The organism is Bacillus sp. FSL K6-4563, from assembly GCF_038630405.1.
Lineage (GTDB): Bacteria > Bacillota > Bacilli > Bacillales > Bacillaceae > Bacillus > Bacillus pumilus.
In genome coordinates, this window is record NZ_CP152030.1 from 3624868 (window position 1) to 3682538 (window position 57671).

Annotated in this window: 55 protein-coding genes, 4 tRNA genes, 1 pseudogene and 1 other annotated feature (2 of these 61 only partly in view); of the genes and pseudogenes, 20 read left to right on the forward strand and 40 right to left on the reverse strand. The window is 41.0% G+C overall.

Going from position 1 to position 57671, the window contains the following annotated elements:
- Both MHH54_RS18430 and MHH54_RS18435 read right to left on the reverse strand, forming a co-directional pair.
- Positions 1–252, reverse strand: partial view of a hypothetical protein gene (locus MHH54_RS18430; RefSeq protein WP_342500527.1) — the 5' portion only. Its footprint begins 222 nt before the window's first position; 252 of the gene's 474 nt are visible here — the first part of the coding sequence; it begins with the start codon at positions 250–252; its stop codon lies off the left edge, out of view.
- Positions 253–288: 36 nt separating this feature from the next.
- Positions 289–1524 (reverse strand): TerD family protein, encoded by a 1236-nt coding sequence (locus MHH54_RS18435; protein ID WP_106033091.1) that lies wholly within the window; start codon positions 1522–1524, stop codon positions 289–291.
- Positions 1525–1685: 161 nt separating this feature from the next.
- On the opposite strand from MHH54_RS18435, the gene MHH54_RS18440 reads away from it, so the two are divergent.
- Positions 1686–1847: a hypothetical protein gene (locus MHH54_RS18440; RefSeq protein WP_223251310.1), complete on the forward strand. Its 162-nt coding sequence runs from the start codon at positions 1686–1688 to the stop codon at positions 1845–1847.
- A gap of 4 nt (positions 1848–1851) precedes the next feature.
- Here the strand turns inward: MHH54_RS18440 and MHH54_RS18445 are convergent, their stop codons facing one another.
- Both MHH54_RS18445 and bglA read right to left on the reverse strand, forming a co-directional pair.
- Positions 1852–2832, reverse strand: a complete 981-nt coding sequence (locus MHH54_RS18445) for a restriction endonuclease (RefSeq protein ID WP_106033090.1) — start codon at positions 2830–2832, stop codon at positions 1852–1854.
- A 155-nt stretch (positions 2833–2987) separates the two neighbouring features.
- Complete coding sequence (gene bglA, locus MHH54_RS18450) at positions 2988–4427, reverse strand: 6-phospho-beta-glucosidase BglA (protein WP_268494331.1); 1440 nt, start codon at positions 4425–4427, stop codon at positions 2988–2990.
- Between the two features lie 185 nt (positions 4428–4612).
- Here bglA and MHH54_RS18455 point away from each other — a divergent pair, with 185 nt between their 5' ends.
- Positions 4613–5323 carry a GntR family transcriptional regulator gene (locus MHH54_RS18455; protein ID WP_342500528.1) on the forward strand — a complete coding sequence of 237 codons (711 nt, stop codon included), beginning with the start codon at positions 4613–4615 and terminating at the stop codon, positions 5321–5323.
- A 39-nt stretch (positions 5324–5362) separates the two neighbouring features.
- Here the strand turns inward: MHH54_RS18455 and MHH54_RS18460 are convergent, their stop codons facing one another.
- Entirely contained in the window at positions 5363–5965 is a 603-nt protein-coding gene (locus MHH54_RS18460) for an Imm64 family immunity protein (RefSeq protein WP_342500529.1), read from the reverse strand.
- 173 nt (positions 5966–6138) lie between these two features.
- Between MHH54_RS18460 and MHH54_RS18465 the strand changes: the two genes are divergently transcribed.
- Positions 6139–7035 carry a PhzF family phenazine biosynthesis protein gene (locus MHH54_RS18465; protein ID WP_342500530.1) on the forward strand — a complete coding sequence of 299 codons (897 nt, stop codon included), beginning with the start codon at positions 6139–6141 and terminating at the stop codon, positions 7033–7035.
- A gap of 40 nt (positions 7036–7075) precedes the next feature.
- On the opposite strand, the gene MHH54_RS18470 is transcribed toward MHH54_RS18465, so the two are convergent.
- Entirely contained in the window at positions 7076–7948 is an 873-nt protein-coding gene (locus tag MHH54_RS18470) for a LysR family transcriptional regulator (protein WP_342500531.1), read from the reverse strand.
- Positions 7949–8087: 139 nt separating this feature from the next.
- Between MHH54_RS18470 and MHH54_RS18475 the strand changes: the two genes are divergently transcribed.
- Both MHH54_RS18475 and MHH54_RS18480 read left to right on the forward strand, forming a co-directional pair.
- Positions 8088–9734, forward strand: a complete 1647-nt coding sequence (locus MHH54_RS18475) for a DUF2075 domain-containing protein (protein ID WP_111913072.1) — start codon at positions 8088–8090, stop codon at positions 9732–9734.
- A complete protein-coding gene (locus MHH54_RS18480) occupies positions 9727–10032 on the forward strand; it encodes a nucleotide pyrophosphohydrolase (RefSeq protein WP_111913070.1) in 306 nt (101 codons plus the stop codon). Before MHH54_RS18475 ends, MHH54_RS18480 begins: the two co-directional genes overlap by 8 nt.
- Positions 10033–10120: 88 nt before the next feature.
- On the opposite strand, the gene MHH54_RS18485 is transcribed toward MHH54_RS18480, so the two are convergent.
- The 5 genes and pseudogenes from MHH54_RS18485 to MHH54_RS18505 all read right to left on the reverse strand — a co-directional run bounded on the left by MHH54_RS18485 (position 10121) and on the right by MHH54_RS18505 (position 12246).
- Positions 10121–10627 carry an LURP-one-related family protein gene (locus tag MHH54_RS18485; protein WP_044139087.1) on the reverse strand — a complete coding sequence of 169 codons (507 nt, stop codon included), beginning with the start codon at positions 10625–10627 and terminating at the stop codon, positions 10121–10123.
- 187 nt (positions 10628–10814) lie between these two features.
- Positions 10815–11075: pseudogene (locus tag MHH54_RS18490) on the reverse strand (ATP-binding cassette domain-containing protein); the annotation flags it as partial.
- Positions 11076–11178: 103 nt separating this feature from the next.
- Complete coding sequence (locus MHH54_RS18495; protein ID WP_342500532.1) at positions 11179–11433, reverse strand: AbrB/MazE/SpoVT family DNA-binding domain-containing protein; 255 nt, start codon at positions 11431–11433, stop codon at positions 11179–11181.
- Positions 11434–11672: 239 nt separating this feature from the next.
- Positions 11673–12017, reverse strand: a complete 345-nt coding sequence (locus MHH54_RS18500; protein ID WP_106065903.1) for a DUF2178 domain-containing protein — start codon at positions 12015–12017, stop codon at positions 11673–11675.
- Complete coding sequence (locus tag MHH54_RS18505) at positions 12007–12246, reverse strand: helix-turn-helix transcriptional regulator (protein ID WP_189282603.1); 240 nt, start codon at positions 12244–12246, stop codon at positions 12007–12009. Before MHH54_RS18505 ends, MHH54_RS18500 begins: the two co-directional genes overlap by 11 nt.
- Positions 12247–12464: 218 nt before the next feature.
- On the opposite strand from MHH54_RS18505, the gene MHH54_RS18510 reads away from it, so the two are divergent.
- A complete protein-coding gene (locus tag MHH54_RS18510; protein WP_342500533.1) occupies positions 12465–12641 on the forward strand; it encodes a hypothetical protein in 177 nt (58 codons plus the stop codon).
- 69 nt (positions 12642–12710) lie between these two features.
- On the opposite strand, the gene MHH54_RS18515 is transcribed toward MHH54_RS18510, so the two are convergent.
- The 5 genes from MHH54_RS18515 to drmA form a co-directional block, all read right to left on the reverse strand.
- A complete protein-coding gene (locus MHH54_RS18515) occupies positions 12711–13559 on the reverse strand; it encodes an MBL fold metallo-hydrolase (RefSeq protein WP_342500534.1) in 849 nt (282 codons plus the stop codon).
- Between the two features lie 59 nt (positions 13560–13618).
- Positions 13619–15448 (reverse strand): hypothetical protein, encoded by a 1830-nt coding sequence (locus MHH54_RS18520; protein WP_342500535.1) that lies wholly within the window; start codon positions 15446–15448, stop codon positions 13619–13621.
- A 314-nt stretch (positions 15449–15762) separates the two neighbouring features.
- Complete coding sequence (locus MHH54_RS18525) at positions 15763–16551, reverse strand: phospholipase D-like domain-containing protein (protein WP_342500536.1); 789 nt, start codon at positions 16549–16551, stop codon at positions 15763–15765.
- Entirely contained in the window at positions 16544–18340 is a 1797-nt protein-coding gene (locus MHH54_RS18530) for a DUF1998 domain-containing protein (protein WP_342500537.1), read from the reverse strand. Before MHH54_RS18530 ends, MHH54_RS18525 begins: the two co-directional genes overlap by 8 nt.
- A 14-nt stretch (positions 18341–18354) precedes the next feature.
- A complete protein-coding gene (gene drmA, locus MHH54_RS18535) occupies positions 18355–21708 on the reverse strand; it encodes a DISARM system helicase DrmA (protein WP_342500538.1) in 3354 nt (1117 codons plus the stop codon).
- Between the two features lie 103 nt (positions 21709–21811).
- Here drmA and MHH54_RS18540 point away from each other — a divergent pair, with 103 nt between their 5' ends.
- The 3 genes from MHH54_RS18540 to MHH54_RS18550 are packed head-to-tail and all read left to right on the forward strand — an operon-like array spanning position 21812 to position 25382.
- Complete coding sequence (locus MHH54_RS18540) at positions 21812–23647, forward strand: ATP-dependent helicase (RefSeq protein ID WP_342500539.1); 1836 nt, start codon at positions 21812–21814, stop codon at positions 23645–23647.
- Positions 23648–23662: 15 nt separating this feature from the next.
- A complete protein-coding gene (locus tag MHH54_RS18545; protein WP_100325695.1) occupies positions 23663–25111 on the forward strand; it encodes a 3'-5' exonuclease in 1449 nt (482 codons plus the stop codon).
- A 31-nt stretch (positions 25112–25142) separates the two neighbouring features.
- Positions 25143–25382, forward strand: coding sequence for a hypothetical protein (locus MHH54_RS18550; protein ID WP_017368433.1), 240 nt, complete (start codon positions 25143–25145; stop codon positions 25380–25382).
- 352 nt (positions 25383–25734) lie between these two features.
- Here MHH54_RS18550 and rlmH read toward each other — a convergent pair whose 3' ends face one another.
- From rlmH to MHH54_RS18580, 6 genes are all read right to left on the reverse strand, one after another.
- Positions 25735–26214, reverse strand: a complete 480-nt coding sequence (gene rlmH, locus MHH54_RS18555; protein WP_113387526.1) for a 23S rRNA (pseudouridine(1915)-N(3))-methyltransferase RlmH — start codon at positions 26212–26214, stop codon at positions 25735–25737.
- Between the two features lie 80 nt (positions 26215–26294).
- Positions 26295–26465, reverse strand: a complete 171-nt coding sequence (locus tag MHH54_RS18560; RefSeq protein WP_008360116.1) for a CxxH/CxxC protein — start codon at positions 26463–26465, stop codon at positions 26295–26297.
- Positions 26466–26628: 163 nt separating this feature from the next.
- Complete coding sequence (locus tag MHH54_RS18565) at positions 26629–27459, reverse strand: energy-coupling factor transporter transmembrane component T (RefSeq protein WP_106033079.1); 831 nt, start codon at positions 27457–27459, stop codon at positions 26629–26631.
- Positions 27450–29165: an ABC transporter ATP-binding protein gene (locus tag MHH54_RS18570; protein WP_342500540.1), complete on the reverse strand. Its 1716-nt coding sequence runs from the start codon at positions 29163–29165 to the stop codon at positions 27450–27452. The genes MHH54_RS18565 and MHH54_RS18570 overlap by 10 nt, the downstream gene beginning before the upstream one ends.
- A gap of 19 nt (positions 29166–29184) precedes the next feature.
- On the reverse strand, positions 29185–29742 hold the full coding sequence (locus MHH54_RS18575; protein WP_003214796.1) for an ECF-type riboflavin transporter substrate-binding protein: 558 nt from the start codon (positions 29740–29742) through the stop codon (positions 29185–29187).
- A 14-nt stretch (positions 29743–29756) separates the two neighbouring features.
- Entirely contained in the window at positions 29757–30617 is an 861-nt protein-coding gene (locus MHH54_RS18580; RefSeq protein ID WP_342500541.1) for an S-adenosyl-l-methionine hydroxide adenosyltransferase family protein, read from the reverse strand.
- A gap of 109 nt (positions 30618–30726) precedes the next feature.
- Positions 30727–30997, reverse strand: a binding site (T-box leader).
- Positions 30998–31189: 192 nt separating this feature from the next.
- Here MHH54_RS18580 and MHH54_RS18585 point away from each other — a divergent pair.
- Together MHH54_RS18585 and MHH54_RS18590 are read left to right on the forward strand one after the other, a co-directional pair.
- A complete protein-coding gene (locus MHH54_RS18585) occupies positions 31190–31876 on the forward strand; it encodes an ABC transporter permease subunit (protein ID WP_342500542.1) in 687 nt (228 codons plus the stop codon).
- On the forward strand, positions 31877–32758 hold the full coding sequence (locus MHH54_RS18590) for an ABC transporter ATP-binding protein (RefSeq protein ID WP_268494280.1): 882 nt from the start codon (positions 31877–31879) through the stop codon (positions 32756–32758).
- A 36-nt stretch (positions 32759–32794) separates the two neighbouring features.
- On the opposite strand, the gene MHH54_RS18595 is transcribed toward MHH54_RS18590, so the two are convergent.
- The 11 genes from MHH54_RS18595 to MHH54_RS18645 form a co-directional block, all read right to left on the reverse strand.
- A complete protein-coding gene (locus MHH54_RS18595) occupies positions 32795–33262 on the reverse strand; it encodes a GNAT family N-acetyltransferase (protein WP_106036270.1) in 468 nt (155 codons plus the stop codon).
- Positions 33263–33330: 68 nt separating this feature from the next.
- Positions 33331–34518, reverse strand: a complete 1188-nt coding sequence (locus MHH54_RS18600; protein ID WP_342500543.1) for a S1C family serine protease — start codon at positions 34516–34518, stop codon at positions 33331–33333.
- 81 nt (positions 34519–34599) lie between these two features.
- Positions 34600–35394, reverse strand: coding sequence for an MBL fold metallo-hydrolase (locus MHH54_RS18605; protein WP_342500544.1), 795 nt, complete (start codon positions 35392–35394; stop codon positions 34600–34602).
- A gap of 6 nt (positions 35395–35400) precedes the next feature.
- Complete coding sequence (gene yycI, locus MHH54_RS18610; RefSeq protein ID WP_137054108.1) at positions 35401–36264, reverse strand: two-component system regulatory protein YycI; 864 nt, start codon at positions 36262–36264, stop codon at positions 35401–35403.
- Positions 36251–37630, reverse strand: coding sequence for a two-component system activity regulator YycH (gene yycH, locus MHH54_RS18615; protein ID WP_268484109.1), 1380 nt, complete (start codon positions 37628–37630; stop codon positions 36251–36253). The genes yycI and yycH overlap by 14 nt, the downstream gene beginning before the upstream one ends.
- Positions 37620–39458, reverse strand: coding sequence for a cell wall metabolism sensor histidine kinase WalK (walK, locus tag MHH54_RS18620; RefSeq protein ID WP_003214777.1), 1839 nt, complete (start codon positions 39456–39458; stop codon positions 37620–37622). Before walK ends, yycH begins: the two co-directional genes overlap by 11 nt.
- Positions 39459–39465: 7 nt before the next feature.
- Positions 39466–40173 carry a response regulator YycF gene (gene yycF / locus MHH54_RS18625; RefSeq protein WP_003215017.1) on the reverse strand — a complete coding sequence of 236 codons (708 nt, stop codon included), beginning with the start codon at positions 40171–40173 and terminating at the stop codon, positions 39466–39468.
- Positions 40174–40523: 350 nt separating this feature from the next.
- Positions 40524–40596 (reverse strand) — tRNA-Phe (locus tag MHH54_RS18630).
- Between the two features lie 27 nt (positions 40597–40623).
- A tRNA-Asp gene (locus MHH54_RS18635) sits at positions 40624–40700 on the reverse strand.
- A gap of 81 nt (positions 40701–40781) precedes the next feature.
- Positions 40782–40853, reverse strand: a tRNA-Glu gene (locus tag MHH54_RS18640).
- A gap of 6 nt (positions 40854–40859) precedes the next feature.
- Positions 40860–40935: transfer RNA gene (locus tag MHH54_RS18645), tRNA-Lys, on the reverse strand.
- A gap of 342 nt (positions 40936–41277) precedes the next feature.
- Between MHH54_RS18645 and MHH54_RS18650 the strand changes: the two genes are divergently transcribed.
- Positions 41278–41802 carry a peroxiredoxin family protein gene (locus tag MHH54_RS18650; protein WP_012011881.1) on the forward strand — a complete coding sequence of 175 codons (525 nt, stop codon included), beginning with the start codon at positions 41278–41280 and terminating at the stop codon, positions 41800–41802.
- 29 nt (positions 41803–41831) lie between these two features.
- Here MHH54_RS18650 and MHH54_RS18655 read toward each other — a convergent pair whose 3' ends face one another.
- From MHH54_RS18655 to MHH54_RS18670, 4 genes are all read right to left on the reverse strand, one after another.
- Positions 41832–42041 (reverse strand): hypothetical protein, encoded by a 210-nt coding sequence (locus tag MHH54_RS18655; RefSeq protein WP_106030139.1) that lies wholly within the window; start codon positions 42039–42041, stop codon positions 41832–41834.
- Between the two features lie 15 nt (positions 42042–42056).
- Positions 42057–43190, reverse strand: a complete 1134-nt coding sequence (locus tag MHH54_RS18660; RefSeq protein WP_342500545.1) for a DUF418 domain-containing protein — start codon at positions 43188–43190, stop codon at positions 42057–42059.
- Positions 43191–43325: 135 nt separating this feature from the next.
- Complete coding sequence (locus MHH54_RS18665; protein ID WP_003214555.1) at positions 43326–44615, reverse strand: adenylosuccinate synthase; 1290 nt, start codon at positions 44613–44615, stop codon at positions 43326–43328.
- A gap of 216 nt (positions 44616–44831) precedes the next feature.
- Positions 44832–45443, reverse strand: coding sequence for a TetR/AcrR family transcriptional regulator (locus tag MHH54_RS18670; RefSeq protein ID WP_236639050.1), 612 nt, complete (start codon positions 45441–45443; stop codon positions 44832–44834).
- 106 nt (positions 45444–45549) lie between these two features.
- On the opposite strand from MHH54_RS18670, the gene MHH54_RS18675 reads away from it, so the two are divergent.
- Positions 45550–46755 carry a cytochrome P450 gene (locus tag MHH54_RS18675; RefSeq protein ID WP_003215250.1) on the forward strand — a complete coding sequence of 402 codons (1206 nt, stop codon included), beginning with the start codon at positions 45550–45552 and terminating at the stop codon, positions 46753–46755.
- Positions 46756–46787: 32 nt separating this feature from the next.
- On the opposite strand, the gene MHH54_RS18680 is transcribed toward MHH54_RS18675, so the two are convergent.
- From MHH54_RS18680 to MHH54_RS18690, 3 genes are all read right to left on the reverse strand, one after another.
- Positions 46788–47201, reverse strand: coding sequence for a VOC family protein (locus tag MHH54_RS18680; protein WP_003214623.1), 414 nt, complete (start codon positions 47199–47201; stop codon positions 46788–46790).
- 129 nt (positions 47202–47330) lie between these two features.
- Positions 47331–48695, reverse strand: a complete 1365-nt coding sequence (gene dnaB / locus MHH54_RS18685; RefSeq protein ID WP_003214779.1) for a replicative DNA helicase — start codon at positions 48693–48695, stop codon at positions 47331–47333.
- Between the two features lie 221 nt (positions 48696–48916).
- On the reverse strand, positions 48917–49873 hold the full coding sequence (locus MHH54_RS18690; protein ID WP_050944654.1) for a DUF4885 family protein: 957 nt from the start codon (positions 49871–49873) through the stop codon (positions 48917–48919).
- Between the two features lie 109 nt (positions 49874–49982).
- Here MHH54_RS18690 and MHH54_RS18695 point away from each other — a divergent pair, with 109 nt between their 5' ends.
- From MHH54_RS18695 to MHH54_RS18725, 7 genes are all read left to right on the forward strand, one after another.
- Positions 49983–50840, forward strand: coding sequence for a hypothetical protein (locus tag MHH54_RS18695; RefSeq protein WP_106036264.1), 858 nt, complete (start codon positions 49983–49985; stop codon positions 50838–50840).
- A 567-nt stretch (positions 50841–51407) separates the two neighbouring features.
- Entirely contained in the window at positions 51408–52289 is an 882-nt protein-coding gene (locus tag MHH54_RS18700; RefSeq protein WP_003214949.1) for an alpha/beta hydrolase-fold protein, read from the forward strand.
- 7 nt (positions 52290–52296) lie between these two features.
- Entirely contained in the window at positions 52297–53082 is a 786-nt protein-coding gene (locus MHH54_RS18705; RefSeq protein WP_003215196.1) for a 2,3-dihydro-2,3-dihydroxybenzoate dehydrogenase, read from the forward strand.
- A gap of 26 nt (positions 53083–53108) precedes the next feature.
- A complete protein-coding gene (gene dhbC / locus MHH54_RS18710) occupies positions 53109–54290 on the forward strand; it encodes an isochorismate synthase DhbC (RefSeq protein WP_342500546.1) in 1182 nt (393 codons plus the stop codon).
- A 24-nt stretch (positions 54291–54314) separates the two neighbouring features.
- Positions 54315–55934 (forward strand): (2,3-dihydroxybenzoyl)adenylate synthase, encoded by a 1620-nt coding sequence (locus tag MHH54_RS18715; RefSeq protein ID WP_342500547.1) that lies wholly within the window; start codon positions 54315–54317, stop codon positions 55932–55934.
- A gap of 20 nt (positions 55935–55954) precedes the next feature.
- The gene (locus MHH54_RS18720) at positions 55955–56863 is read left to right on the forward strand and encodes an isochorismatase family protein (RefSeq protein WP_342500548.1); all 909 of its coding nucleotides are present in this window, start codon (positions 55955–55957) and stop codon (positions 56861–56863) included.
- Positions 56864–56878: 15 nt separating this feature from the next.
- Positions 56879–57671 carry the 5' portion of an amino acid adenylation domain-containing protein gene (locus MHH54_RS18725; protein WP_342500549.1) on the forward strand. The gene runs 6356 nt beyond the window's last position, so only the first 793 of its 7149 coding nucleotides appear in the window; the start codon lies at positions 56879–56881; its stop codon lies off the right edge, out of view.

A 57671-nucleotide genomic window follows, 5' to 3' on the forward strand; every position in this document is an offset into this window, starting at 1 on the left:
TTTTACCTTGTTAACCATTTCCTTTAACACTTGTTCAGACTTCTCAATATGCTCTCGATAGCCATCTCCATGTATTTGCATTTTGTCTTCTCTTGATTGAAGGAAAGTAAAAACCTTTTGACAAAACAGTTGATTTTCTTCGATATCTAAAAATGCGTTTTCTGGAAGTGTCATATAGCTTAATTCGTTCATTAAGTGCTTTCTTCTGCTTTTTCTTTTTAGAGTTTCAATTTTTTTGGGCTTATTATTCATAGAAGTCACCTTTTTTGAGCTAGCCATACATCCGTTTTATTTATAATCATTGACAGGTCCTTTATCCATCAATACCTCAATTTCATTAGAAGACTTCATTTTTAATTTAGGTCTCCGCTCAGAGTTTGGTTTGCTGTAAAGCTCAAGTGGGCGGATGATTACACCATCATTTGTATTTTGAAGCATACCTGGCACACAAGAATAAATACGATCATTGTCATTGGCATGTTTGGCATGAATCGTCACAGACGTTCCTTGATGATTATCGATACTCATAGATACTCTATATCTATAAAAGGAACCTGTTCCGTTTGATTGAGCAGAATAAACAACCGGAACGACGGCAAGGATATCGTCATTTAACCGTAGTTTAATAACTTCTGTTTTCATTGATTCATGGTCTCTACCGACATCTCCCATATGCTCAACAGCTCCGTTGTCGTAACTTTTGAGAGCAGGAATTTCTTTCGCACCAAACATAGCCACATCTACTTGCTTTCCTGACTTTGTGTAGACCAATGCATAAATATCATAATCAGTGCCAGACTCCCAAGATACTGTAGCTGTGATCTCAGGCGTTTTCTCGATTATGATCGGTTTATGACCTTTATCTAGACTAATTTTACCTTGAACTTTCTCTAAACTGATAGGTGCAGCGACTTTCTCTTTAGCAGTTGTCTTCGTTTGAGCAGGGTCTTCAATTGGTTGTTTTTCAGGAGCCATTTGAGGTGTAGAAATATCCTGTTCATCAGGTTCAACCTCCACACCATAAAGCTTGCATAGCCCTTCCAGTCCAGAATCGAAGCCACGCCAGATTGAGCGTGCTTTCGTGTCACCATTTCTTATATATAGCTCTACTACGACAATGCCCTTTTCATTTGTAAAGCTTACTGGTGTTAGATAAAGCACCTCGTCACCTGTTCGAATTTCTGCTTGTAAATGCTTCACTTGAGAAAAGCCCGATCCTTGATCCTCTGTTAGTGTAATCGCCATCTTTGTGATTCCAGCAGGCACTTTGCTCATATCAAAATTTAATTGATGTCTTTTCAACTGACCTGATACCTCTGCTGGTAAAAGTGTCGCGACACCCGTGGCACTCTCTGGTTGATTGTAAAAAATAATGCCATGATCTCCTTCAACCTGATCCGAATCTGTTAAAAGAAACGCTGTTAAAGAAATATCAATTTCAGATGACACTTCATAGCTGATGGATACCTGTCCCTTTGGAGAGTTTAGTACGGTATTGGCTCCCATTTGCAGAGTGTGATTCATTACAACAACTCCTATTCTTTATCTACCATTTAACGTTTTTATAGATCAATTATACCAAATCATGTAATGAAACCTATTCATTTCTTTATCTCTTTTCAACCTCTGCAACAATATGAGACAATGCTAACTAAAAACAAACCACTCTCAAAAGGAGTATCAATATGTATAAAAAAATCATTCCTGCTGTTATGGTGATATTCGGCCTTTGGATTCTTCTTCAAATATCCTTGAACATGAAGATCTTTCACAACCCAATGAACTATTTTGTCACCATTACCCTCTTTTTTCTTTGTATTCAGGCATTAATAAAACTTAAACAATAAAAAATCACTCAGGCACATACACTTTTTTCAAAGGTAATAAAGATCTTGTTTCTGTGGGCATATTCTCATACCAATGTACAATCAGATTGACGAGTTCTTCTAAGTCCAATAGATGAACTTCATTATGCTTCGCAACAGCTTTTGCATGAGAGGTAAATCCGCCAGTAGAAACAAATAAACTATTTGCATTCATCGGGTTGGCTCCTAATAATTGCTGCACTTCTGGTGCACTGGCTGAATTTTTTCGATGCTTGACTTGTACTTTAATAATAGGCTTTTCAAATCCAAATGCATCTTTATAAGCTAATACATCTACACCGCCGTCAGGACCTTTTGGACTCACACGAACATTGTATGACATAGCTTGCAGTAAGCCCCCGACTAAGTCTTGCATCTTCCACGGATCCAATTTATCCACCTTATCTGCAATCATCACAGTTGCTTTGCTGACTAAATCTTCAATAATTTCATCTTCCTCGGTTTCATCTTCGGATGCTGGTATAGAAGTAGGGTTTTTAAGTAGGTGTTCAATTTCTTCTCCCCAATCATCTACACGAAAAACAGTTGATATAGAACCGAGGCTGTTTTTAGCTGATTGGCTAAGAGAATCTCGTTTCACTGCAATTGGTTCCCAGTTGACTTGAATATGATTTGGATACATTTTATCCCCTGCTGCTTCATCAAAAAAATGTGGAGCAGTCACCGTACCAACTCGATATTCACGGCTTTCTTTTATGTATGTAATAATTCGATCTCCATTTTGAATTTCTCTACTAAACCTCCATACCTGACTAACCCAGCTTCTTCTTGTAAAAGGTTTGCTCTCGGCGAAGATGACATCAGCTCGGGCATTCATTTCTTGCTTTGTTTGATATTGTTTTGGATTACCTAATTTTGGCCAACCGATTGATGCTAACCCTTTCTCTTCCCACATCGGAATTAAATCATTCTGGTCGCCTGCACGAACCATCCACCATTTCGTCATTTATGATCTCTCCTATTCCACTCTTCCTCTTTCTTACTAGATTATAAGACTTATATCCAGTGAACAAAAGGATATACACACCAATTTTTCCGAAAGAGTGCAAAAACCCGAACAAGCATATACCACGCTCATCCGGGTTTCTATTTTTTCCTTTATTACACTTCTTCACCATTCGTGGCAATGACGTTTTGGTACCAAGTAAACGAATCTTTTTTGAGTCTCTTCATTGAGCCGTTGCCTTCGTTGTCGCGGTCAACATAGATCATGCCGTAGCGTTTTTTCATTTCACCTGTTGTGAATGACACGATGTCAATGATACCCCAAGGTGTGTAGCCAATCAGGTCAACACCGTCGTATTCGATGGCTTTTTTCAGTGCTTTGATATGAGAAGCGAGATATTGAATTCGTTCTGGATCATGAATGGAACCGTCTTCCTCCACTTGATCTATAGCACCAAACCCATTTTCAACGATGAAGAGCGGGATTTGATAACGATCGTAAAAACGATTCAACGTATATCTTAAGCCAGTCGGGTCAATGGACCAGCCCCAGTCACTTGATTTGATATAAGGATTGTCTACACCATGCGGAAGGGCTCCGTTGACAATGTCTCCGTCGTTATCAGACACTGCATCACTTTTAACTGTTGTCGACATGTAGTAGCTAAAGCCAAGATAATCTACTTTGCCTTTTCTTAAGCTTTCTTCATCGCCTTCTTCAAACGGAATATGATAGCCCTCGCGTTCGAATTCTTTCAGTGCATAGCTCGGATAGTAGCCCCGAACTTGTACATCTGGGAAGAAATAGCGTTGTCTCATATATTCTTCAGCAAGCATGACATCCTCTGGATTTGAGGAATACGGATAGATTGGTACGTGAGATACCATTGCACCAATTTGAAAAGCAGGATTAATTTCTTTGCCTTTTGCTACTGCCCATGCACTTGCTAGTAATTCATGATGTCCTGCTTGATACATGATTTCTTTGGCATTTTCGCCTTCTTTGACTGATACCCCTGAGTTTGTCCATAGGAACAGCGGGTTGTTGACATCCATTTTGTTATTGATTTCATTAAATGTCATCCAGTATGTGACTTTGTCCTTGTAACGATTGAAGCACACTTCAGCGAATTTCGCGAAGTATTCAGCGACTTTTCGGCTTCGGAATCCGCCGTATTCTCTTGCCAAATGAAGCGGCATCTCAAAGTGAGACAGTGTAATCACAGGCTCGATGCCATGCTTGAGCAGTTCATCAAATACATCATCATAGAATTGTAAACCTGCTTCATTCGGTTCCACTTCATCTCCCTTAGGGAAAATCCGGCTCCAGCCGATCGATGTACGCAGGCATTTTAACCCCATTTCAGCAAACATCGCGATATCTTCCTTATAACGATGGTAGAAATCGATTGCTTCATGGTTCGGATAAAATTTGCTGTCTTCTATCGTCTCCGTAATTTGTCTCGGTACTCCGTGAGCACCAGCTGTCATTACATCCACAACACTTGGGCCTTTTCCTGCTTCATTCCATCCACCTTCGAATTGATGTGCAGCTAATGCGCCGCCCCATAGAAAATCTTTTGATAATGTCATTATATATTCCTCCTATTTCACAATTGTTATCATGACGTCCGTTGGCTGTATCACTACTAGTATATGTACATTATAATTATACCGGTACAATTTATCAATACATATATAATTTCATTTAACATATCAAAGAAAAATCGGTATGTGCTATAATCAAAGACAATAAATCGTGAAAACAAAGAGGAATAGCTATGTTAAAGTATCAACAAATTGCGAGCGATATTGAAAAATATATTGTCACCCATGAGCTACAGCAAGGAGATAAGCTTCCTGTACTCGAAACACTCATGAGCCAATTTGCTGTGAGCAAAAGTACCATTATCAAATCGTTAGAATTACTCGAAAAAAAAGGAATTATCTATCAAGTGAGGGGCAGCGGCATCTTTGTTCGAAGACACCGGCGCAAGGGCTACATCAGCCTTTTATCCAACCAAGGGTTTAAAAAAGACTTAGAGGAATTTCAACTGACATCAGAGGTTTTAATGCTAGACACCATCAAGCCGTCCGAAGAAGCAGCGCTTAATTTGAATATTGAAGAAGATGAGGATGTTTTTTACCTCAAACGCATCCGTTACATCAATGGACAAACCTTATGTCTAGAAGAATCCTATTATCGAAAAACCATCATTCCCTATCTCAACACAGAAATTGCCGCTGATTCTGTTTTTAAATTTATCAGTGAAGGCCTTGGACTCAAAGTCGGCTTTTCCGATATGTACTTGCAAGTAGGCAAACTGAATGAAACCGAAGCAAAACACCTCGGCCTTAACCAAGACGATCCCGCTCTCCGCGTCGAAACCGTCTTTCATCTCACAAACGGCCAGCCTTTCGACTTCTCGAAAATCACATATAACTACATGCAATCCCAGTTTTTTATTCAGGCGAATAATTATTATGGGTGATGGATGGGAAAAGCCCCCTGTTATATTCAGGAGGCTTTTTTATTGTTCCCTTTCAATCTTTAAACATTCCCTCCTTCTTTTTTGAGAAGAAAGGCCGTCAATCGCCACATCACCATAATAAATGTCTATGTGACCTCCTTTGCCAATTAGAGCAACTGGAAAAGCATGCTGTTCTTGAAGGTACTTTTCGAACTCATCTGGATGAATCTCGACTTCAATTTCTTGTCCAATGAACGCATACTCAAACGGAAGCGTATGATAAAGTTCCACAACACACCGTATGATGTCCTGTTGAAGATGAACGACATCATGTGAAACAACCTCACCCCACTTTAAACAAAGAACGAACCCTACATAACCTGATTCTTTTTGTATGTTGATGGTCATCTCTTTTAGCTCAGAACTTAAGCCTGACAATTCAAACTCCATATAATAACCTGAAAAGGCATCGTCTTTGATGATATTCTCTTTTACATTGTGTTCAATCCACGTTTCGCCGTCAGGGTCCTGACTAAACTTTACTTTGGTCATAGATATGTCTTTTTGAGCTAGATAATCAGACAATTGGCGAAAAGTATTTGGTAAATGAATGGCCTCATAAAAAACGATGCCAATATTGATGTATCCACCTATAGCTATCATGCATCCCTCGCTTTATTTTTTCTTTCATTATATTTTACTCAAACCTGTATTCTGAGAAAACTCATCCCCTTACATGAACACCTCCGATTTAAAGTATCAAAAAGATTCATTTTACGAATGGAATGATGAAACTTATGATAAACGTAACAAGATTCTATAGGAGGATTCATTATATGAGAGACATTAGGGTGTATCATGTCGATGCGTTTACAACTGAGAAATTTGGAGGAAATGCTGCTGGGGTCGTGTTGGATGGTGATCTTTTAACGGAGGATGAGATGCAGAATATCGCCAAGGAGTTGAATTTACCGGAATCTGTCTTCTTGCTGCCTGCACATGATAAAGAAGCTGATTATCGGGTCAAATACTTCACACCGACGGAAGAGGTCAATTTCTGCGGGCATGCGACTGTTGGATTGACTTGGCTTTTGGCGACGGAGCTTGGGCTGGCAAAAGAGAAAACAGGAGTCGTGTTAGAAACAAAAATTGGCAATATTCCTGTTGTGTGGCACGAAGAAAATGACAAGGTCGTTGATGTAGAAATGACGCAGGTGACACCGAAGACGCGAGATTTTGTCATCGATTTAGAAGAGCTGAGTGACATGCTTGGTATCAGCAGTGACCGCATTGATCCATCTTATCCTATCAAATTAGCAAACACCGGAAACTGGCATCTTCTCGTTCCGATGAAGCACCAAAAGGATATCGATCAAGCAGCACCGAACTTAGCGGCTTTAGGGAAAATGAATAAAGAGCAGAATCTCACGACGACTCACCTTTATACATTTCATACCACAAAAGAATGTGATCTTTACACGAGAGATTTTGCACCTGGGATCGGGATACCCGAAGATCCGGTGACAGGGGCAGCAAACGGAGCATTGGCTGGCTATCTTTATTTGGAAGGTATCATTTCTCAGCAAGAAATCAGTCATCTGAACATTGCCCAAGGGGATGCCATCGGCAGACCTGGCATCCTTCGTATCACGGTCATTCCGAATGAATCAAAGCCTGTGATCAAAGTGGCAGGCGCGGCGGTTATCACTATTCGCGGCGTGTTGACCTTATAAACCATCAGCTTGAATGGGAGACATCTCGTTCAAGCTGATTTTACTTAAAATGATCTTTGACCGCTTCGATCCATCTTTTAGTCGATGGGGATGCTGCTTTGAATGATTTGAACGCCAAATTGATCTCACGATATACGCTTGTCTCAAGTGGAATGACTTTCGTATGAGACATCTGCGGCGGCAAAATTAATGTCGGAATGATGGTCACTCCGAGCCCTTCTTGAACCATAGAAATGAGCGTATTGTTGTCTCCAATTTCAAACAAAACTTGAGGCTTCACGCCTCTTTCTTTTAATAATTTCTTAATGAGCAGATCACAGCCCGCTTTTGGCATAATGAATGATTCATCATGGAACGAGTCAACTTCTATCACTTTCTTCGTATGGAAGCGATGATCCTCTTGCATGAGCACCACCAATTCATCTTGGAAAAGTGGAACAGTTTCAAATTCTCTTGATGGCTGCGTTAAAAAACCGACATCAACCGTGCCAGACGCAATCCACTCCTCAATCTCCTCATAACCACCTTCATATAACTCTACTTGGATATTGGGATACCTTTTTGTAAAGCGGTGAATCAGCTGCGGAAGCATTTTTGAAGAAAAACTGGAGAACGTCCCGATCTTGATACTCCCCACTTCCATCCCTTGAATTAGCGCCGCCTCCTGCTCAAGCAATGACGCATGATGAATGATTTGCCGAATATGCGGCATCACCCGCTCACCTGCGTCCGTTAACGAAAGCCCGTTTCGATTCCGCCGAAGCAGCACAACCCCTAACTCTGACTCAAGCTTCGCAATATTATGACTGACTCCAGACTGCGTCAGTCCAAGCTTCTCCCCGGCTTTTGTAAAACTGCCGCACTCGACGACTGTTAGAAATACTTTGTATTGGAATGTGATCAGTTTGGTCACCTCGTATTTTCATATTGTAAATTAAAAAATAAATCAATGTCTGATTTATCTCGAGATTCAATTTTCACTTATAACCACTGAGATATTTTGCTAAATTTATGATACGATAATAGGCAAAAAGACTACAGGGGCTTGCTAAATGAGTGAACTTATTATTGAAAAACGCGATTTTATGACAGATCAAATTCTTTCTTTACGAACAACCGTATTTCATAATCAACCTATTGTCTATATTCTTTATGATGAAAAGAAGAAACCATCTGCTTATATTGGTCAGTCAGTCCAAGCTAGTAGACGTTTGAAAGATCATTTGAAAGACCAGAATAAGAATAAACTAACCAAAACCATTCTGATCGGACATGAACGCTTTCATCAATCTGCCTCTTATAATATTGAGACAAATCTCATAAACTACTTTATTGCAGAAAATCGTTTTCAATTAAAAAATGTTAGCCAGACACGATCGAGAGAGATGCACCATTATTATCAGAAAGACTTTTACAATGAATCTGTCTTTAATGAGGTATGGACGCAACTTCAAAAAGAGGAGATCGTTACTCATTCAATTGAAACATTAAAAAATAGAGATATTTATAAACTGTCTCCCTATAAAGAATTATCACCACAACAAGTAGAAATTAAAAATGAAATCTTATCTTTTTGTAATGAGTATATCAAACAGTCCGGTCACCATGTGATTTCGATAGAGGGTGATGCAGGAACTGGGAAGAGTGTTTTACTAAGTTCTCTCTTTAATACGATTCAAGATTTATCAAATGATATGGAATCTGTCTTAAACAAAAAGAACAATTATTTACTTGTGAATCATGCGGAAATGCTTAAAACATATCAAAACATCGCAAAGAGTTTGCCAAATCTGAAGAAGAAACAAATTATGAGACCAACCTCGTTTATCAATCAGTTGACAAAGTCAGGTGAAATGGCTGACATCGTGTTAATTGATGAAGCTCATCTTTTATTAACAAAAGATGATAAATACAATAACTTTCATTACCAAAACCAACTCGAGGAGATTATCAAACGAAGTAAAATCACCATTGTCATTTTTGATCCAAAGCAGGTACTCAAAATTAAAAGCTATTGGAATGAAAAATTACTCGAGGAAATAACAAACAGATACCATGCCAAGACTGTGAAACTTACAGAACAGATGCGTATGCATGCTGATACTGATACGTTGAAATGGATTGACCAGTTTGTCTCAAAACGATTATTAACTCTGCCTAAAAAACAGGAATCTTTCGAACTCAAAATTTTTGAGAATCCTAATCAATTTAAAACTGCCATTCAAGAAAAAGATAATGAAGTAGGCCTATCCCGCATTGTATCTACCTTTGACTTTTTACATAAAAAAGATGGAGCTGCCTATATCGTAGATGAAGACGGTATCAATATGCCCTGGAATTTTACAAATGATAAATGGACATGGGCTGAACATGCAGATTCAGTTAGAGAAGTGGGCTCAATCTATACGGTTCAAGGATTTGATTTAAATTATGTCGGCGTCATACTTGGCCCTTCTATCAGCTATGATGAAGAAAAGGATGAACTTCTCATAGACACGTCAAATTATAAAGATACAGGTGCATTCACAACAAGAAGTGACATGTCTGCAGAGGAAATCAAACAGGCAAAAGAAAAAATTATACTAAACTCGATTAACGTTCTGATGAAGCGAGGCATTCACGGGCTTTATATTTATGCAACAGATGAAAAATTGAGAAGGAAATTACAAGAGATAAATGAGGGAGGCAAATATGACTGAAATCAAAGATTTAATACATTCGATTAACCAATTTCGAGATGATCGAAACTGGAGACAGTATCATAATCCAAAAGACTTGGCCATCTCAATTTCGATAGAAGCTGCTGAACTGCTTGAAGACTTCCAATGGAAAAGTAATGAAGATGCTCTTGAGGCGAACGAAGAAAATATCAAAGAGGAAATAGCAGATATCTTAATATATTCTCTTATGCTTTGCTCAGACCTTCATCTAAATGTGCAAGAAATAATTGAAGAAAAATTAATAAAAAATGGAGAGAAGTACCCCATTGAAAAGTAAAGAAACATGATTCGTTCTACTGATTAATGAAGAAGAGTGATGCCCTACCTCTCTTCTTCATTTCATTATACTTTAAGAACATATTTGTCTAATTCGTCGTTGTCGACGACGAAGACCTAGACGCTGCTTCATCAGCCTTCACACAATCAATCGCAACAACGAGCGCAATCATCACAGGCTCCATCTCTTCTTTTAAAATATCAACCTTATAGCTGTCACCCCAAGTAAACCATTCCTTCTTCACCTGGCCGATCACTTCGCCGCTTTGCAGCACTTGGAAATTCATATCCCACCAGTTACCCTGCACTTCTACACCCGCAGCATCAATTGAATATTTTGCTTTAAAGAACGTAAACTCTTTTTTGATCGTCAATACTTCTTGACCACCAACTTCTACTAAAAACTTCGGTAAAAAGCTAAACATTTTCTTCGTAATCACAGCAATTTCTTCTCGTTCTGTATTCAGAATGGTGAACGTCTTCGGCACTTTCATAAAGCTGCCCTCGACTACATACACATCGTTCTCCTGCTGATCCTTTACCGTAAACCTGCCGCTTAGACTAAATACCTTTTGCTTCATATAGAGTTGTTTCATATGTACCTCCCTCTACTCAAATGACAACTTCATTAAAGTTTATCATACAGAAAAAGGCCCGGATAACCCAGCTGTAAATTTCTTCACAAAAACTGTATCAAACTAAGCGTTTTCCCCATTCATTTTCTTTTTAAAAGCAAAAATGGAAATAGCTACTATCACAAACATATATCCGATCACCCACCACTACTGACGTTTCCTGTGGTGAAACATTAATCTGTTTTTTTACTGCGTAGGGATTAGAAACAATACTGTTACCAAGGATCGTTGCATCGCCGGTAGTAGGGATACTAAGACAGGTCAACATCTTGATCGTTGTCGTTTTACCGGCACCATTCACTCCAAGTAAAGTAAAAAGTTCGCCTTGTTCAATTGAAAGATTAAGAGAATCGACTGCAATCTTTTCTTCGAATTTCTTTGTTAGATTCTTTGTTTGAATCGCAATCATTCCTCAGCCTTCTGACCTTCCTGTGCCTTATATATCTGATCAGCAAACTGCAAGAAGTCCTCATTTCTTACAATGGCAATTCCTTGAGCTTCATCGCCCAACATCACAACAAACTGTCTCCAGGACAGATGTTGAATATCTCCCTCGCTTTTTTGGGAATGACAATTTGCCCGCGTTCGCCAACCTTCACAAGTCCAAACATGCGTTTCCCTTTTGGTTTCACCCCTGCCACTTCTGTACCATCCAAATTATTCACGAGATCATCCAAAGCAACGCCATATAATTCAGCCAAAGCCTTTGATATCCGGTACAGTTTCTCCCGATTCCCATTTCGCAACAGCTTGCCTTGAAACACCAATTTTCTCAGCCACTTCTTCTTGTGTAAATCTGTGTATTTTTCAAATTCATCTTGATCATGTTGTTCACACCCTTCGATACCATTATATAAAACTTATTCCCATCATCTACCAACTGAACATGACATCAGAAGTTATCTTCAAATTACATTTGGTTAAATGCCTAAGTTTAATTAAAAAGACCCCTCGAACTTAGTGGAGGGGACTTTTTGTGAATTCAGCTTAAAGCGAATTGATATCTTTAGCTAAAATCTTTCTTATATCGAACGGCTAGATAAACTCCTGAAGCAAGAACTACAATAGAGTATTTAAATAAAAAGAAGATTTGCCACATATATTCCTTTGGAAAAATCACGTCACATAAAATGACTCCGAATAACATGTAGAGGCAACATTTTAAAGTAATTTGATTTGTCCTCTCATCACTCTTTCCAATTCGTTTAAGGAATATAAATGTTAAAATCAATCCCACTGAAAGCATTGCAAACCCAATACCAAGAAGCATGTTCCAATTACCAGTTGATGTCTCCACCCAGGTTTTTAAAGGATAAAAGATTGTATTTGTAAGAGATGCCTTATTTTCCATTCTTCTCATTTCCTTTCACATAAGTAAAAATATCGTTAACATCAACTTTGAAGAAATTCGCAATACGAAAAGCTAACAATAAAGTAGGAACATAATTTCCTTTTTCCATTACGAAAATGGTTTGTTTAGAAACACCGACTTTCTCAGCAAGCTCTTGCTGAGACATTCTGGAAAGCACCCGATATTCATAAACCTTATTAGATATCGAATCACCAAAATCTCCCTTCATATCCATCACCTCTTAAAAAAATAATAAACTAATCATTTATAAAAGTAAAGTAAACTTATACAAAATAATAGTATATTTTTTCGAAGGGGGATTTATTTGAAGATAATTTCTTGATCTTTAGTCAAACACACTTGTGTCACAATCGGGTTCAACAGAAGGAATAGGCCGTTTTTTTGATTGGACAGTTCACTATCCTGAACATTTAACAGCAGTAAAAGATGATACAGAAAAAAATGGTCTTTCTAGAACAGACTGTTGAATTTAAAGGAATTATCCGTATTGATGAGAATGATGAACTGCAAATTATGCCGACTTGGGATTGTGTCATTATTATTAATGCCAAAAACACGTCTGTCACAATTCGTGTTGCAGAAGATGTTGTAGGTTTACTATAAAAAATAAAAAAGTCTCATTTGAGGGAAATCGCTCAAATGAGACTTTTTCTGTTTAGTTACCGCAATCATTTAATAACCATTTACAAAGTAAGCAATCGTTTCTAATTCATCTTCTTTCAGTTCTCTGTTCACGTACTTTTGATATTCATTCGTGATTCTCTGCTGATCTCCACCATAAAGATCAGTGAATTTCGCCATCATCCTAAGCTTGTCTGTTTCCTGACGAAACTCTTCTTTTGACCACGGCCGTTGATGTGAAGGAATATACATATCGGCATCAAATGCGTCTAACTCATCTAAAAGACGCAAAATTTCTTTCACCGTATAATGTACTTTTTCGGCATACATTTTCGGATAAATGCAATCACCAAGAAACAGGATTTTTTCTTCTTTCACATACACGATCACTGAATCTGCAGCATGATCGCCTCCAACATGTTGCACGACGCAAGTAACCCCGCCAAGATCAATTTCCATCCGACGGTCAAACGTGACATCCGGTAAAACCACCTGAATGTCTCGATGATCCTGATACTCTTCTTTTATCGCCTTCGCGCAGAACTCAATCTCCGTTCCTTCCCTCACCCGCTCATCAATCGCCTCATCTGACCAAGAAAACGGAAGAAGCTTCTCCATTTCCTTTCTGGTTTTTGCAGAAGCAATTGAAATCGCACGAAACAACGCCGGCAGACCAAAAATATGATCCCAATGCCAATGCGTGAGGACAACCATATCGGGCGTGGCGTTCTCGTGTTTTAAAGTTTTTTGGATAAAATAGTTCGCATGATCTTCTGAGTTTCCGGCATCGATCATTAATGTTTTGTTATTGCCTACGACCATGCCTAGGATGGGGCGGTCGGTGAGTGATACTGGTGTGATGTAGGAGAAGGTTTGGCCTATTTTTTTGATTGTGTGCATGGTGTGCCTGCTTTCTAATATTCAGATTTTATTCTCGTAGTGCGAAGGTAAACCGAATCCTATTTCTTTAATAAGTATTTGGCTAACTTTCGATCTTCCTTATCCTTTGTCTTCACAGCAATATGTTCAATCGATTCTCTTGTGGCCGCTTGCTGCGAATACGAAGGAGACCATTCTTTTAATACACTTAAAGCATGATAATGTAAATTTCCATCATCTGATCTAAGTGCAGCTTGAATCAATGACAATCCTACACCTTCGTGTTCATATAAATCTTGCACAATATATTGTAGACAAGCCACTTCATCATCGGAGAGGTTTGATAACGATAAATGTGTTTCTGCAAATGTGCAAAGCTCTCTAATATGCTGGTGATGATTTGTGTCCATCACAGCAAAGTATATTTCACTATTTGCCGGATCTTTCTCAAGTAAAGCAAATAGATGTTCAATCACATCTAAACGATAAAAGAGAGCGATTTTAAGTGCTTGAGAGCTAAAACTCTGTTGTAACGTATCGTTTGCAAGCTTTGGCCATCTACTGTCATTGATAAACGGTTGAACCGCCTCTTGGACAGCCTCATGTTCGTCCTGTTTCCATGAATCATTCAATCGGTATTCCCAAATCTCTTGATCATCATTTAAAAACTCATTTATTTTCAAAATTGGATAAAAGTCCTCAATTGCTTGGCAGTGCTTATGAGCATGGTGAATAAATCGGCAGAGAACTGAGCTTGCATTTGGATACTCATCGATTCCGTAGATAGAAACCTCATCTTCTAATAATGCTTGAATGATGAGACTCGCTCCATCATATAATTCTTTGGAAATTTCATCTTCTGATAAAGCGGTTTCTAGATCACCATTAAGAGCGCAAGTATAAGCTGAGTATTCATTCATGATTGTATTTTTGCAGCCCTTTGTTAGTAACCAACGTTTTATTTCTGGCGTCGATGCTTCCAATTGCTCAACAGCCGAAATCTTCCCCCATCCATCAACGGACTTTGCAAGACGCCAGACATGTTCGTTTCCTTGAATTGTGCCATTCTTCAATGCAAACACGACATAAGAAGTAAATTCTTCATGCATTCCTAACGTGAATAAGAGCTCTTTGTATTTTTCGCAGTTCGTACATCCCAATATCGTGACCGCAAATTTGACGACCTCCCGATGTGCTGCATGTTCAAGAAGCCATAACGCTTCTTGCTGCACAAGTGACTCATCCCATTGTGTTTGTTGAAATCGTTCAATTAATTCACTACTACGGCTCGCCATATTGTTAGAAATAATTTTTTCATATGTTTTCTTTCTTGTTTCATTTGTAGGATGATTTAGTTGTTTTTCAAAAAGCTTCAATAATTTCTTCACATAAAAAGAGGAAGGTCGTTCATCTACATGATAATCAGATAAACCGGGAGCCAATCGTGGTTCATTGTCGTCAAATAAAAAGTCTTCATCGGGTAAACGGTCGTCTACTATTTTAAGATGTGTTTGAATTTGTTGTTGAATAAAGGGGACGATTTTCTCTTTATGATCCCATGGGAGAAATTCTATCTTCATTGAATCATCTAAAACCGTTTCATGATCTACTTTCACAATACAACGAAATCGTACATAACCGCCAAGTTTAACGGACACCTTGTGTTTAATACCATCATGAAATTCCAATATCCCCGACAATTTCGAGTATGGAATCATTTGAGACAATACACTTTTTCGCTGTTTTCTATCAACTGTCATGCCATCAATGATTAGTTGCTCTTCTTTTATTTGGTTTATAATTTCTATAGAATGCCCTTTATAATCAATTTTCCATGTTTTATTTATTTCTTTTTCTACGTCTTTTATTACGTTACGCATTTCACGTTTAAAGTCAGCTTTGAAGCTCATGGAAGTCTCCTTTTTTCTATTTATCTATGCTAATCTGCGTTATGAATGCCTAAATTCTAAATAATAGGGTATGGAGGAATGAATAACTCTCCATACCCTTCTAATATAAAACTTTGGCGGACAATAACCCTACAAAGTTCCCATAAAATAATTTTTTGCACATTTTCTACTTCACTTCTGCTTTCATTTTGTCTTCCCCAATTACCTTACTTTCTCCTAAATAATTCAATAATGCTTGACAAGCTGCTCGGTCTTTCCCCACTGACAAACAAAAATAAGAACCTTCAAACTATCCATAGTGACTTCCCAACAAACTAAAATATTTTTTTGATTTGATTATTCTCCAATAAAGAGCGAAATTGCCTCCAGAAAGTATTGACGACTTCATGTTGCTCGATTATCACACCTGTTTCTATATTTTTCACAAAACCATGATAAGAAAAATTTGCTGATGTTAACAACATTTTTCTCCGGTCTGTAATGATTAATTTTGAATGAAGACTGGTATAACCAGTTGAATTATTCCCCAACCAGCTGTATATATTTAATAAATGCAGGCTGTCTTCATTCCAATTATTTTTGAGTGTCTGAAAGTTTCGCTCTTCATTGTTTACGATGAGCGTGATACGGCAGTTCCTTTTTGCTGCATCTAATATGCTGCTCAACACATGTTTCAACTCACCATAGCTAAATGAAAAGCTGTAACCGACTATAAAAATCTCTTGGTTTGCGGCATCAATCAATTCTTTAACTGCTGGAAATGTTTGTGTAGAAATCAATTGATTTTCGTAAACTGGTCCTGTCCACACTGGTGTAATAAGCGGCTGTGTATCCAATGTATATTGAGCCATTTCATATGCAACTTGTAAATTATCAATTAATTGCCCAGTGCTCATCTGATTTTTCGATGCCGCTCGTATAATTTCATACACTCCATGTTCAAAACTAAATGGAAAATTAATCTCTGATTGGGGCATATGAGACGATTCCTGCATTTCTAAGGAAGAGAGTTCCTTCATCCATTGATGAAAGAACTCATGATTTCCTTCTTGTAGACATTGATGAACGAAACGTACAATCTCCGTTATAATTATCTTATCCACCAAAAAACGCCCTATCCTTATTTGCAATGGTTTCTACTAAAAGCGCTCGATCCAAATATCTATTTGAGCTTTCACATGAAATCTCTGAAATGAGCATACAGCTATGACATGCTGCACCATTTACATTAGTCAGTGTATGCTCATCATATTCGCCACATTGTGGATCTCCCGAACAGTAACCAGCAGCTGCCAAAGCCCTTGCCATGATGGCTTCAAATTTGGCTTTATTACCCAGTTCTACCAGTCCTCCAAGACTCCCTTCAGAATCGACGGTTGATGTGTAAATGAGAATGCCTGCCATACCTGCCTCTTTATCAGAGTAAATTCTCTCTTTAAGAGCGGAAGATGAGTAGCCAGAGTGCAAGGTTAGTTCTCTTATGAGGGCGTGAGAGAGCGTGTGCAATAATACATATCGCAATCCTTTAAAAGGAGGAATGGCCTCTTCGGGCACGTCTCTTTCCTTGTACATATTTTGATGGGCCCCTTCTACAACTGCCGCATAATCTCCCTTGGTTTCTTCCCATTCGTCTAACTTCTCTGTATTAAGTGTTAGAAAGATTCCTTCCCCATATGTTTCCACACCAGGTAGCCAATCGGAATCTTTATCTGCACTGATCGGCGCCATTTCTACCGCGTTATTCAGCTCTTCTTCTTCAGTTTTACTGGATAAGCGTTCTGTTACATCTGGCGCGGGATGAATCCTGGTAAATCCTCTCAGTACCATTACTTCTTTCAATCGCTTTACTTGAATTAAATTGGATACCAAACCTGAAAAGCGTTCCGGTACATCTGCCGCTTCGACTTCAAAATCTCTATGTTCATAGTTGTATTGCTCTGTTAGCAAGGCGTTGTATTCCGGCCTTCTCAGGTCGTCATCGATTTCCGCTGTGTTTGTACCGTCTTTCAACTGCTGTACAACCTTCCAAACCTTATCCAAGCCAAGCCTTTTAATATCAGGCTTCCTTGAATTAACAGAATCGAAAACTTTTCTATTTGTTACAAGTTCTTTATCAGTAAAATCGATATTCGCCTTAATATAATCCCTTAAATCTGAATCGGTCTGTTGCGGTATAACAATAGAGCTCTCCACCACAGAGAAATATATATTCGACGCACCACGCAGAAGCAATTTTCTTTGCTCTTCACACATATCATCACGATCGTTCAGCCATGGTCTTCTGCCACTGCAATGCCCCAAAACATTCTTCTCAGATAATGCATCGCTGATCGACCTTTTCTTTTTGCATGTTTTACATGAGACAATTAAGTCCTTCAGAGAACCTGTCTCACCCTTATCTTCTAAGTATAGTTTGCATTCTTTTGAATCAAATGCATCATTTTGGTGCACATAAAAAAACCACGGAAAATCATCAATGTGACCTTTCTTACATGCAGTTATAAACCGGACTGGGTGAGTTTTCACTGTCGGACAAGGTTCATCCTTCCCATTATCGGGATTCTTACAATATAAAACATTCTTTTCTTCAAAAAAGTCTCTACCATTACGTGTACCCAACTTTCTACAATTGGGACAGACATGGTACCCAGGGAAGCGATAGGCTGGAAGTGTAGCTTTCCTTTCACCTGTAGGGATTGATTTGATCTGTTTAATCCCAAGTTTCTTTTTCAGTCTATGCTCTTCAATATCTGGAGCTTGGGACACATGTAAGTTATCCCATTGATCTGTTCCAGCCATAATCACGGAGTAGTTCGGTAAATCCACAATGGCACCGGGTCCAAATGTCGTAATAAATTGGCTCGGTCTAAGCTCCCCGACTCGATCAGACATATCGCTCATCCTTTCTATTTCTTTATATAAATACCTGCAGTGGGCTCAACATCTCTCATGGAATTAGGTGTTTTAAATGTTCTTCCTTGTTTCGAGCTTCCAATCGGATACAAAAGGTTCGTTTCAGTCTCATTCTTACTCGAATTATTGTAATTCAGCCTACTTTTATCTGCATCATTTTCCCATGCTTTGATCAATTCGTCTAAATGCTTTTGGATCGCCGCTGGAGTCAACCCCATTTTCTTAGCCCTTTCGAGAAAAACTTTCGTAACTTCTTCAAAAAGGCCATCATGCTCAAATGGCATACTAGCACTACCATCCGAAGTAAACTCTGGATTATTCAGTCTAATCATAGAAACCAACACAGCTGCCATACCCCTGTCTCTGGCACGTGAAGCAAAAGGAGTCACACTGATTGGCTCCACATATTGGTACAGAGCTGAATGATATGCATAAAACTCTTCATAATGCGAAATATCTCTTGGCCGCGCCCAATTATAAGATGTTATTACCAATCCCGGGAATTTACGGCCCACTCTACTGGTAGACTGTATATATTCCGCTGTAGTCTTCGGTTGTCCATTTACTGCCATCAAGCCTAAGCGTGAAACGTCCACACCAACAGATATCATGTTACTTGCCAACAAAACATCAATTGGTGTTAATCCCTTATCGTTCTTCTTGTAATAAGGCTGCTGCAACTTGTCTAGTATACTAGGAATTTCACTCGAGTTAATACGACTCGTCAATTCAGGAACGTCCCGCTCCAACACTCTCTGCGTAAATTGGTACGACTCTTCTTCCCCATGTTGATTTTCAAGAGTTCTCATACGAGCGGGCACGTCATCTTCAATTAGACGTACGGCACCACCTAATTCTCTTAGGCTATTAAAATACCCAACGAGTGTATAATACGGATCAAGAGCCTTAGTTGCGTGCTGCCCTTCCATATTGCTAACACTCGCCAATAGATTTGCGTAGACTCTTAACAACAATGTCTTCATACTTCTACCTGGAGCAAATAATCCAACATACAGACGTCCCGGTTCCTCCGTCAAATCCCGCTGCTGGGCAAAGAATGAGTCAGCATGTGAGATTCCAGGGCTTGGGAATATTTGTGTTTTTCTCGTATAAAGACCAGCTATTTGCTTATCAGCATTTCGAATGGTTGCTGTTGATGCAACAATTTTAGGGCCTATTCTTGTTCCATCCTCTTCAACAGAAGACAAGTAATCGATCGCCGTTTCATAAAGCCCTACCATAGTTCCAAGCGGCCCCGAAATCAAATGCAATTCATCTTGAATGATCAAGTTAGGTGGATGCACAGGAGTAGAATCGCTGATGTTTAGGTGCCCCGCTACGTTTTTAGCAAAATTCTGCTCTCTTGACTCGCCGTTTGAGATAAAACCCCAGCCTTCTACTTCACCTTTTACTTTTCCGAATAGATTTTGAACTTCAGGTTGCCAAGGCATACGGGCAAATTTATCGACTGTCCCAATCACGAGGTCCGGCAACAAACGATAGATCTCCTCATCCGTAATCAAAACCGGCAACCCTTCGTCATTGGAATTTTTCTTATTAAAAGAGCATTTCTCGTTGACACAATATATTTGAATTCTACGTTTCCTGTCTTTATTCTTATAAGCCTTTTGAAAGGTCGTCGGCTTTTTATCGTCTACCATTTTGCTACCACACCAAGGGCAGGAAACAAATTGAATTGGTGTACCATTAGACAGATCAATATTTATACTTTCTGATTTGTTCATTCCTGCTTTAATTTTACTTTGAATCACCTTTTTCGCATCATCGTAATTATTAGGAGCACTGGCCTTCCCCACCCAGAGGCCAATACGGTAAGGTCTGGTACCCCATTTATCAGGATTCGCTCTTCTAATTTCTTCACAAGCACAAATCATTGCAGTCGCTCTTTGAAATTGTTGGACCGTAAGCAGGCGCAGCGTATAACGCATGATGACAGAAACACCTGCATCTGTTCGAAAATTATTCGAATACGTCAATCTTCTATAACCCAGAGTAAATGCAGCCAGTCCGAGGTACGCCTCTGTCTTACCACCGCCAGTTGGGAACCATAGCAAATCGGCAATTTGTCTATCTTCTGATGTAGGATCGACTGTTCCCTTTAGGTTTTGAAGGAAGAAAGCAATTTGGAAAGGGTGCCATATAGATTCAACATCCTCTATTCTTTCGCTACCGCCTTCTGCAACTACCGTATGAGCACGTTGATTGGACATAACTTGGTTTGCAAATATAAAAGAAGCAAAGGCGTTTTCGTTATGTTTTAAAATAGCTAGTCCCTCATACATTCTTTTTAAAGATGCATCACATTTTTTCATATGTTGTATAGCTGTTTCTTTGTGATCCTCTAAATCGTCAATTTCACCTTTTCTTTCCTTGATCCACTCTCCATATGCTTCTAGTAACGGTAATAGTGCTTGTTCAACTTCTTTAGCTGTAAGCATGTTGCCCAGCTCTTTCATATCCAACGTACCGCCTTGATTCCAGCTAGGAGGTATAACCATAGGAATTTCATAATCTGGAATGACCTCCGTCTCAAGCCTACCAGCCTTCTTCTGATGCTTGTCAACCTTGCTCCAATGAACGGCTACGCTATGACCTACGCCATATGCAGATTCATCTCGATAAAGCAGTTCATTTGTTTTCGTATCCTCATCTTGGAAGCCCTTTTCATTGTTAGAGAAAGCATTGCGTACCATGATGGAAGGAGATCCAAGGCTTTCTATCGTTATTTTAGGTTGAAATAAACATTTGCTATCCACGTCATGTTCATCCGTTTCCTGTGTATGCCGGTTCACGATAAACAAGCTTACTGCATAACAATTATGATAGCGTCGTGTAATCCATTCTAGTTGCACGGTTCCTTGTGTCTGAACTTCATTATGTATATTTAACTTAGGTATTACCTTAATTCTTTTGATCCCAATCTCCTCAGCTAAATTAATAGTCTCTTTTGTTAATCCATATGGTACTCTCTCCCACACTCGATCGCCTTTTTCAATGTACATGCCAAGGCTGATATCTACAGCTAATAGTGGCGAACCAATATCAACCAGAAAGGACATACCGATTGCCGAGGGATTCATCGCATTTGCTAGAGGTGCAATAGACTCAATCGTTTCTTTGTCTACATCTTTTCCTTGCATCGCAGCATCATTTTCGTCTTCGGTCGTGACAATATTTGACTTCATTGGCCACAAAATGCCGGCTATGTACTTCTGCAGAGGCTTACTCGAAATTAATTCTTTTTCACTACTAGGTCCAACCATTTCATAACGAAGTCTATCTACTAGCCTTTTTCTTACCTCTACCGCTTCTTTTTTCACACACATTTCGACACTTCCTTTCATCATATATAAATAGACCTAGTAAATAGTTTACTAAATTTGCTAAAATAATGGTAGTAATATTAAATAATCAAAAGGGTGTAAGCATATGTCGAAAATCTTGGACATCTTGAATTGGGAACAGGAGCAAGCCGTAAAGAGTACATGTAAGTACTTAAAAATCAACGCAGGACCAGGAACTGGTAAAACTACAACATTGGCCGCAAAGATTCTCTATGTTCAGAGTGAATTAGGAATCGATATCAATAAAATACTTGGTGTTTCATTTTCTAGATCTGCTAAAAAACAACTTTTATCTAAGCTTGATGACTTCTCAGACATACTTGGTTATGGAGGAAAACCTAACGTCCTCACTTTTCATGGTTTAGCACATCGTATTATTAAATATGGGATAGAGGAAAAAGAGTCGAAGTTCCGCTTCGGTTTTGAAAGAATTAATACGGAGTCATTTATTGATTTAGACGCTAATCTAATAGATGGATTATGCACAGAGTATCAGAACAGAGAAGCAGTAAATAAAGCACTTGCAATTGTTTATACTCAAGTCCGACAAGGTGATGGAGTAACGGGAACCATCTTTGAACACTATAACAAAATTGACTCCAATCAAAAATTTAGCCACACATCCTATACTGACGGGAGAATATGTATTAGTGGAAAAGACTTGAAAACTTTTTGGTTTAGAGTCGATAAACTTGAAAAGTTTAGAAACACTACAGATTTCCAAGGAATGATTACTGAAGCAATCCGATTACTAAAACTAAATAGAAGAACTTTTGAAAAAATATCATCAAAATACGATTATATCTTTGTTGACGAATATCAAGATAGTTCAATGGCGCAAGAAATGCTATTATTCTCTGTTTTAAACGATAAACATCATGTAGCAGTTGTAGGAGATAAAAATCAGACAATTTATACATTCAATGGTTCAAACAATGGAAACATGGATCGGTTCTCAGATTACTTCCTCTCAAAGGATAAAGAAAAATTTTCTGAGATCAAACTAGTAAAGAACTATCGATCAACCAATGAAGTAATTGGACTTGCTAATGACTTTATGAAGGAAGATAATTTGTTTCCTTATGAAACAAAAAGCAGTTATAAACCGAGCGTTGTCGAAACTCAATCAATAAAGCTAGCAGCTACTTACATAGCTAACACCATCCGGACGCTTATACATACCAAAGCATACAAGCCTTCTGAAATTTGCATCTTATATAGAAAAAACTCAAACTATTCTCAACAGTGTGAAGTCGTTTGTCGCGAGTTAGAAGCGAACGGTATCGGCTATAGTAAAATTACGTCTTCGAGTGCCAAAGGTACAAATTTATTCGAATATATTTATGAACTTGAGTCTGAATACAGTGATGACCTTCTGGAGGAAGTCCTGCCTAAGCTTTTGGAAAAAGAAACAAATAATGCATTTATAGATTTCATTAAAGATAGTATGAATCAAGGAGCATCTGACATCGACGAATTAATTGATTTTGCTGTAGAGCTGGAAGAAGATCAACCTCAGGAGCAAGCCGAAGGAGAAAAGGTGACGGTCCAAACGGTTCACGCATCAAAAGGTTTAGAGTATCCTGTCGTCTTTATACTATATTTGGGAGACCGGAATTTCCCTCATGGGAGCAATCCGGATATTGCAGAAGAAAGACGTTTATTTTATGTCGGTATCACTCGCGCTAAAGAAAGGTTATTTATTCTTGGGCGAAAAGGGGTTCATCATGAAAGCTTTTTAGATGAATGCATTGATTCAGATAATGTTGAGCATGAAACATATTACAGTCGGATCCAAGAAGAATTCGGTGAAGGTTTCATAGAAGAAGAGAGAAACAAAATTGATCAAACAACGAGAGAACAGGAACAAGCGGAAGAAGCCGCAAAAGAAGAGTTCAAAAAGCTAATGGAGCTATTCTAAAAGGAGGATATTAAGATGAGTGAGGAATCAGTAAAGTTAACGAAGATACAGAAGCAGTGCGTCAAATTTAAGCCAGAGGGCGATTTGCTGATCCAAGGCATCCCTGGTAGCGGAAAGTCCACCATTCTACTGGCAAGAGCTTGTTTCCTTTCTGAAAAAAATGAGCTTGATAATATTTTGCTTTTGACCTTCAGCAAAGCACTTACCAATTATGTGACACAGCTCTCCATGAAAACCAATGGGTACCCACTGCAAGCTAAAACTTTTCATCAATGGGCACATGAACTAATTAAAGAAACCGATCAACCTTATACACGTTTAATTTTTTCAAAGGATAAAGAGAAGACGGTGAGATTCGCCAAGAATATTATCAACAAGAACGGTTCTGACGTAAAGTTTCCAAATATAAAAACAGAGCAGAACACGGATCGAGCACTGATTAAATTTCTGTGCAGCGAAATCGAGTGGATTAAAGGCGCTGGCATTACTTCCAGAGAAGAATACCTAGGTATTAAGCGCTTGGGTAGGGGGACAGACATTCGAGTCACTCAAGACAACCGCCAAACCATTTATGATGTACTCGAAAAGTATAATGAACTCTTGAGTAATCACCGAGATCATCAGGGAATAGATGGTGATGACTTAGCTAGGCTTCTCATTGAGAAGGCAGATCAGATTCCTGATAATATGAAAGCAGATCATATCCTTGTGGATGAAGCGCAAGATCTCCATACGATGCAGTTGAAAGCCATTCGTACCATCTGCAAAACGAGTTTAACTGTGGGTGCAGATAAAGGTCAGCAAATCTATCGTCGCAATTTTGCTTGGAGGCAGTCTGGTATCGACATCGTAGGAAACCGCAGTCGTATTCTTAAGCAAACTTTCAGATCAACTCGGCAAATTATTGAATTGGCAAATGACTTTCAAGAGAAAGATGAATTATATGTTAAAGATCACGATTACCATAAAGCCAACGTGCCTGAAATAGAAGGCCTTAAACCTGAACTACATTTTTGCCAAGACTCTCAGGCTGAAGAAGAAATGATCATGAATCATATCAGTAAGATTAGAAGTAGCTATCCTGAGGATACAATTGGAATCATTGCAACAAGCCACGATAGACTTGATAAAATTGCTGAGAATCTCGAGAAAAAAGGAATACCCATCTATAAAATGAAAGATGACGAAGCAGATATCGTTTCGCCAGGTGTAAAACTCATGACTTACCAATCATCCAAAGGCTTAGAATTTGATCATGTTATTGTGAGCGACTTAACAAAAGGCAAGCTTCCGTATAAGGTACATAATATAGGAGATGATGAAGAAGAATTCTTGTCTAGAGAGAGAAAAAAGCTATATGTGGCCATGACACGAGCGAAAAAAACTTTAACACTCATCGCTGTGGAGGAATATTCACCATTTATAAAAGACTTGAATAGTAGGTTATATAAGGCTAATGAGTAAAATTAAAATTTAGAAGGAGAAACAAAGATAAATGGATAAAGATGTATTGAAAAATTGGATAATAGAGGCTTTACAATCAAAAGGAGGCCAATCTACTTTACTTGAAATATGTAAATATGTTTGGATACACCATGAAGTTGACTTAAAAAAATCAGGGAATTTGTTTTACACATGGCAATACGATATACGGTGGGCAGCAACTGAGTTAAGGAAAGTTGATAAATTGTTACCAGCAGATCAGAGTCCCAGAGGTGTTTGGATATTGCAGTGAAGATTATGAGGACAGCATTGGCATGTACAGATTTCATGAGACCTAGAATGTATCATAAAAAGAGGACGGGTTTTATTAGCTCATCCTCTTTTACATCTCCAGAATTTTGAGACACTCTTGTCACACTTGCTTTAATCGGTTATTAGATTTCATGGTATTTTTAAGAACCTTATTAATCAGCGCAATTCTTCAAGGCTTAAACGATAGCCTGAATCCTCATTATTCTCAAGATCAGATGCTGGTAATTTAACTACCTTACCAACTACTCCCTATCTTTTTAAAACTATTTTATTACATTAAATTGCATTCCTAAGTATGGCGCGAAGCCCTTTCTTCCCTTAGTATTTTGCCCTCACTTATGATAAGGCTCCCCCCGAACAATCCGAAACGCCCGATAAATCTGCTCCACCAACACCAACCTCATCAACTGATGCGGGAACGTCATCCTCGAAAACGACAGCTTCTCATTCGCACGTTGCATGACAGCATCGCTTAATCCTAGCGACCCGCCTATAACAAAACATACCTTACTTTTTCCGTATGTTGCCAGCTTATCTATTGTATCGGCTAATTCTTCGGAACTTTTCATTTTTCCTTCGATGGCGAGGGCGATGACGTGGGCGTCTGGGTTGATTTTGTTTAGGATGCGTTCGCCTTCTTTGTCTTTGATGATTTTCATGTCTTGCTCGCTGAGGTGTTCGGGTGCTTTTTCGTCCGCGAGCTCAATGATCTCGATTTTTGCGTAAGCCTGTAATCGTTTTGTGTATTCGGCTATTCCTTGCTTTAAATATTTCTCTTTTAATTTTCCTACTGTGATAATTGATATATTCACAGGTCATCCCCACCTTAAGAACAAGTTATTCATATAAGTTATCAACAATTGTGGATAAAATTTGTGTATTTTGTGTCCGATCATTCGTTCCCCACTATATATATTGCAGGTTCATCGCACAATTCACAGGTTGTGGATAAACTGTGTGTATGTTCGATTTTTCTGAATTCTGGTGGCGTTTCGTGATCATCTATGTACATGTCTAGTACGGTTTCTATATGTTCTGCGCAAGCATAAAGTGATTTGTTCATAAGTTTCTAATTCCTCCAATATATTGTCTCGTTATTCACAAGTGTTTCGCTCAATGTTCAATATAACCGATTTATGCACATGTTAATAGTCTTTTACCATTTTCCACACCTTTTATCCACAAACCAAATAAAAGAAGCCTCCACTTCCTGTGAAGGCTTCTTTCTATAGAAACGGATTATAAAATCTCGTTCCTCTAACAAATGTAATCACTAGCGAAACGATCAGTACTGCTCCAACAAATATGAACGCCACATAATCTGCTTTTTGAAAGTCTTTCGCCGTAAACCATGTGCGCTTTTTATGCTTTCCAAAACCGCGCAGCTCCATCGCATTACTGATGGTCTCAATCCGCTCTAGGCTAGAAAATATCAGCGGCATCACAATCGATAGCGCATTTTTGATCCGTTTCCCCAGTTTTTCATTCTTCGATAAATCAATGCCTCTTGCTTGTTGAGAAATTGCGATCGTTCGAAAATCACGCTGAATATCTGGAATGTAGCGTAGAGCAATCGCAACCGCATACGAAATCCGGTAGCTGACCCCGATTCGGCTGAGCGATGAGGCAAATTCACTTGGATTTGTTGTCACAATAAATAAAAGCGCTGCTGGCATGACGGTCACGTATTTCAGCGTAATGTTTAACTGATAGAAAAGCTGTTCAAGTGTGACGTTGTACCAGCCTGCAATATGAAATAGTTCATGCTTTGCTCCGTAGATCGCGACTCCTTGCTGCGGCGCAAAGATGTAAATGGCGATGTTGTTGATGACAAGGAAAATCGCCAGGACAATCACTACGAAAGAGATATCACGAAATTGTACGTTCGACAATTGAAAGAACACGATACTAGCAACTAGCATAAACACTAAAACACCTGTATCATACGTGAGCATCGCTGCGGATGACCAGAGGATAAAGCAAATGAGTTTGGTTGCCCCTGTCAGCCGGTGAATCGGCGACGGGCGGTCGATATAGGACAGCATGTCTACAGCCATGTCATTCGTTCCTTTCTGTCAACCTCAATGAAGCGATCCACGAGTTCATTTGGATTTGGCCAGTCTGCTTTCAGCGCCAATTCATATAGCGATGTTTCCTTTAAGCTCGCCTTTTGAACAAGCAGCTGATTTGTCAGCACTTTGGCAGGTGTATCATCTGCGATTTTTTCTCCATCTGATATGACAATGGTTCTTGTTGTGTATTCGAGCATCAAATGCATGTCATGGGTGATCATCAAGATCGTGACACCCTGCTGATTTAATTGCTCTAAAAACGTCATCATCTCTGTGTAATGTCTAAAATCCTGTCCAGCAGTTGGCTCATCTAAAATGATGATTTCTGGCTCTAATACAAGAATAGATGCAATGGTGACGCGCTTTTTCTGTCCAAAGCTGAGAGCAGAAATCGGCCAGTTCCGAAATGGGTATAAACCGCATACTTTTAAGACTCGCTCCACCCGTTCCTTGATGTCTTCTTCCTTTACGCCTCTTAAAACGAGACCAAATGCGACTTCATCAAAAATCATTTGTTTTGAAATCATTTGATTTGGGTTTTGCATGACGACGCCGATTCGTTCGGAGCGCTGTTTGATCGTATCTCCTGTGATGTCATCGCCATTTAAAAGAATTGACCCTTTCGTTGGCTTTTCAAATGCACAGAGCACCTTAGATAATGTCGTCTTGCCTGCGCCATTGGCTCCTGCGATGCTGATCATTTCTCCTTTTTTGACGGTAAAAGAGATGTTGCTCAGCGTATTTGGTCTTGTTGGATAGTCAAAGCTCAGCTCGCGCACTTCTAGTAAATCCTGTGCTGCAATCTGCTCTACTGACGGCTCAGATGCTTCCATCCATTGCTCGATTTTCTCTTTTGCCTCGTCGTCTAAGGTGAGACGCTGTAAATCAGCGATCTGATCTCCCGGTGCAACCGGAATGCCTGCATATTTCATAGCCTTTACATATAAAGGCTCACGTAAATACGCCGCTTCTAATACATTTGAGGCGAGCAATTCATCTGGGGTCATATCCGCTGCAATCGTTCCTTCATTGACAACGATGATGCGGTCCACATGGCGGAAGAGGACGTCCTCTAATCGGTGCTCGACCATCACGACGGTTTTTTTCGTTTGTTTTTGTAGTCGATCAATGAGATCGATCACTTCTTTACCTGTTGCGGGGTCAAGGCTTGCAAGTGGTTCGTCAAACAGCAAAATGTCGACATCGTTGACAAGTACGCCTGCGATGGCAACACGTTGTTTTTGACCGCCTGAGAGCTCATGCACGGACGATGCCAGCTTGCCGTCTACCTCTGTTAATCTTGCTGCTTCCTCGACACGTGTTTTCATTTCTTCGCGTGTGACTTGATCATTTTCAAGTGTAAATGCGATGTCTTCTCCAACGGTCAGCCCGATAAATTGTCCATCAGGGTCCTGCAGCACCGTTCCGACGAGCTGTGAAAGAGAGAAAATGTTTTCTTTTTCTGCATTTTTCCCGCCGATGTGAAGACTTCCTTCCATAGAACCTTTATAAGACGCAGGAACTAGCCCATTGATGCAATGGGCTAGTGTGCTTTTTCCCGATCCAGACGGGCCTGCGATGAGGACTTTTTCGCCTTCATAGATGGTCAGGTTGATATCTTTCAATGTCGGTTCTGCCTGACTGCGATATTGGAATCCGAAATGTTCGAATTGAATCATCGGTTTCTTCATTTATGTGTTCCACCTTGCTTCATGATGTTTCTTTCGATAGACTGCCGCTTTTGCTTCTCGTTTTTGCATAAGCTGCAATGATGATGGTTCCTAGTACACCGATCGTGATGATGTTCGATAGACCTGCAACAAACCCTTGGAAGAATGCTTTGTTTACTGGTTCAGCATAAATAGCTACATCAAGAGTTGGTGCAATAACAAACCAGCCAAGTGCCTGCACACTTATTTGTACTGCATTGAAGAATGCGATCTTTTTCCAACCGAACTCTCCCTCTTCTACTTTTAAACGATTTGAAATGAAACCGATCATCAATCCTACAAAACCTGAAACGATAATCCAGCTCCACCAAGGGCCAAATGTGGTGGCATCTTTAATAAGATGACCAATAAACCCAATCAGTGCGCCTGCAACAGGACCAAATAGCACGGCCATTAATGCAAGGAATGCATACGATGTCTCAATTTGTGTATTCGGAATCCCAGTTGGAATGGAGACGAAGCGTCCTAAAATCACAAAGACGGCTGCGCCAATTCCGATGGCAACGACAGTTTTCGTTGAAAGTTGTTTACCTGCCATGATGTATCCTCCTCTTATTCGTATATAATGCGCGGAGCTTTGCGAATCGAAAGGCGCCAGCCTGTGCCTGTTCCGATGTTATAAGCCTTTGCAAATGACCCTTGATTGATCGCCACGCCTAAATGATCGAGTGAATTGACATATACGAGTGGTTCGCCTACCTTTAAATCGGCAAAAGATCGTCCATAGGTCATGATATTTTTATACACATTTTTTGGCCCGTTGGCAATGGTAACTTCTATTGCATCCCCATAATTGATTGAAAGCTGCTCAAATAGCGTATGATGAATGTTTGTCCAAAGGTTTCCGAACCTCACATCTAAAATATCAATCGTTCCTGTGATGACCTCTTCTTTCGCATAAGCCTGTACGACTGGAAGGTGAATAATATCATCAATATCCGCCTTTGGCCCAACCTCTTCAAAAGAAATCACACCTGAAGCGATTCTCGCCCCTGTATACGCGTAAATATCTCTCCCGTGGAATGTATGTGATTTTCCCGACTTCGGCAGCCGGTTAATGGTTTCATCTAAATAACGGGCTTCTACTATGCCAATATCCTGCGCGACGTGCGTGAGTGTCCCGTTATCTGGGGTAATGATGTAGTGCGAGCTTGTGGTTTTGACGACAAAACTCTTTCTTTCTGATCCTACGCCTGGATCAACAACGGAAACGAAAACTGTCTCTTCCGGCCAGTATGTGACGGTTTGGAGCAGGCGGTAAGATGCCTCCCAAATGTCATACTGCGGAATATTGTGTGTTAGATCAAAAAGGCGGATGCTGCTGCTGACCGTATTTGCCACTCCGTACATGGCACTGACTGCTCCATCATCAATACCGAAATCTGATTGTAAAACCAATGCATGTTCACTCATGTCAATCTCCCTTTCATTTGAAAAAATGGATGTGGTGTTTCACGTGGAACATTTGAACATTTGTATGAAAAAAGTGGACAATAAAAAATACCCCATCCTTATCTTGAATCATAAGGACGAGGTATTTGTCTCGTGGTACCACCTTTATTTACTGTTTGCTCGCGCTAAACAGCCTCTACAAGTACAAAGCTCCAATCTGGCTCATATACTGTGGTTTTGATAACGAGTACCAACTCTCGTCGTGTCCTACTAATATCATAGATATGTTCAGCACGAGGCTCAGAGACCATTTTTCGAATCATTATTTTTGCTTCTTTTCAGCTGCCGAAGCTCTCTGTGGAAAAATTGATGATTGTACTTTCTCTCGTCATTGCCTGTTTAACTATCTTGAATTAAAGCTATCATACATGATGTTTTTTGATAAATCAAGATATTTTTCTGAACATTTTCAAAAATGAGTCAACTGGTGTTGAAAGAGTCTTCTTTTTATAAAATTTAAACAAATGTTAAAGAGCAAGATATGGTGTCTTTCCTTTCTAGCGGTATAATAAAGATGAAGGGAGGTACAGCGTGTGTGGACCATCTGTATGAATGAGTTTAAGCAGCTCTTCAAAAGCACAAAATCTATTTTAACAATTGTTATTATTTTCATTTTATCTACTTTTGTTTCAACTCTACCGTTTATTGCTGCTCATCAGGACAAATGGGAGGCAAAGGATCCTTATTCCATTGGGAATGAACTGGTGATGTCGTTATTTGGTTTCTTCCTTATTTTCTTATTGTCTCACGATATTTTAAGCCGAGAAATTCATTTGAAAACCATTCGTTTTCTCGTCAGTAAAACCACTCGTTTGAACATTATTATCGGGAAATATCTTGGACTGATGCTGTTTTGGCTTAGCTGTATTATGACGACATACGTACTGAATTTGGTGATTTCACATCGTTTCCTGTTCTCTGATGCGTTAAAAATCTTAACCTTTATCAGTGTCGGTATCTCATGTGCTTTATTTTTGTCCATGCTCTTTCCAACCCCACAGAAATCAATGTTTGTTGGGATGTTGTTTTCCTTTCTTTTCCCAATCGTCAGTATGATATCTGTTCTTTCTTCAGAACGATTGATTCATTGGTTCCAATATATGACGCCTTATTATTATGTGCGCTTGAGTGAGCCGCTGACCTATATACTCTTGAATACAGCATTGACCGTTATCTTACTCATTGGAACAGCACTCCTATTTCAAAGGAGGGATGTCTAAATGCTACATACAAAAGAACTCACAAAAAAATACCGGACAAAAGTCGCGATAGATCACATTACCCTTGATGTCAATCAAGGTGATATTTTCGGGCTCATTGGACCGAAGGGTTCTGGTAAGACGACGTTTTTCAATATCATTACGGGAATTTCCCGGCAAACCTCTGGGACGTTCACGATGATGGATATGCCTTCATTAAAAAAGGTGAGGCAGCATATCGGTGTTCTGCCTGAATATACGGATTTATATGAAGGGCTTACGGCACTTGAACATATTGCCTACTTATCAAAAATCACCGGAACGCGCCAGAAAACGAGTGATTATGAAGAACTGCTCGAATTTGTCGGCTTAGATCGCTATCATCAGGAAAAGGTCGGTTCCTTCACACCTGGTATGAAGAAACGGCTCGGCATGGCGCAGGCTATCGCCCATCGACCCGAATTTATTTTACTCGACGAGCCTTTTGCTGATATTGACGCAGATTCGATCTTGCACATCCAGCAGGTCATTGACACGTTAAAACATGAGGGAAAAACCGTCTTTTTAACAGCTGAAAGCCCAAGGTTCACAAATAGTATTTGTACAAAAACTGCTTTTATTTCTGAAGGAAAATTAGTGTCCCCCCATACACATCCTCAAGAGAAAACCATCACATCCTCAAACATACGTGCAACCTTCAAGCATGCGTGGATTGATGATGAGGTGAAGCCTGTTCTCACACAGTACTTACAAACTGTTGGAACAGATCTTGTGATCAGTGATGACGAGACCTCATTGTTGATTCGTTCAGAAGCCCAAGTCCCATCGATCATCCGCGCTTTCGTGAAATGCAAAGTTGATTTATACAGAGTTACGGCTCAAGATGCCATGAGTTCCTCATAAAAAAGCACCGCATGCGATCCGCACGGTGCTTCTTCTTTATGATAAAGGTTTACTCATATAGATTCCGGTTTCTTCAAATCCCGTCTTCTCATACAGTGAACGGGCAATTTGATTATGAGCAAAGACATGAAGCGAGAGTTTCTGCACGCCTAATGACTTTGCTTGCTCCTCTAATGCAGCAATGGCCTGCTTTGCAAAGCCTTTCCCTCGATAAGCTTCGAATAAGAAAAAGTTATAAATGAATCCTTCCTTCTGCGGATGATTGGGGTCATAACAAAGCCAAACCCAGCCAATCGCTTCTTCCCCATTTAAGAAATTCCAGAGCTCATGATTCTCTGTCTGCAGACCTTCAGGAAGGAGCCGATCAAATTGTTCTTCGGCGTTTGCAAGTGATTCTTCCTTCTCCCAAGTCCCTGCGAGTACCTTTTCTTCTGCGTACCGCTGAATGGCCTTCTCCATCAATACATCGTAATCCGTTTGTGACATTGGTTGTAGTGTAACCAATCGTACCGCCCCCTTTCCTCCATCATATGATGAGCATGCAAAAAAAACCAGTCCCATCAAGGAACTGGTTAGCCGCCGAATCGGTCGGTTTGAGAAAGTTTGATCTCTACTGATTTTTTCTTTCCATTTCGGTAAAACTGCACCTTTACCTTGTCGCCGACTTTCTTTTGATATAAATACTTACGAAGGTCTACGATATTCTGTACACTCTTGCCATCAAAGAAAGTGACGACATCCAGCTCTTTTAGTCCCGCTTTTCCTGCTGGAGACAAAGACTCGACACTCATCACGACAACTCCTGATGTGACGTTAGATGGCAGCTTCAACGTTTCCTCCCAGTGATAGCTCGCAATATCTGCTAGAGATTTCATGCCAACACCTAGATACGGACGCTTCACTTCTCCGTAACGTTCTAAATCCTCTATGACAGGGATGACGAGATTCGCCGGGATAGAAAGCCCGATGCCTTCTACCTCTGATTCTGCAATCTTCATTGAGTTGATGCCGATCACTTTTCCGTCCATATTGATCAAGGCACCACCGCTGTTCCCTGGATTGATGGCGGCATCTGTTTGCAGTACCTCCGCATTCCAATCCGCCTGTCCGTCTCCATTCGAGTCTACAGGAATCGCACGTTCCGTTCCTGAAATGACACCTTGTGTGACAGAGCCTGCGAATTCAAGCCCTAAAGGATTTCCAATGGCGATCACTGGCTCACCGGGCTTCACATGGTCTGAATTACCGAAGGCTGCGGTTTGCTTGATCTTATCACTTTTGACGGTGAGAACTGCTAAATCCATGAGCTGATCGCTTCCGACAAGATTGGCGCCAATTCTTGTCCCATCCTGAAGACTCACTTCAAGCTGATTGGCACCTTTGATGACGTGATGGTTGGTCACAATATAAAAGGTGTCACCCTTTTTCTTATAAATCACACCTGACCCGCTGCCTGCCTCTCCGCCTTCTTCCCAAAAGCTCGACTTTTGGATATTAATAACGCCGACAACCGTATCCGACATATTCGATACGACTTTTGTGACCGCATCATTGACGTTCACATTGACGGTCTTTAAAGGGCCCTGTGCTGCTTGCCCATCTCCGTTCTGCTGCCACCCAAAGGGACTGCCGCTCTGTCCTGACACATAGGGGAAAAAGAATCCCATTAAAAAAGCTCCTACCAATACACCGATCAGACCAGATAGGAAATATCCTTTTCTGCTTCGTCTCGGCTTCCACTCTACATCGCGATAATCCACTATGTTTCCTTCCTTTCAGTGAATAGATGATGTATATAGTGTTGGTAAGAAGCCCTTATCTTAATCATACGATTGTAAAAATCATACGGCGCAAAGCGGGGTTGCTTTTTTCGGGTCCGTATCATATAAATCAAAGCCATCCCCGACAACAAAGCCTTTCATCTCAAGCGTCTGCTGGACCGCCATACGGGCTAAATCCTTCATGTTGTTGTCCTGACTCAAATGAGCCAAGTAAATGCGTGAGGTGGCATCTCCAATGACATCTGTCATCGCAAGAGCCGCATCTTCATTTGATACATGTCCGACATCGCTCAGAATTCTGCGCTTAATGCTCCACGGGTATCGGCCCATTTGCAGCATACCGACATCATGATTGCTCTCAAATACAAATGTATTGGCTGACTGAATGATGCCTTTCATACGATCACTCACATAGCCTGTATCCGTCATTAGGGCAAGTTTGCGCCCGCCATAATGGAACACGTAAAACATGGGCTCAGCCGCATCATGTGAGACGCCAAAGGACTCAACATCGAGACCGCCAAAGGATTGGACGGTTTCCATATCAAAATGGAATCTTTGCTCTGTGTCAATCTTCCCGATATGAGTCTCCATCGCCTTCCATGTTTTCGCATTTGCATAGACAGGGAGCTTGTACTTTCTTGCCATGACACCAAGCCCTTTAATATGATCTGAGTGCTCGTGTGTCACAAAAATGCCGTTCAAGTCCTCAGGCTTGCGGTCGATTTGACCAAGCAGCTCGACCATCTGTTTGCCGCTTAAACCAGCATCGACCAAAAAGGCATGCTCGTCTGTTTCTAAATAAAAAGCGTTCCCCGTACTTCCGCTCGCTAGTACACTGAACTGCAAGCTCATGTTCTCTCACTCCATTGAAGATTTGTCATCTTTCTCTATATGATCAAGTGTTGAGCCATCAATGGCATTGATCAAATATTCTTCTTCTGTCTTTTTCTTTGAACCAGTTGATACGCCCTCAAGCTCGACTCGCCATACAGGCACCATGACCTGCGTGCTTGCACCTGGGTATTGCGTATAGTAGCCCAGCTCTACCTTTTTCACGGTCGTGTTTTGGCTCAGCATGTTTTGCGTATATAAGTCCTTCACGGTTTCAAGCGCTGGCACAAGGGTTTCTTTTCTCACTTCATTAATCGATGTCACCATCGACTGCTGATACGATACGACCTCGTTTTTATCATTTAGATCTAGGGTGATTTTTCCGATGGTTTCGGAGTCATCAAGGCCCTCTTGGAAGATGTATTTCCCTTTATACGTTTGGAAAAAGACGATCTTCCCTGTCTCTTCATCAATACTCCACAGCTTATAGTTCTTCCCATCCAGCAAACGCTGGTTCACAAGGTTTGCCGCCGCTGTTTTCATATCTTTTTTCGGCAAGGCCACTGGTTTAGTGAAGGTCATTTCAAGCAGCGTGACCGGATCATCTTTGTCTGTTTTCGGGAATGTGCTTTTCGCCTTTTGATCAGCTAATTCGTCAACATCCTTTTTCGTATATTGCTTCTTTTCAGCTGTAATGCGATAGCCAATCTTCGCTTCATCTGATAGATTGCCATATTTGATCCCGTCTGCCTTCATTTCTTCCAGCGTATCCGTTTTTTCGATAATCGCAAAATGATCGGTTGATCGTTTTTCAAAGTATTGAAAACCTAGAAAGATATCGAGAACGAGAAAGGCTAGGATAAAGATCGTTTTGGTCTTATTCCACTCCATGATTCTCGCTCCCCTCTGTCAACAAATCATGCGATAGAATCACGGTTTTGCCATTGTATTTCATGCACCATACTGGCTCCAGCCAGACAAACATCGCTTGATCTTGATCTGATGCGGTGGAAGCAGCTTGATAGGCCGGGAAAATTTGTTCAATTTTCTCAAGGTCATCATATTTCGTCTGCTTGACGATTAAGTCTTTCAACTCTGTCCCATTCATCAGCTTGACCTGTTCGCTCTGACTCGCTTTGTTGCCTAGAATATAGTTTGGACGCTTGTAATTCAAGATGTCGTCATTCGCCCACTGTACTTCAAGAGAGGTCATCCCAAATGGGTGCTTTGTACTGTTGACGATCGGTAGGCCATCCATAAACATATTAAAGGAAAGCTGCTGGTTGCTATTGATGCCAAAGTATTGATAGTCATCGGTAAAGCTCCCCGTATCATTGAAATACTTCACACTTCGCTTGATCAAATCGCCCGTTTGGAAAACGGTGCTGCTGTTGATATTGCGATGTTGATATTGGATGCGGTGGTCTTTTTGATTGGCTTCAAGGCGGCTTGTGCCATCTGTGTACACCGTTCGGTTTAAATTAGACTCCTCGCCGACTAGACTCGGATCCGTAAACAAAGCGTCCTTGAATTTGCTTGTCTTAATCGTTTCGATAAAGAACATTTTTGCTTCAAGCTGCTTTTGCTTTCTCGGAAGGAGGAAATCTCGTTTCGAATTCGCTGAGAATGTATAGAGATCATAGTGCGGCATCTCGTTTTGAGCGGCTGCGATACTGTCCATGAGATTCCGATAGTTAGCGGATTCTATTGTCAGCTCAAGCACCGTTTCCTTGCTGTATGAAACCAAATAAACTTTCTTATTGGCCTTGTCCTGCTGGGAGAACGGCACAATCATCCGGTCAAACGAATTGTATTCAATGGACTTATTCGGCCATTTAAACAACGCTTGGAAAATATCAATCGGAATCGGGTCATTGAACACAAGATCCAATGTCTTCCCCTGTCCTCCGCTTCCATAGAAGAAATTCTTAAATTTCTGCTCCGAATATTGATCTGACACATCCGAAATCTCTTTCACATCCCAAAGGCTCACATCATTCCAGAAGTTTTGAAAGAGTTCCTTTTGATCCACTTTAAAATGCTCCCCATTTGAATGGATGAACATCTCCCGCGGCTTCACGACATCAATGAGGCTTCTAGGCTCATCGCTTGATATCTTCTTCGTTTCCACGACCTGAGTGCCGGCATCTGCCTGGTCCTGCATGACGGGCTGGAACATCCAAATATTCCACGTAAACACAAGACTGATCGCAATTAGGATTGTCAATATTATGGTTTTAAAGGTCTCACGCTTCATCCCAATCATCCTCTTGTTCTTCATTGTACGGAAGGGTAAAGGTCACTGTTGTTCCTTTTCCTTCAATGCTGTCAGCCCAAATATCTCCGCCATGAGCCTGAACCATTTCTTTTGCAATCGCAAGGCCTAGGCCGGTTCCGCCAAGTTTTCTTGTTCTCGCCTTATCCACTCGATAAAAACGTTCAAAGATTTTATCCATATCCTTCTTCGGAATACCGATCCCTTCATCTTTGACGCTGAATAATACAAGGCCATTCTCCTCATCCAGATCAACGGTAAACGTGATATGTCCACCCTCTGGAGAGTATTTCATAGCATTGGAAATGATATTATCGAGCACCTGTGTGATTTTATCTTGATCGATTTCCACATATATTTCACGCTGCGGAAGATTGCGGATAAAATCGACATGCTGCTCTTTCGTCATTTCAAAACGATCAATGACCAATGAGATAAACTTGATAAAATTCGTCCACTCACGGTTGAATTGATAATCCTTGCTATCGAACTTAGACAGCTGCAGCAGGTCATTAACAAGCCGGATCATACGCTCTGTTTCATTTTGTGTAACACTGAGGAACCTTGGCGCAAGCTCTTTATCACCAATTGCGCCTTCAGCCAGTGCCTCAAGATAGCTTCGCATCGTCGTCAGCGGTGTGCGCAGTTCATGTGATACGTTTGCGACGAATTCACGGCGTTCTGCATCAATTTTCTCCTGCTCTGTGACGTCGTAAATGACCGCAATTAAACCATCAATCTTCCCGTGCTCTTTCTGAATCACTGAGAAATTTACACGCAAAACAGACAGCTGATCTTCGCGTTCGATTTCTATCAGCATGGAATCTTGATTTTCGACTAAATCTTCAAAGGTATGCGTGTCCTCGAGGCCCAGTAAGGACGTGATCGGCATCTCTAGTGCTGTTTCACGTGAAACATTTAACAGCTCTAATGCGGGGCTGTTTAATAGAATAATCGCACCGTTTTGATTCGTTGCGATGACGCCATCCGTCATATAGGCAATGACCGAAGAAAGCTTTTTCCGCTCACCCTCCGTCATCAGCTGCGCTTCCTCCAGCTCTCTCGTCAGATGGTTAAAGGTTGTCGCAAGCTGGCCAATCTCATCATGTCCATACTTTCGGACCTTTCTGGAAAAGTTCCCTTTGGCGAGCTCTATCGCTTGCTTTCTCATATCCGAGATTGGGTGTGTAATGGTTCTGAATATGAATATACCAAGTAGAGCGGTTATCCCAAGGGCGAGCAGCGTTCCCGTTGCCAAAATCGTATTAATGGTTCGCATTTGGTTAAAAACACTTTCCATGGATGAGACCACATAAATGACACCAACGGTTTCTTGGTTCTCATTTTTCACGGCTGTCGCTGATATGCGGACTCGTTTATTCGATTCTGGGTCATAGAATTTTTTCTCGTAGTCTTTGCCTACTGCGAAAATACGGCTAATGATTTGATCTGTGATTTTCTTGCCGGCAATCTCCTGACTGCCGTTATTCACAGAGGCAATCACCTCTCTGCTTCCGTCAATATAGCTGACTTCAGAAATTTCATTAGACTCATCTTTGTTGTTAAAGTCGTTTAATATCTTTTGAGCATCCTCTTTTAATTCTGCCTTGCTTTTCGATGAATCTTGTTCTAGGTAATACGATAACGAGTAGATTCGCTGATTCAAGGAATTATCATATGAATTAATTAAGGACTGCTCTAGCTGCTTCACAAAGTACACGCCAATGATCTGCATGGCGACGATGATCAGCAGCACGTAAATTAAGGTCAATTTAAAGTGAATCGAGCGAAAAAAACCTACTTTATTCATAAGAATCTTAGTCCTGCTCTGGGTTTCTTAAATAGTAGCCGACGCCTCGTCTTGTCACGATCCAGCTCGGGTGGCTAGGGTTGTCTTCAATTTTCTCACGAAGACGGCGGACGGTGACGTCTACTGTACGGACATCCCCGAAGTAATCGTAGCCCCATACGGTTTGCAGCAAGTGCTCACGTGTCATAACCTGTCCGATATGTTTCGCTAAGTAATGAAGCAATTCGAACTCACGGTGTGTCAATTCAATCGTTTCCTCGCGCTTAGACACCACATACGCATCTGGATAAATGACAAGTGATCCAATTTCAATATCATTTGATTCAGATTCTTCCTCTGTCTGCGGTGTAGCAATTTGTCTTCTTAAATTCGCTTTCACACGGGCAAGCAGTTCGCGCGTGCTAAATGGCTTCGTCACATAATCATCTGCGCCAAGCTCAAGACCGATGACTTTATCAATTTCAGAGTCTTTTGCTGTCAGCATGATAATCGGCATGTCATATTTCTTTCTCACTTCACGGCATACCTCAACGCCATCTTTGTTCGGTAGCATAATGTCGAGCAGAATAATGTCCGGTTTGATTTCTTCTACCATTTCAAGGGCTTCATTGCCGTCATATGCACAATGAACCTCATAGCCCTCTTTTCTTAAGTTAAACTCCAATATATCAGCAATCGGTTTTTCATCATCTACGACAAGAATCTTTTTTTCCATTGTGATTTCCTCCTGCATTTTTAGCATCTATGTCATTCCATTTTTGCATGTCTCATCAGACCTTTTTCATTTGAGCAAAAAAGGTTCACTGTCTATTATAACGTTTTACGTGGCAAAGATAAAAATAATAACGGCTTTCTTTTCTAGCAATCGTTGGATAGGAAGACGATACTCAAAAAAATGATGGTTTTTTTCCTTTTTTATTGAAACTTTTCCAGTCACTGATCGTCTATATAGATGTAACGTCTTCTTCTTATGGAGCCGGGCCCTACCTAGGTCCGGCTTCTCCCTTTTTATGCCTTCTTTTCATAAAATAAAAACGCACCTGCGATTGCAGATGCGTTTGGAAGTGGCTCGGGACGGAATCGAACCGCCGACACACGGATTTTCAGTCCGTTGCTCTACCAACTGAGCTACCGAGCCATCATCAAAAAGATGAATAAGTATAAATGGCGGTCCGGACGGGACTCGAACCCGCGACCTCCTGCGTGACAGGCAGGCATTCTAACCAACTGAACTACCGGACCTCAGTAACTTGCCCGAAAAAGCAATCGTGGTGCTCTTCCAAGCAAGTGAGGAAAAATTAGCTTAACGCTAAAGTAAATCAATGACCCGTACGGGATTCGAACCCGTGTTACCGCCGTGAAAGGGCGGTGTCTTAACCGCTTGACCAACGGGCCAATACATGGTGAGCCATGAAGGACTCGAACCTTCGACCCTCTGATTAAAAGTCAGATGCTCTACCAACTGAGCTAATGGCTCTCGGTTTGTGAAAAGTAATTCTGAAGAAGTTGTATTGCGTCAAACCAATCGCTTTAAAAAAGCTGGAACATCGCATCCTAACAAGTTTCAGAGACCTTTGCAACAACGAGATTTATAATATCATAGAGTAATTACATATGGCAATACGTTTTTCGACATTTTTTTAAAAAAAGTGTCGGATTTGAAATCTCCTGCCAAATCCCTTCTACTTGCAACCGCCTTCATTTTCACTGCCTCTTTTCATGACCTCTGCCTATTCAAGCACATAGAAACGTTTTAGACCGCCCGAAATTGGTTATACATGAAACAAGTGACATTGTGATTGAAAAAGGAGGAAGCAGTATGAGTTCATTCAAATTAGGAGATAAAATGCCCAATTTTTCACTTCCAACCATTCAGGGCGAACATATTGATTTTCACAAACATTTAGAGGAGCATCAAAGCTGGCACCTCATCGTCTTCTTTAGAGGCTCATGGTGCCCAGTATGTGTAGAAGAATTGAAAGAGCTCGAACAGCAGCAGTCATACTTTCAAGACAAGGATATCCACTTAATGGCGATTTCAACGGATCATTCTGATGACTTGAAGGAATTTGCCGATAAAGAAGGACTATCCTTCCCAATCATGTCTGACAAGGACCTCACTTCATTAAAAGCATATGAAGTCCACTATCACGGAGAAGATGCTCCTTATGAAGATCACGGAGTGCACGGGGAACCTGCCTATTTCTTATTAAACGAAAAGGGCCAAGTCCTCTATCAGCAAAGACAAACAAGTCCGTTTGGCAGACCGCATGCCAACGAACTGCGCAAAATCATTCAGTACATCCGCAAAAACTTAAAAGGCCAATATAAAAGCGTGAAATAAGAAAGAAGCCCTCATGACGAGGGCTTCTTTTATGAATTCCTTTTATGATATATCCAGTCTGCGACGAAAAACACAAGAAGACCCGACATGAGAATCACAAAAGTGACGGGTGGTTTATCATCCTGGAAATAAGAGTGCAGCGAATGTCCTCCTAATGCGAGAAGATAAAAGATAAATGCCGGCCCAGCTGCTTTATGTGCATTCGCTTGTTCTTTTTTCGTACTTTTTTTGAAAAACATTGTAACGATTCCCCTTTATGCTGCTTTCTTCTTCGTCACCCGGCGAAGTGCCTGCGAACGAATATATTCCATTGGACCAATTCTCCAAACCTTTAGACAACATGCTGATATGGCGATTTGCAGAAGAGAAATGAGCAGCCATGCCAATACGATAAGAGGGGCGTTGATTTGCCCGCCAAGACCCAATCCCCAGCTATAAAAAAGAACCGAGCAGATGACATTTTGCAGGATGTAACAGCTGAGCGCCATTTTCCCTACATATTCAAACCAATTCCACATGAACCATGACTCCGTGTGAGCCAAGAGCTTCGCAATAACAGCGATATAGAAAAGAGAGAGGAATGGCGAAAACGCATAGCGCACAACGAATTCCACTAGTTCGTTCGGAACGAAGACAAGTGCATTCAGCGGCAAACCCACCCACAGACCGATTCGGAATAATCTTTTCCGTAGAGATTGCCCGCGTTCGTTTGCATAAAAAACACCGGCTCTCATCATCCGCACACCTAATAAAAACAGAAATGTGTTCATTGGAATGATAAAGATCGCTTCCCCCCGGTACATGAAAAAGTGTTGTAATCGTTCTTGAACCTGTGAGATCCATGTCTCTGGTAGCTGCTCTTCCAGCGCCGGTTCACTGCTTTGATCATACGATTCTGTTTCCATTTCAGAGAGGGCGAACACCATCAGACAGGACAGAACAAGCAGATGAATGACTCCAGAGAAGATCATGCCTCTTTTGATACGCTTGCTCCCTCCTCGCACAATAAATGCCACAAGCAAACCGGTGACAGCGTAACTCATGAGCACATCATATTCCATCACAAGTGCAAAATGGACAAAGCCTTCGATAAATAAAAATAAAAGAATCCATAAATATGTACCCGGCCAAGGCGTGTTTTTTCTTTTGGCCTGCTGGTATTTCAGCTCTAGCCCTACACCGAACATGATAGTGAGCAGCGAGAGCATTTTCCCACAGACGAACATGGAAACAAGGCTTTCTAGAAAACTGCCATTCTCATATTCATCTGCAATCTGATCTGTCGCAAAGGTATCCCCTGCATAGGCAAAAAACCAGACGTTCGTTCCCAATGTGCCTAATATGGCGAAACCTCTTAAAATATCTAATAATCTTATTCTTTCTTTCACTAGAACGCTCCTTCCCCCTATACAGTTATCATATTTTGGTAATGATCGGAAGCCTGTTCTACTGAAATTAAGAAATTTTTAAACAAAAAGACACCAGTAAAATGTGAATTTTACTGGTGTCTGATCAGTCTATGATTATGGACGGTACACGCTGCGGACAACGTTCGTTTGTGAACGATCTGGTCCGACTGAGAAAATGGAAAGTGGAATACCTGTTAATTGTGAAATACGCTCTAAATAATGACGGGCATTTTCAGGCAGTTCGCTTAAATTCTTCACGCCTGTAATATCCTCTGTCCATCCTGGCATTTCTTCGTAGACAGGCTCACATTTCGCTAATTCTTTTAGACTTGCTGGGAATTCTTCTGTGATTTCTCCGTTCAATTTATAAGCGACACAGATTTTCAATGTTTCAATCCCTGTCAATACATCAATTGAGTTAAGAGATAGATCTGTAATCCCGCTCACACGGCGAGCATGTCGGACAACAACACTGTCAAACCAGCCAACACGGCGCGGGCGTCCAGTTGTTGTACCGTATTCACGGCCAACCTCACGGATTTGATCGCCAATGTCATCATGGAGTTCTGTCGGGAATGGGCCATCTCCAACACGTGTTGTGTACGCTTTTGACACGCCGACCACATGTTGAATTTTCGTTGGTCCTACACCAGAACCAATCGTCACTCCTCCAGCCACTGGATTAGATGACGTAACAAATGGATATGTCCCTTGATCGATATCAAGCATCACACCTTGTGCTCCTTCAAATAGCACGCGGCGGCCTTCATCTAGTGCGTCATTCAAGACAACAGATGTGTCCACGACATATTTTTTCACTTGCTGACCATATTCATAATACTCGTCTAAAATATCTTCAATCTTGAAGCCTTCTGAGTCGTACATTTTCTCTAAAAGACGATTTTTCTCTTCTAGATTACGTGCAAGCTTCTCTTCAAATACTTCACGATCTAATAGATCTGCGACACGGATACCGATACGAGCTGCTTTGTCCATATAAGCTGGTCCGATTCCTTTTTTCGTCGTACCGATCTTGTTAGCCCCTTTCCGCTCTTCTTCTACCTCGTCCAATTTTAAATGGTAAGGCAAAATAACATGGGCTCTATTGCTGATTCTGAGGTTATCTGTACTCACATTCCGTTCGTGAAGATACGCAAGCTCAGTGACCAACGCTTTAGGATCAACCACCATTCCATTACCGATGACACAAGTTTTTTCTTTATAAAAAATACCGGACGGAATGAGGTGTAGCTTGTAAGTCACTCCATCAAATTTGATCGTGTGACCTGCATTGTTTCCCCCTTGATAACGGGCAATCACCTCTGCATTTTCTGAAAGGAAATCGGTAATTTTCCCTTTCCCTTCGTCACCCCACTGCGTACCTACTACGACTACTGAAGACATATCGTGCACCTCCGTTAACCTTTCAAAACGTTATCTCTTTCAAACACATTTATTTTATCAATGCAAAACGAAAAAGTCAACGCGAAATCCGAACATTAATATCTCGAAATCAAATTTTGTTCGTTTTAAATATGAGAAAAAGCGCTTTAATCACTTCTTCAGCGCTTAAAAAGGGAGATTTTGAGTAAAAACAACAATTTTGATTATTCTTACTTTCTATTGATTTTCAATTAAATGAATCATAGAGCTTGCCATAAAATCAGGTGAGTACGGTCTCCCTGTCCTCAGCCACCATTCAGCTGTTCCAACATAAGCCGAAATGACGAATTGCTTCTGCATGTCGATAGGAACGAGATGCGGATCAGGCTTTGAGCCTGCAACCCCCTTTACCCCCAAAGAAAAGCTTTCTTCAAAAAAAGCACGAACCGTTTCATGAATATTGAGCTCTCGTCCTCGTTTCAAGAGAATTTGATACTCCTCTTCGTGTTCTTGCAAATGCTGATAAAATCGAAAAATATATACATATGCTGCATGTTCTTTTTCCAAATCACCTTCTTGTACAGGCGCAAAAATGGCACATTTCATCACATCAAACATCTCATCCAGCACCTGCTGGGCAAGATCAAATTTATCCTCATAATGCTGATAAAAGGTCGTGCGGTGAATGCCCGCCACTTTCGTCAAATCCTGTACAGAAATCTTCCCCCATTCTTTCTCGCTTAATAACTGAAATAATGCTTTTCTTAATTGCTGCTTTGATTCCGTTGCGCGCTTATCCCCTCTGTAGCAGTCCGCCACAAGCCGCTCTCCCCTTCCTATTTTCTTCAACAGATTTCGCTTTTCTGTTGGTTGAATCCTCCAGGCTGATGAATTAACTTTAATCTAACACAATGAAAAAAAGGAAGCATCTGACAACCTATAAGGAGTGATGATCATGGAAACAACAACCCCAAGTGCCGTGCAAAAAACGTTATTAAGAGGAAAAAACAAGCAGGACCCGTATCACCCATTTGATTGGTATGCCAACATGCGCCAGACATCACCTGTTCATTTTGACGAAGCCAGCCGAACGTGGAGTGTATTCACCTACGAGGAAGCAAAGCGTGTGACAATCGATAAAGATACCTTTTCGAGTCAGCCTCCTAAAAACCAGCGGAAGCATTCACTGATGAAAACAATGGTGATGATGGACCCTCCCAATCACACTCGTATCCGCTCCATTGTCAGCAAAGCCTTTACTCCTCGAGTCATGAAATTGTGGGAGCCTCGTATTCAAGAATTGATGGATGAACTCATGGCACAACTTGAAGGAAAAAAAGAGATTGACCTAGTGCAAGACATCTCTTATCCGCTTCCTGTCATTGTCATTGCAGAACTTTTAGGTGTGCCGTCAGAGCATAAACAATCCTTTAAAGAATGGTCAGATATTCTCGTCAGCATGCCTAAAAGTGAAAATGAGGAGGATGTAGCTGAATGGCAGAAAACACGTGACAAAGGAGAAGCTGACATGATGGCGTTTTTTGCAGACACCATTGAAAAGAAACGTCACAACCTCGGTGATGATTTGATTTCCCTCATTATTCAAGCGGAGGAGAATGGAGACAAACTGTCAGCGGATGAACTAATTCCATTTTGTAATCTTCTTCTTTTAGCCGGCAACGAAACAACTACCAACTTGATCTCCAATATGATCTTCAGCTTGTTAGAACAGCCGGGTGCGTATAAAGCGCTCGCCCAATCACCTGAACTCATCCCACGTGCAGTGGAGGAGGCCGTCCGTTTTCGTGCACCAGCTCCTACAATCGTCCGTTATGTCACAAAAGATACAGAGCTTGGAGGAGAAGTGTTGAAAAAGGGAGACAATGTGATTGTGTTTCTTGCTTCCGCCAACCGAGATGAGCGTCAATTTTCAAACGCACACGAATACGATATACACCGCCACCCTAATCCTCATATTGGTTTCGGGCACGGCATCCATTTCTGTCTTGGCGCACCACTCGCACGTCTTGAAGCATGTACAGCTATAAAGACTTTAATCGAACGATATGAGGCGTTAGAGCTCCTTTCTTACGTTCCGATGACAAGCAGCAGCATGTATGGACTGAAAGAACTGAAACTGCGCGTCACGCCTCGTTCATAACAGAAAAGACTCCCGGGCATGGGAGTCTTTTTTTAAACGGGGGTGATTCCATCTGTGTTCATGAGCACAATGCGATACCCATCTGGGTCTTCAATGGTTGCTCCTCCCCGTTCCCAATATGGATTTGTAGAGGTGACTTGCCGTCCGCCAAATGAGATCAACCTCTCTTTCATTTGCTGAAATTCCTCAGCATTTGGAATATAGAACACAAGAAGCTGTTCTGGATGCGGGGAGGGCAGACTTTCTTCTTCTTCATGCTTCGTGATTTCTAGATGAACATGCTGATGAGGAAGTCCCAGCATGACGCCGTCATATCCTTCATGCTGATCAAACGAGCCTATTCGTTTGAGCCCTAAGCCTTCTTCATAAAAGGACACAACCTCTTCCATGTTGACGGTTGGGCGTGCGATGCGTAATTGAGCGGCTTCGAACTGTTGAAATTTCATCAGTCATCACTCCTTTTCTCCTTTTAGTATACGATTTCTTTGTCTTTCTCTCCTCCTCATTTCGACCGTTTTTCAATCATTCTTTCGATGTAGATCCATCAAAAAAAGCCCAGCTTCTTGAGCTGGGCTTTAAGCACCGGGCGGAACACCCGCATCGTCAAATCTTCTTTCCAGGTTGACGAATTTGTTATATTCTTTGACGAACGCCAGTGATACTGTACCAACTGGACCGTTACGTTGTTTGGCAATAATGATTTCAATAATGTTCTTATTCTCTGATTCTTTGTCGTAGTAATCATCACGATAAAGGAATGCCACGATATCGGCATCCTGCTCAATACTTCCTGATTCACGAATATCAGACATCATCGGACGTTTGTCCTGACGCTGCTCTACTCCACGTGAAAGCTGAGACAAAGCAATAACTGGAACTTCAAGCTCCCTTGCCAGTGATTTTAATGCCCTAGAGATTTCAGAAACCTCTTGCTGACGGTTATCGCTTGATCGTCCGCTCCCTTGAATGAGCTGTAAGTAGTCAATCAGGATCATGCCAAGACCGTTTTCTTGCTTCAAGCGGCGGCATTTCGAGCGAATTTCACTTACTCTGATTCCAGGTGTATCGTCAATGAAAATCCCACTATTTGATAGCGAGCCCATCGCCATTGTCAACTTGCCCCAGTCCTCTTCTGTCAGATTACCGGTTCTTAGGTTCTGTGCATTAATATTCCCCTCTGCACAAAGCATACGCATGACGAGCTGCTCAGCCCCCATCTCTAAACTAAAGATGGCGACACTTTCGTCCGTTTTGGTCGCAACATTTTGTGCGATGTTCAATGCGAAGGCTGTTTTCCCTACTGATGGACGAGCCGCTACAATAATTAAGTCATTTCGCTGGAATCCAGCTGTCATCCGGTCAAGCTCGGAGAAACCTGTTGGAATCCCTGTGATATCGCCTTTTCGGTTATGAAGCTGTTCAATATTATCATATGTCTGAACAAGCACGTCCTTAATGTTTTGGAAGGCTCCTGAGTTTTTACGCTGCGCCACTTCCATAATGGTCTTTTCAGCATCACTCAACAGATCCTCTACTTCATCCTCACGCGTGTACCCATCCTGTGCAATGGTTGTCGCCGTGCGGATCAGACGTCTTAAAATTGATTTCTCTTCTACAATTTTTGCATAGTATTCAATGTTTGCGGCAGTTGGGACAGAATTCGCAATATCGGTTAAATACGAAATCCCGCCTACCTCTTCTAGTAAATCTGTATTGGCCAGTTCAGAAGTCACCGTAACAAGATCGACCGGTTCCCCTCTATCACCAAGTACAAGCATCGCATTGTAAATCTTTTGATGCGACATTCTATAGAAATCCTCTGGAATTAATACCTCAGAAGCGAGCGTGAGCGCAGATGGTTCTAAAAAAACAGCACCTAATACGGCCTGCTCGGCTTCTATATTTTGCGGCGGCAGCCGGTCATCGAGAAGTTCCGTCATGCCAAGCACCGTCCTTTCATAAAAAAAATACGCTACTCATCATTTTAACATTTTCATCAATAAAAAAGTGAAAAACATCGACTATAGTCAAAATTACCATGAGGATGTTTCGTTGAACAGCCAACCAACGCATCTCAATAGAAAAGACCCTGTAACATAAATTGTTATAGAGTCCTTCATTGCCGCTAATGGGATTTGTATCTGTTACCGTTCACATGTTGTTAATCGATCGTTTTCTTCACTCCATAATTTTCTTTTTGCCCAATGTCATGTAAAGACCCGTTTTGATAACCAATTGATAACACCAAATCGGGAATAGAATCAAACCCGTTTTTCGCTAGATCAAACAGCTGTGCTCCGTAATGTGAAGCGGCAATTCGTGCATGTTCTGCTGTGTATGGGTTTTTCAGGAGATCTTCTTTGTATATATCAAAAATATTCGTCCCTTTATCCGTTACAAATTGACCATTTACAATGCTTAAATCCTTTAAATTGTAGCCTGTGACCGTTTTGATTTGATTCACAAGATGGAACTTTGCAAGAGAATCAGGCGTGAATTGAGTAGAATCATCATTTCTACTTTTCATAATATGGAAAAACAATTCTCTTGTATTGTTGCTTGTATTTAATAGGTCTTCTATTTGTTTGGTCAGCGATTCATCTGTTGATCCACTCACCACTAATTTGAAATGATTTGGGTCAATGGTAAAAGTTAAATTTGTGTTTTTAGGAATGGTTATACCGTTTTTAGAGAATAAATCTTGCAATTGTTCGTTGACCTTTTGTCGATTGAATATTTTCTTTTCTACGCTTTCTTGGGTGGGATCGTACCGTTTTTCGTTACGGAAGATGGCGTCATTAAAGTCATATTGACCTCCTTTTCCAGAATTAGCCCAGCCAATCTCCATCGTATATGCAGCTTCTCTTTCTACTTTAGTTAGATCACTCCTGAAATAAGGAGAGCGTGGATTTCGATACTTATCGTGTATATGACCATGGGGATTTTCGAAACGTTTATTTTGTTCATTTATTTTTTCGTATTTTTCATCTAATATTTTCATTCGTCTATCAGCTTCGGTCATTACATCATTTGTACTTTTGATAGCTGATTGACCCTTATAGTCTATTCGGTTCTGATTGTTTGAAGCACCTGCCATGTATGACGTATTAATATTCATTTTGATTCTCCTTTTTAAAAAAATTAGTGATTATTAAATATATCGGCAATTCAGTTAAAATTTGTTAGTTTCGGTCCGATATAGTAATTATTACAAGGAGGGTTAAAATATGACAAATACTATCTTCAAACGTTTTTTATTACCTGCATTGGTATTAGTGCTTATTACTAGTCTTTTTGCACCTAATTCAGCAGAAGCAGCAATTACGGGGAATAACAGTCCTAACACAGCAAGCTCAATGGGATATTGGAAATATAGTCGTCCAGATACGACAATCTTACCTGAAGGTGAAAATGAAGCGTATTATCAGTTCACAATCAATAAGGGTGAAAGGGTTTATGTGCGAAGTTCATATGATAAGCAATATACGGGGATGAAAATCGAGGTGTATAATTCGAAGAGTTCTAAGCCAGGATCAAGAGTAATTAATCCCGATTCAGTAACACCCTTTATATTCGCAAATACTGGTGACGTTACTTCTACTTCAGAAACTTATTTTGTAAAAGTGACCCGTGGTACATATACGGGGAATATGTATTTTACTGTCTCCATTCAAGATCGCATCAAATCTGGAAATGGAACATTCAATTTTACGGGAGCCGCTACCAACATGGGGAACACTTCTTTGAATTTTTTAGGAGTTGATTCTTCTATCATTACAATGGATTTAACGAGCAATTCTTCTATCCCTATAAATGCAATCGTTAAATCGATTTCAACAACAAGTACACAATCACCTAACCAAGGAAATGTTACTCACAAGCTGATGGCTGATGAAAACAAGATTTGGAACGAATCCATTTTTTCATCTGCAACAAGTGGTTCTTACCGTATTTCTCTTGAAGATCAATTAAAAGTCGCGCAAAAATGGAGCTTTAAGTACAACGCAAAGGCTACAGCGAGATCTACTATGAGCAATGTCAAAGCCGATATCCGTTACGAATATGATGTCACAGATGGATTCTAATTGAATGGTGTTTACAGAATTAAAAAGTAAGGGTACATCCCTTACTTTTTTTAATTGTTATCATTCGCCACTCTTAAAAAAGCTGTGCATACTATTGAATCAGTTTTGAGATATGAGATCACCTACTTTTCGCAAAATCCTCCTCAATGTCCCTAAAAATACAAATGAGTCTATAGACTTATTTTTCCTCAAAATCATTTCAAGAAGAAAAGCCCATATTTATTCCTGTATCAAACAGAAGAAAATGGTAAAAATTCCGAGGCAGTCAAGGTCTTTTGACATTTCTCCTATTTTTAAATGACAAGGTCCGATATTCCCTATTTCAAATCATTTGTTAGTGAGTTAGTCCTTTATTTTCTGAATATTAAAATAAAAAAATCAAGTACACAACTTGATGAACATTTGACTTCATAATTGATAACCATTATCATTTGTTTTGCTTGCGGATAGTTGAGAATCATTTTCATTTGGAGAAGCCATTCTTCAAGTACTACACTCATCCAATAGCTACAAGCCTGCTTTTATCATCGTATGAGAGTCGAATTTGAGGAAGGAGATTTGTCACATATGTCCAAACGCCCTGAAGGAATGGGTACTGAGGATTCATTTTTCGGAGAAAGCCGTCCTTTTTTTATACCCGGGACGGAGCAACTAGATATCACAGCACACCCATACAGACTTTTTATATTTAAACCGAATACTACTCCTCCAGCGGCTGGTTTTCCAGTCATGTACGTGCTTGATGGGAATTCACTTTTTGGCACAATGGTCGAAGCCATTCGTTTACAGTCAAGAAGACCTGAAAAAACAGGTGTTGTACCTGCCATCATTGTTGGAATTGGCTATCAGACAGAAGCGCCCTATCATCCGCTCAGGCATTATGATCTCACTCTTACCAGCCCTGACGCTTCCATCGGGGGCAAAAGAAAAGACTTCTCCATCCATACATATGGTGGGGCCTCTGCTTTCTTTTCTTTTTTAGAAAAGACTGTGAAGCCTTATATCGAGCAACGCTTTCCGATCAACCTAAGTCGTCAAACACTGTTTGGGCATTCTCTTGGCGGTCTTTTTGTATTACACACACTATTTGAGCACCCTGATGCTTATCAGACATATATTGCAGGCAGTCCTTCTATCCACTGGAACAAAAATTTATTTCTAGAAAAAGAACACCAATTCACCAACCGCATACGTCAGGTGCCTATGAATGTCAGGCTGCTTGTAGGTGTAGGTGAGTTAGAAAAACATCATCCATGTCAAATGAATGCTCATGCAAAGTCACTAGCAAATCGTATGCTGCCTTTATCCTCATATGGCTTACATACGGCCTATCACGAGTTCCCTGAAGAAGGACATACGTCCGTTTTACCGGTGCTGATGAATTACGCTTTTCGTTTTGCGCTCTATCATGATGATCTTTTAACAACCACAGACATGAAAGAAAGGTAGTGAACGTATGAAACATAGTGGTCTATCTCAAAAGATTGCCCTTGTCACAGGCGCAGGGCAAGGTATCGGACAAGCAGTCGCAAAAAGACTAGCCGACGAAGGTGCGATCATTGCAGCAGTTGACGCAAATGAGGATCAGCTTCAAAGCACCGTCCATCAAATGAATGATGAAGGCTTACGTGCCTTTGCCTATCCAGGTGACATTACCGATCAAGCATCTGTTCAGCACATTATCAATCAAATTGAAAAACAGCTTGGACCCATTTATTTACTAGTCAATGTAGCAGGCATTCTTCGAATCAGTTCTATTGACCAGCTTAGTGCAGATGACTGGCAACAAACCTTCGCAGTCAACACACATGGTGTCTTTTATGTATCACAAGCTGTCTCCAAATACATGATGAAAAGATCAGCAGGGGTCATTGTGACCGTCAGCTCTAACGCAGGTGCCATTCCTAGAATGAATATGGCTGCCTATGCCGCTTCAAAGGCAGCAGCTACTTCCTTTACAAAAACGCTTGGATTAGAGCTGGCAGACTATGGAATCAGATGCAATGTTGTCTCTCCTGGCTCTACCGCAACACCTATGCAATGGGCTTTATGGTCTGATGAACAAGGCGCAGACCATGTGATCAAAGGGTCATTAGAGACGTATAAAACCGGTATTCCTTTACAAAAAATCGCTGATCCTCAAAACATCGCTGATGCAGTCATCTTCTTTGCATCTGAACAATCCAGTCATATTACGATGCAGAATCTCACGATTGATGGTGGCGCAACACTCGGAATCTAGCATTTTATCAAAAAGGAGGTCTTTTCATGAAACATTCATTATTGTCGTCAGAAGAAAAACTACAATTGATTCAAGACTATCAGCCAGGCGCTTTTTTCCTTGCTTCCCCTAAACGCACGATACTTGCCGAAGGGATTTTCCAGCATATTGAAACCAATCAGCTCAATGAACTATCCACACGGGTAGCGCGCGTATTTGACGATGCCAAACAAGCTGGTATTCAAGCACCGATTGTTGCTGGTGCTGTTCCGTTTGATCCGGCGCAGCCCGTCCGTTTAAATGTGCCAGTCCATGTACAGTTTAGTGATCCACTCGAATTTCATCAAGGTGATGAGAAATCGGAAGCGGCATCGCCTTCCTATGAGGTGACACCTGTCCCCTCTCCAGAGGTCTACATGGATGGTGTGAACGAAGGGTTAGCTAAAATTGAGAAAGGAGAGCTTAGCAAAATCGTCATCTCTCGATCTCTCCATCTCAAATCAAATCGAGAAATTCATACGAAAGCAATACTCGAACGACTTGCTCGTCACAATACGACTGGCTATACGTTTGCTGCAAATGTAGCTGACCCGGCATCTTCCCAAAAGCGCACACTTCTTGGCGCAAGCCCTGAGCTGCTTCTTTCAAAAACGGGTTCATCTGTGATTTCCAATCCACTCGCTGGTTCTCGGCCGCGTAGTTCAAATCCAGTAGAAGACCAGCGCCGTCACGATGAACTCCTTACTTCAGCGAAGGATTTACACGAGCATGCAGTGGTTGTCGAAGCTGTCACTAAAGCGCTTGCCCCTTACTGTCGTACGTTAGATGTGCCCGCATCACCATCCGTCATACAAACAGAAGCGATGTGGCATCTATCTACTGTCGTAAAAGGTGAATTAGCAGATCCTAATGTGTCCTCAATTGATATAGCGCTGAGCCTTCATCCAACACCCGCAGTATGCGGAACACCTACAGCAGATGCACGTGAAGCCATCCAAGCAATAGAACCCTTCGATCGAGGATTTTTCACAGGAATGATCGGCTGGGCAGATGCAAATGGTGATGGTGATTGGATTGTCACCATTCGTTGTGCAGAAGCTGAGGGTCAATCCCTTCGCCTCTTTGCTGGTGCAGGAGTGGTCAAAGGATCTAAGGCAGAAGAAGAGCTAGCCGAAACATCTGCAAAATTTAACACGATGCTTCGTGCGATGGGCATCCATCAGCTATAAAAATACATAGGAGATGACAAAAACATGTTTGTTCAACCACCTACATGGCCAGAAGAATTTGCAAAACGCTACCGTGAAAACGGCTGTTGGCGTGGAGAAACCTTTGGCGGTATGCTTCGTGAACGCGCCGTATCGTTAGGGAATAAAACAGCGATTACATACGCTAATACGCACATGAGCTACCAAGAACTTGATGAGCGCGTCAGCAGTCTTGCCGCCGGTTTTCATCAGCTTGGAATTCAAAAGGGCAGTCGAGTTGTCGTGCAGCTTCCTAACATTCCTGCTTTTTTTGAAGTCATTTTCGCTTTATTTCGAATCGGTGCTTTACCCGTCTTCTCACTGCCATCTCATAGAAGCAGCGAAATCACTTATTTTATTGAGTTTGCCGAAGCAGACGCATATGTCATACCAGATATCCATGATGGCTTTGATTATCGATCACTCGCACGTCAAGTGAAAGAAAAGCTTCCCTCATTACCTCATGTCATTGTTGCAGGGAAGGCTGAGGAATTCCTTGACTTGGATGATCTGCGCAAGGACCCAGTACTTGATCCTCAAATTCATGTAGAGGCAAGCGATATTGCATTTCTTCAGTTATCAGGAGGCAGCACAGGCCTTTCTAAGCTCATACCTCGTACACATGATGACTATATGTATAGTCTTTGGAAAAGCAATGAGGTGTGCGAGCTCACAAAAGATAGTGTGTATTTAGCTACACTTCCAGTTGCGCACAACTATCCATTAAGCTCGCCTGGAGTCCTTGGGACGTTATACGCAGGTGGAAGAGTCGTTCTTGCACCGGGATCAAGTCCTGATGTCGTCTTTCCACTCATTGAAAAAGAACGGGCAACAATTACCGCAGTCGTTCCGCCTATTGCATTGATCTGGCTAGAAGCCGCTCCACATCGATCAGATGACTTATCGAGTCTTGAAGTTTTACAAGTCGGTGGTGCTAAATTAAGCGCCGAGGCAGCAAAACGAGTGATGCCTGCCCTTGGGTGTAAGTTACAGCAAGTTTTTGGCATGGCAGAAGGTATGGTCAACTATACCAGATTGGATGATCCTGAACATGTCATTATTCATACACAAGGACGCCCGATGTCTGAATATGATGAGGTACTAGTGGTTGATGATGAGGACAAGCCCGTCCCGAATGAAGTGGCTGGACACCTTTTAACAAGAGGACCTTATACGATTCGCGGCTACTATAAAGCCGATGAACAAAACAAAAAAGCATTTACACCCGATGGCTTTTACAGAACTGGTGACATCGTGCGATTAACCAAAGAAGGTAATGTTGTTGTAGAAGGCAGAGACAAGGATCAAATCAATCGTGGTGGTGAAAAGGTTGCCGCTGAAGAAGTTGAGAACCATTTACTTGCGCACCCTGACATTCATGATGCCGCCATGGTGTCCATGCCAGATCCATTTCTTGGCGAACGCTCATGTGCCTTTGTCATTGCCAAAGGAAACAACAAGCCAACACCACACTCCTTAAAGTCATTTCTAAGAGAACGTGGGCTCGCTGCCTATAAAATTCCCGACCGCATTGAATGGATCGATGCGTTCCCACAAACAGGTGTAGGCAAAGTCAGTAAAAAAGCATTAAGAGAATTAGCTGCAATCCATACTGCCAACGTATAAAAAAAAGAGGAGTGAAGACCATGGCAATCCCTACTATTCCTGCGTATCCAATGCCGAGCGCACAAGATTTACCCGAAAATAAAGTGAACTGGATCCCTGATCCGAAACGTGCTGTCCTGCTAATACATGACATGCAGCAATATTTTTTAAATGCATTTCAACAAGATACATCACCGATCACAGAGTTAGTTCAACATATTGAACAATTACGTAATACATGCAATGAACTTGGCATTCCTGTCGTCTATACAGCTCAACCTGGTGACCAAGACCCGAAGGATCGTGCTTTATTAATAGATTTTTGGGGACCTGGACTTGGTGATGATGAAACATTGACAAAAATCATTGATCAGCTTGCTCCATCTGAAGCAGATACAATGCTGACAAAATGGCGTTATAGCGCATTCAAGAAATCCAATTTTTTGGATATTTTGCAAGAAGGCGGGCGTGATCAACTGATCATTACTGGCGTATATGCACATATTGGCTGTATGCTGACAGCCGCAGAAGCATTCATGCTCGATATTGAAACCTTTTTTGTCGCCGATGCCGTTGCTGACTTTTCACTTAAGCATCACAAAATGGCGATGACCTATGCAGCTGAACGCTGTGCGGTCACCACCACAACAAACCAAATCATTCGTCGTTTAACAGGACAGGAAGCAGACAGTGATGTTCTATCCTTTGAGGCAATTGTCCACCAAGTAGCTGAGTATCTCCAAATCGAACCGAATGAAATACCCCTTGACGAGAATCTCGTCTACCTTGGGCTTGATTCTATTAGAATGATGAGCCTAGCAGAAAAGTGGAGACAGCAAGGAGCGACAGTCAATTTCATTGAGCTTGCAGCAAATCCAACGCTCGCTCATTGGCGGACTCTTCTTTTCCCAGACAAACAGCCATCTATTCCAAATATCGATTACTTGTAAAGGAGGTATAGACCCTTGTCGATCCAGTCAGTCGATTCATTCCCACTAACCGGTGCCCAATCAGGCATTTGGTATGCGCAGCAGCTTGATCCATCTAACCCTATTTTCAATACAGCTGAGTATATAGATATTAAAGGTCCAATTGACCCCATACACTTTGAAGCAGCCATTAGAAAGACTGTCTTAGAAACAGATTCCTTGTATATGCGCTTCGTTGAGGATACTGACGGTCCAAAGCAATGGTTGATATCTAAGAAAGAGATTCCATTTCAATATATCAATTTACAAAATGAAAAACAGCCGCTTGTTGCGGCTAAAGCATGGATGAAGGCAGATCTTTCAACGCCAGTCTCTTTAGAGAAAGGTGTATTATTCCGTGAAGTACTTTTTCAACTTGCTGACGACCGTTTTATCTGGTATCAGCGCATTCATCACATTGCCATTGATGGATTCGCCTTTTCGCTCATTGCACGCCGTGTTGCTGAGGTCTATTCAGCCCTATCGAAAGGGACACCTGTGCCTCCTCAAACATTTGGATCCTTACATGACGTAGTCCAAGAAGAGATCACCTATCAACAGTCCAATCGGTATGATGATGATCGAGCATTTTGGAAAAATCGCTTTGCTGATCAACCTGAAATTGTCAGCCTTGCTGAGCTTGCCCCAAGAACGTCGGATCATTTTATCCGAAAAACGGCTAACTACGATGCCGAAAAGGTAAGCAAAATGAAAAAAAATGCTCCTGCCTTCGGTGGTACGTGGCATGAAATGATTCTTGCGGCATCCGCTTTATATATGCATCGTATGA

Bases quoted from the DNA above. Each gene is read 5' to 3' on its own strand.
- MHH54_RS18435 (WP_106033091.1), bottom strand. From the start codon at position 1,524: ATGAATCACACTCTGCAAATGGGAGCCAATACCGTACTAAACTCTCCA.
- MHH54_RS18440 (WP_223251310.1), top strand. From the start codon at position 1,686: ATGTATAAAAAAATCATTCCTGCTGTTATGGTGATATTCGGCCTTTGG.
- MHH54_RS18445 (WP_106033090.1), bottom strand. From the start codon at position 2,832: ATGACGAAATGGTGGATGGTTCGTGCAGGCGACCAGAATGATTTAATT.
- MHH54_RS18455 (WP_342500528.1), top strand. From the start codon at position 4,613: ATGTTAAAGTATCAACAAATTGCGAGCGATATTGAAAAATATATTGTC.
- MHH54_RS18460 (WP_342500529.1), bottom strand. From the start codon at position 5,965: ATGATAGCTATAGGTGGATACATCAATATTGGCATCGTTTTTTATGAG.
- MHH54_RS18465 (WP_342500530.1), top strand. From the start codon at position 6,139: ATGAGAGACATTAGGGTGTATCATGTCGATGCGTTTACAACTGAGAAA.
- MHH54_RS18475 (WP_111913072.1), top strand. From the start codon at position 8,088: ATGAGTGAACTTATTATTGAAAAACGCGATTTTATGACAGATCAAATT.
- MHH54_RS18480 (WP_111913070.1), top strand. From the start codon at position 9,727: ATGACTGAAATCAAAGATTTAATACATTCGATTAACCAATTTCGAGAT.
- MHH54_RS18485 (WP_044139087.1), bottom strand. From the start codon at position 10,627: ATGAAACAACTCTATATGAAGCAAAAGGTATTTAGTCTAAGCGGCAGG.
- MHH54_RS18500 (WP_106065903.1), bottom strand. From the start codon at position 12,017: ATGGAAAATAAGGCATCTCTTACAAATACAATCTTTTATCCTTTAAAA.
- MHH54_RS18505 (WP_189282603.1), bottom strand. From the start codon at position 12,246: ATGAAGGGAGATTTTGGTGATTCGATATCTAATAAGGTTTATGAATAT.
- MHH54_RS18510 (WP_342500533.1), top strand. From the start codon at position 12,465: ATGATACAGAAAAAAATGGTCTTTCTAGAACAGACTGTTGAATTTAAA.
- MHH54_RS18515 (WP_342500534.1), bottom strand. From the start codon at position 13,559: ATGCACACAATCAAAAAAATAGGCCAAACCTTCTCCTACATCACACCA.
- MHH54_RS18520 (WP_342500535.1), bottom strand. From the start codon at position 15,448: ATGAGCTTCAAAGCTGACTTTAAACGTGAAATGCGTAACGTAATAAAA.
- MHH54_RS18530 (WP_342500537.1), bottom strand. From the start codon at position 18,340: ATGTCTGATCGAGTCGGGGAGCTTAGACCGAGCCAATTTATTACGACA.
- drmA (WP_342500538.1), bottom strand. From the start codon at position 21,708: ATGTGTGTGAAAAAAGAAGCGGTAGAGGTAAGAAAAAGGCTAGTAGAT.
- MHH54_RS18540 (WP_342500539.1), top strand. From the start codon at position 21,812: ATGTCGAAAATCTTGGACATCTTGAATTGGGAACAGGAGCAAGCCGTA.
- MHH54_RS18545 (WP_100325695.1), top strand. From the start codon at position 23,663: ATGAGTGAGGAATCAGTAAAGTTAACGAAGATACAGAAGCAGTGCGTC.
- MHH54_RS18550 (WP_017368433.1), top strand. From the start codon at position 25,143: ATGGATAAAGATGTATTGAAAAATTGGATAATAGAGGCTTTACAATCA.
- MHH54_RS18560 (WP_008360116.1), bottom strand. From the start codon at position 26,465: ATGAACAAATCACTTTATGCTTGCGCAGAACATATAGAAACCGTACTA.
- MHH54_RS18565 (WP_106033079.1), bottom strand. From the start codon at position 27,459: ATGGCTGTAGACATGCTGTCCTATATCGACCGCCCGTCGCCGATTCAC.
- MHH54_RS18570 (WP_342500540.1), bottom strand. From the start codon at position 29,165: ATGAAGAAACCGATGATTCAATTCGAACATTTCGGATTCCAATATCGC.
- MHH54_RS18575 (WP_003214796.1), bottom strand. From the start codon at position 29,742: ATGGCAGGTAAACAACTTTCAACGAAAACTGTCGTTGCCATCGGAATT.
- MHH54_RS18580 (WP_342500541.1), bottom strand. From the start codon at position 30,617: ATGAGTGAACATGCATTGGTTTTACAATCAGATTTCGGTATTGATGAT.
- MHH54_RS18590 (WP_268494280.1), top strand. From the start codon at position 31,877: ATGCTACATACAAAAGAACTCACAAAAAAATACCGGACAAAAGTCGCG.
- MHH54_RS18605 (WP_342500544.1), bottom strand. From the start codon at position 35,394: ATGAGCTTGCAGTTCAGTGTACTAGCGAGCGGAAGTACGGGGAACGCT.
- yycI (WP_137054108.1), bottom strand. From the start codon at position 36,264: ATGGAGTGGAATAAGACCAAAACGATCTTTATCCTAGCCTTTCTCGTT.
- yycH (WP_268484109.1), bottom strand. From the start codon at position 37,630: ATGAAGCGTGAGACCTTTAAAACCATAATATTGACAATCCTAATTGCG.
- walK (WP_003214777.1), bottom strand. From the start codon at position 39,458: ATGAATAAAGTAGGTTTTTTTCGCTCGATTCACTTTAAATTGACCTTA.
- yycF (WP_003215017.1), bottom strand. From the start codon at position 40,173: ATGGAAAAAAAGATTCTTGTCGTAGATGATGAAAAACCGATTGCTGAT.
- MHH54_RS18650 (WP_012011881.1), top strand. From the start codon at position 41,278: ATGAGTTCATTCAAATTAGGAGATAAAATGCCCAATTTTTCACTTCCA.
- MHH54_RS18655 (WP_106030139.1), bottom strand. From the start codon at position 42,041: ATGTTTTTCAAAAAAAGTACGAAAAAAGAACAAGCGAATGCACATAAA.
- MHH54_RS18665 (WP_003214555.1), bottom strand. From the start codon at position 44,615: ATGTCTTCAGTAGTCGTAGTAGGTACGCAGTGGGGTGACGAAGGGAAA.
- MHH54_RS18675 (WP_003215250.1), top strand. From the start codon at position 45,550: ATGGAAACAACAACCCCAAGTGCCGTGCAAAAAACGTTATTAAGAGGA.
- MHH54_RS18680 (WP_003214623.1), bottom strand. From the start codon at position 47,201: ATGAAATTTCAACAGTTCGAAGCCGCTCAATTACGCATCGCACGCCCA.
- dnaB (WP_003214779.1), bottom strand. From the start codon at position 48,695: ATGACGGAACTTCTCGATGACCGGCTGCCGCCGCAAAATATAGAAGCC.
- MHH54_RS18690 (WP_050944654.1), bottom strand. From the start codon at position 49,873: ATGAATATTAATACGTCATACATGGCAGGTGCTTCAAACAATCAGAAC.
- MHH54_RS18695 (WP_106036264.1), top strand. From the start codon at position 49,983: ATGACAAATACTATCTTCAAACGTTTTTTATTACCTGCATTGGTATTA.
- MHH54_RS18700 (WP_003214949.1), top strand. From the start codon at position 51,408: ATGTCCAAACGCCCTGAAGGAATGGGTACTGAGGATTCATTTTTCGGA.
- MHH54_RS18705 (WP_003215196.1), top strand. From the start codon at position 52,297: ATGAAACATAGTGGTCTATCTCAAAAGATTGCCCTTGTCACAGGCGCA.
- dhbC (WP_342500546.1), top strand. From the start codon at position 53,109: ATGAAACATTCATTATTGTCGTCAGAAGAAAAACTACAATTGATTCAA.
- MHH54_RS18715 (WP_342500547.1), top strand. From the start codon at position 54,315: ATGTTTGTTCAACCACCTACATGGCCAGAAGAATTTGCAAAACGCTAC.
- MHH54_RS18720 (WP_342500548.1), top strand. From the start codon at position 55,955: ATGGCAATCCCTACTATTCCTGCGTATCCAATGCCGAGCGCACAAGAT.